The organism is Novosphingobium aquae, from assembly GCF_037572715.1.
Lineage (GTDB): Bacteria > Pseudomonadota > Alphaproteobacteria > Sphingomonadales > Sphingomonadaceae > Novosphingobium > Novosphingobium aquae.
Genome location: NZ_JBBHJY010000009.1, coordinates 113,641 through 171,311 on the forward strand (window position 1 = coordinate 113,641; position 57,671 = coordinate 171,311).

A 57,671-nucleotide genomic window follows, 5' to 3' on the forward strand; every position below is an offset into this window, starting at 1 on the left:
AGGCCGGTCAAGGACGGCGATCTCCATGACGATCTCCGCGCGATGTTCGTAGATCATTTGGCCTGCAAAATGATTGTGGCCTGTGCCGTATCGCTTGCGGTTAGCATCCAGCCTTGATTTGAGGCTGCTGCCTTCCGCCGCTGCCCTGCCGATAAACATCGTCTCACCGTCAAGGCGCGCGCGATATAGTCCACGGACGTGTGCAAATCCGACTAGATTGGCACGGTGCCAGCCGGGAATTTTGACCCAGCTGAGGGTGGTTAAGATGGTGGTCATTGTACAAGCTCCAAAAAATAAGGATTGGTCGGAAAGGCCCCTCCCAGCCCCGTTGAGGGACCGAGAGGGGTGAAGGTGTCAGAGGTACATTTTCGCTGCCCCAGCCTCGACGGCGGCGAGCAGCGTGTCATTGGCAAGATGTGAGTACCTCATCGTTGACTGGTGATCTGCGTGACCGAGCACTTTGCCGACCGCGAAGAGGTCGATTCCGGCGTTGATCATGAAGCTGGCCGCCGAATGGCGCAGGTCATGAATGTGCAGGCCACCGAGCCCAGCCGCCGCTCTGGCTGTCTCCCACGGGTGTTTGATGTCCGTGTAGGGCTTGCGTGTTGCCGGATTGGGCAACAGCCATGGGCACCCTTTGAAACGGGGAAGCTTCTCGATCACATCCAACGCGGCCTGGCTCAGAGGCACGTACCGAGATTTTCCCGTCTTCGACGTTGGAATGAACCACGCCCGTCGTTCGATATCGACGTCCTCCCAGCGCGCTTCGAGCAGCTCGCGCTTGCGTGCCCCGGTCAGGAGCAACAGTCTGACTATGCTCCCAAGCTGCGGGTTCAACGACGCGTCCGCCGCCTTCAGCAATCTTGCCGCCTCCGCCGACGACAGGAACCGATCGCGGGCATTTTCGATCTTGGGGCGCTGTATGCCGCGAACCGGGTTGAGTTTGACGCCCGGTGTTTGCCACCGCAGCGCCAGCTCGAACGATCGATTGAAGGTCACCCGGATCTTTTCCACCGTTGCCGGTGCCTTGCCCGAATGGCGCAATTCACCGAGCCATTTCGCAACTTCAGGCGTGGTGATTTCATCCAGCCGTTTTCCGCCCCACTTCGGGCGCAGGTGTACGCGCAGGATCGAGTCCGTGTTCGACGGGTTGCGCGAGTAGGTCTTGACGTAAGCGAGATGCTGATCGGCAAGCTCGTTATAGGTCAGGATTGCTTTCTTTTCGGCCTTCTGCGCGGCGGGGTCGCCGCCCATGATGACTTCGGCCCGCCACTTGCGCGCGATCTTTTGTGCTTCGGCGAAGCTGATGTCGCCGTAGGGAGCGATGCGGCGCTGCTTCAGCTTCCCGTAGGGATCTTGGTAGCGAAACGTGTAGGTCGTGGTTCCACTACTATGGCATTCGAGCACGAAACCGATCGTGCCGGTGTCATAGTAGTCGGTGCGCTTGCTGCCCGGTTTGCAACCGGCGGTGAGGCAAAAGGCGGCGTCGAGTTTAACTTTGGGCATTGCTGATTCCTTCGTGAAGGTGAGTTGATTTGCGAAGCGCGGTGCGTGCACGCGCGCGGGGTGGGGGTGAGCCAGCGAGGGGTCGGGCGCGGCGCTGTGCGCTTGCCGGAACTGACCCTGCGGGTGCCGGGGGAGCGAGGGGACGGCGAGCCGCGTGGACCAGCCGCCCCGTTGCGCACCTAATCAAACCGCCGGGTTGGCCGCGTCGGTTCGGCGGCATCGTCGGCGCTCGCGTCCGTTCGAAGCGGAACGCGCCACTTCATTCTGCCGTTGATGCGCTTGGGTTCGCCCAAGTGCTCGCGCAGGATCGCCGCGCATTCCTTGGCCTGGGGATTGCTGCAGTAACGCAGGTCTGTCTTGGCCAACAAATCGGTGGGGGTCAGTGCTTTGACCGCGGCGGGATCGGTCTGATCCCAATCGACCACGCTTGAGATGGCATCTTCGACCAAGCTGAAGCTGCGGTGACGGCTGTTCCACGCCTCCAGTTGCTGCTCTTCTTCGGGGGTGAGCCACCACTGGTCACCGACTTCCAGCCGCACGGCCAGCTGCGCGAACACCTGCTGCGTATTGATCCCGTGATCGTAATCGATCTTGACCACCGGCAGAGTCCACCAGCGCGAATTGCCGGTGTGATCGACCAAGAAGTCGGACTGATTGACCGTAGCCATGAACACCGTGCGGCGGCCATACTCAGCTTCAATGCGGGCGTAGGGTCGGCGTACCTTGTCCCGGTCGTTGGTCAGAAACCCCTTCAGGCGCGCGATGTCGCGGCGGAAGGAAGAATCCAGTTCACCTATCTCGCAAATCCAATGACTTACGGCACCCAGGATGCTATCTTTGTTCGCGCCGTCCAAATGGTGATCGAGCTTGATGGCGATCTCCCTTAGCGCAGGGTCCGGGATGAGGCTTCGGCACCAACTTGTCTTGCCGAGCCCCTGCGCACCTTGGAGGGTGAGCACGCCGCGCGCCCGAAACCCGCTCGGCATCAACGCAGCGGCGACGGCGCTGAGCAGCCACTTGGTGACAAGGACTTGCCTCAAGTCGGGTGGATAATCCTCGACCGTTTCCAAAGTCGCGCACATCGCTGGCAGCCGATCGTCCCCGTCCCAGGGTTCCGAGACAATCCAGTCGGCGACCGGGTTAAAGAGGTTGTGATCGGCCAGGGCATCAATGATGGCGGGGATTGCGCCCGTGGCCATACCGTGGCGCGCGGCGATGCTTATGATATGCGTCAGGGCATTGTTATCGTGGTTGTCGGTCGTACCGCCGAGGCCGGGAATAATGACCTCGACCTTCTTCTTGATCACATTGTAGCGGACGATGATCCCGTACCGCCCGATAAGCCAATCGACATTTTCGATTGTCGCCGCTGGCCCGTTCTGGCCCGACGGGGGATCGGGAAATTCGGATCTTTCGATCTTGATGCGGCTGAGCGGTGCATCTCGTTCGGTTGGCGCTTTGCAGGTTGCGGCGCGCAGGTTGATGCCTTTGGCACTCTGCTTGAGAAACTTGTCTGTCATTGTCTAACTCGCACAAATGCTGCCCGGAACGCGGAGCGGCGGCACAGCAATTTCAATTGAGGGGCGAGTGACCGCATCGGCGGCGGCCACGGAACAGCGCGAGAGAGCTGCGCTGCCTGAGATCCACTTGGGAACCTCAGTTAGACAAAGTCATAATCAGAACAAAAACATCGAATGATTATGATAATTATATAATTGTTTTTATTGTAAATTATCCACCATCTACGCAGCCCGAAATGGGGGTGGCAGGTGGTAGGAGAATACAAAAACCATCAATTCCTTTCTTGTGCGGGGAGCCGGGGCAGGCCCAGTCCCAAGTGGTGGTTTCTGCCTCCCCTTCCCTCCACTGGGGCTGACGGACGGGGCGGCCAATTACGGTGACTTCGTCTTGTCGACATCGCGTCACTGACGACCACTGGTGGCAATTTCCGGGGCCTGTCAAACCATAAAATGGTGCGGGATGAGCGCGTTGAGGCGGCTTCCAAAGCATTGGCACTTTGGCTCAGGACAATAAAATTTGAATGGGAAAGGCACATAAAACTCACTGACGGCGCGATTGCCTATTTTATGTGCCTTCCAGCTTAGTTCGTGTGCGGTTGGCCGGTTCGGCGGACGCCCGGATTTGAGGCCGGTGACGCCCGCCTTGCCGAATCACCCGATCCCGATTCGCGCCTCGAACCAGCCGCTCGGCATGATGACGAACCACGCGAACCCGGAATCACCGGCGGTGATTAAGAGCTCGGTCCAGTCCCTATGCTGCTCGCACCAAGACCAGTAGGGCTCAACTGCCGCCCCCTCCCCACCCAGCGGACCGAGGGAGGGAGGGTAGCCGAGAACTTCTTCAAACTCCCGGTCAGTATCGTCGTCGTCGATCAGAACGATGCAGGTCAGATCCCAAAGGTCTGACGCCTTAGCGTCGTGCGCAATGCGTTCAATCAGGGCGCGGCTGGTGTTGTCGCACGCGGCGGCAAGTGCGGCGGCGAGCGTCGCGTCATCGTGTATAGTGATCATGGTGAGTTCCTTTCAGGCACAAAAAATGCGCCCGAGGCGGGATGCCTGGACGCTTTGCGGTTGCCGGTAATGGTGGCGGGTCAGGTACGGGTCAGGACAATCCAGCCAAACCCGTCGTCGCTGATGATGAACACCCCTTCGGTCCAGCCGTGATGTTCCGTCCGGTATTCGTAGGCGTCGGGATCGAGCCCCAAGGCCTGAGGGGTTTCGTCCACCGCGATCGCGGCGATGTCTTCAAGCTCGAACTCGGCGAGCCGTTCGAGGTGCGGGGCAAGGATGCCTTCCACCTCTCGCCCGAGCGGGGTCGCCAGAAAGGCCGCGACCTCCACGGCAGTGCGAAGAATTGTCATGTGCTGTTCTCCAAATGCAAAAGGGCCCACGGATTGCTCCGCAGGCCCTGAGTGGGTTGTTGGTTGATTGTAGTTAGAAGGTCGCCGCCACCTTGACGTCCGGCTGGCCGACGATGCGCAGCGGGATTTCAAAGTAGGTCTGCACGTTGATGATCGCCTGCGTGCGTGCCGCCTGGACAAAGGTTGCACCTTGCGCCTGAGCCGTCATCGCCCGCCGCGCTGAAGCGTAGTTGGCCTTGAGCAGTTCATCGACCTGGGCTTGGCTGAATGTCAGCACTCCCCCGTTGATCGTGGTCGCCTGTTCCGGTTGAAACGCTATGTCCCCCATCACTACGGGGGGCAGCTTCACTCGGACCAGCTTGGCCTTTTCGTCGTAAGCGACATCCGCAAAGCTGAGCTTGCTCATGTCCAGGTAGTAGGTGATCACCCCCGGTACGATCAGTTCCTGCGAAGCGCCGAGCACCCAGAACTTTGTGCGTTCGACCTTCACCCTCGCGGTGCCCTTGTAGGCGTACACCAACATCTTGCTTTCTGACCGCAAGCTTTCGACCGTGGCGGAGAGAACCTTCTTTGTGTCCGTCTGAAGGAACCCGGTGCGCTCAACCACCGTGTCGAGCTGCTCCTTCGGGGCGATCCAGTAGCCGAGCCCGAAGGCCGCTAACGGAATGCCGATCAAGGCCGCGCGGCTGGTCATTTGGGCGTGCTTGTATCGACTGAGGCAAGCACTTGATTCTGCGCGCTCAGCACCAAAGCACACTGCGCTTCGGCGACAAGTATGGAAGTCCGATCAATATAACCGTTGGGCTTGCTGGCAGTCGGTTCCGGCCCTTTGAAGTTGTAGCTCAAGAAAAATGGAGCTTGTGGCCTGACTACAAGGGCAGTCCGAAGGGACTGCTTTGCGCTAGGAGCAGCGGCCAACGGCACTTCGAAGCCCATAACCGGAGAAGTTTCCCGCTTGGCGAACGGAAACAGCCTCGTGTTGGTCAGGTGCAGCGCCTGCGTAGTTCGATCAATCTCCGATACCCGGAACGCGGCACCAAACAGATTGTGCGCGGCGTAGGTTCGGATGATCCTTTCGCTTTGACCTACAAAGACAGGGGTTCCCTTGCTTGCGTTCGTGCCCACAGCAAGCAAAGCGCTAGCCTCAGCCCCCGTCTGTTCGCTGTATTCACCCGTATTCAAGGCTCCTGCCGACACAAGCATAATGCCGATATCCGCGTCATAGCGGACAAAGGTCCGGTCTATCGGCACAACCAGAACCGACAGGTTCGCCGGGTCGTGGTTCGGTGTCGAGGCGATCTTGGCTTGATATTGCGCTGTCGTTTCAAATTCACCTTTCACCGTGCGTTTGGGAAGGATCGTGGCGAGCGCATTGAAAGTGGTAGGCACAACCCGCTTGCCGACATAGCTTTTGCATAGTGCCGACTTTGTGTTCTCGGCATCGACCAAGTTGGTGATGCCTTCGGTTTGGTTTTTCAGGTCATCGAATTGTGCATCGGCCAACGCAGGCAGGGCCAAACAGGTGTAGGCGACGGGAGCGAAAATACGCAGCTTCCGCGTTGTGACATTTATCATGACAGTTCCTTTGTGCAGGGACACGAACCGAACCCGGCGGGCACGGCTGAACAGGCAGCTGATTGCTTGCGATGGATCAGTGCTCACGCCCCCACACTGTCAGGAGCGGCGATCGGCTAGACCTTGTGCGACCCCTATGTTCCTCTCGGGGCGCGGCCAAAGCCGGATGTTAGTAACCTACTCAGCGCAGGCGCATGCGCCTTTACCGGCGAACCGGCTGGACATACGCGCATGCCACCCGGCCTCCTAATGGGGACCGAGTCTGCTGAGAGGGGTTACTAAGCCCCACCTTCCGACTTTCACGGCAGGCAGAAGCGTTTTGGCGTGAGATCAGGGCTTTCGCAAGCAGACCTTGGCCTGTTCATATAAGATGGAAAAATTTGCGCGTCCGGTTCCTGTTGTTTCTCGGAGCAAATCACGGCTAAAGTCAGGTAGATGCTCGGGCGGCTTTCGTGCTCACCAAGGGGGAAGCTTTGGAAAAGGTCGAAAAGCAAAAGCTCAGCGAAAGCGATATATGCGATCTGTTCATCACGCCCGCTATCAAGGAGGCGGGCTGGAATCAGTTGAAGCAGGTTCGCCGCGAAGTGACGCTGACCCCAGGTCCGGTGATTGTCCGTGGCAACCTGTCTTCACGTAATAAGAAACTGAAGAAGTTCGCCGACTACGTCTTGTCGTGGAAACCGGGAATGCCCCTCGCAATCGTTGAGGCAAAGGACAACAAGCATTCGATAAGCAGCGGTCTGCAACAAGCACTCGGCTATGCCGAAATCCTCGATTTGCCGAGCGCGTTCAGCTCCAACGGTGACGGCTTCGCGTCACATAACCGCGACGCTGCTGAAGGCGAAGAGACAGAAACAGAACTCGAGCTCGGCGCTTTTCCAGACCCCGAAGCGCTTTGGACTCGTTACCGATCCTTCCATGGCATTGCCGATGAGGATGAAGGGTTAGTCGAGCAGCCTTATCATATGGATGCCTCTGGCAAGGAGCCCCGGTACTACCAAGTCGAAGCAATCAACCGGACAATCGAAGCGATTGCCAGGGGCCAAAAGCGAGTTCTGCTCGTCATGGCCACTGGCACCGGGAAGACCTACACCACCTTTCAAATCATCTGGCGGCTGTGGAAGGCAGGCCAAGCTAAGCGCATCCTGTTCCTCGCTGACCGAAACATTTTGGTCGATCAGACGCTGGTCAATGACTTCAAACCGTTTGGCGCGGCGATGACGAAGATCAAGAACCGCAAAATTGACCCTGCCTACGAAATCCACCTCGGGCTTTATCAGGCGATCACCGGGACGGAAGAAGCGGACAAGATCTTCAAGACCGTGTCGCGAGACTTTTTCGATCTGATCGTGATCGATGAATGCCACCGTGGCAGCGCGGCAGACGATTCTGCGTGGCGCGAAATCCTGGATTATTTTGACGGCGCTGTGCAGGTCGGCATGACCGCGACGCCGAAAGAGACCGAGTACGTTTCCAACATAACTTACTTCGGCGATCCCGTTTACACTTACACGCTCAAGCAAGGTATCGAGGACGGCTTCCTTGCTCCCTACAAGGTAATCCGGATCGACATAGACCGGGACGTTGAAGGCTGGACGCCTCCGCCAGGCATGGTCGATGATCTAGGCGGGCTGGTCGAAGATCGCGAGTACAACCAGAAAGACATGGACCGAACTTTGGTCCTCAATCAACGCACAAAGCTGGTTGCTGAGCGTGTGATGAAGTTCCTTCGGGCAACAGACCCGATGTCGAAGACTATTATCTTCTGCGAAGACATTGATCACGCTGAGCGCATGCGAAAGGCAATCGTGAACGCGGCTGGGAAGCTGGCTAAGGACAACAGTAAGTACGTCATGCGTATCACTGGCGACAGTGTCGAAGGCAAGGCGGAACTGGACAAGTTCATCGACCCGGAAGAGCCCTACCCGGTCATCGCCACAACCTCGCAGCTCCTCACGACCGGCGTTGATGCCAAGACGTGCAAGCTGATCGTCATCGACCGCACGATCAATTCGATGACCATGTTCAAGCAGATTATCGGGCGCGGGACCCGGATTGATGAAGACAACAACAAGTTCTTCTTCACCATTATGGATTTCAAGCGCGCGACCGAACTATTCCGAGATGACGCGTTCGATGGCGCGCCCGTCGTCATCTATGAGCCGGGTGACAGCGACGATCCGGTGCCGCCCGATCCACCAGACGTTGACAACGATGACATTGGCGATCCCGACGACGAGGAACCAACCGGCACAAAGAAGTTCGTCGTCAGCGGTGTTACCGCGCGCGTGATGAACGAGCGGATCGAATATGTCGGCACTGACGGCAAGCTCGTAACCGAATCTTACCGCGATTACGCCCGCAAGCAGATCGCCTCGGAATACCAGTCGCTCGACGAGTTCATCTGGCACTGGAACGCCAGCGAGCGGAAACAGGCCATCATTGAGGAGCTGGAACAGCGCGGCGTCATTCTGGAAAACCTGGCCGAGACCGTTGGGAAGGATTTCGGAGATTTCGATCTGTTGGTTCACGTTGCCTTTGGCGCGCCGCCGCTGACCCGCCGCGAACGCGCTGAGAAGGTGAAGAAGCGGAACTACTTCGCCAAGTATGGTGACAAGGCCCGCGCGGTGCTTGAGGCCTTACTCGACAAGTACGCTGATGACGGCGTTGAGACGATCGAAGACGCGAAAGTTCTGCGCCTTCAGCCGTTCACTCAGCTGGGTACACCGATGGAGATCATCAAGGGTGCCTTTGGCGGCAAGGATGCCTATGAGGCTGCGCTGAGAGAACTCGAAGACCAGATCTACGGTCAGGCAGCTAACGAATGAGTGTGTGCGAATGAGCAATGTTTCCGGCGTCATCAAATCCATCCAAGACATCATGCGCAAGGATGTCGGCGTTGATGGCGACGCTCAACGGATCAGTCAGCTCGTCTGGATGTTCTTCCTCAAAATCCTAGACGACCGCGAGGCAGAGCTTGAGCTGATCGACGATGAATTCCAATCCCCATTGCCCGAGCACATGCGCTGGCGCAGTTGGGCGGCGGACAGACAGGGCGACACGGGCGAAAAGCTGCTCGACTTCGTCAACCTCCAGCTCTTCCCGAAGCTGAAAGGCGATCTGCCTGCTCAAGGCGAAGTGGCAAAGCGCGCGCAGGTGATCCGCGACGTTTTCGAAGACACCTACAACTACATGAAATCGGGCACCCTCCTTCGGCAGGTGATCAACAAGATCAACGAGATCGATTTCAACAACAGCGAGGATCGCCACACATTCGGCGCGATCTATGAGCAAGTGCTGAAAGACCTGCAAAGCGCAGGCAATGCTGGCGAGTTCTACACCCCCCGCGCAGTCACCAAATTCATAATCGATCGCCTCAACCCGCAGCTGAACGAAGTGGTGTTCGATCCCGCCTGCGGCACCGGCGGCTTTCTTACCTGTGCCATCGAACATAAGCGTAAGCTGGTGCAGTCCACTGCCGATGAAGAGGTGCTGCGCGCCTCCATTCGCGGGGTGGAGAAGAAATCGCTTCCGCACATGCTGTGCATCACCAATATGATCCTGCACGGCATCGATACGCCGTCGGGCATCCGCCACGGCAATACGCTTGCTCGCGCTTATGCCGATCATACTGAGAAGGATCGCGTCCCCGTGATCGCCACCAACCCGCCCTTTGGCGGAATGGAGGAAGACGGGATCGAGAACAATTTCCCCAGCCACCTGCGCACGCGGGAGACGGCAGACCTGTTCATGGCGCTGATCATCCGCCTGCTGAAGAACAATGGCCGCGCGGCGGTGGTGCTGCCCGATGGCTTTCTGTTCGGCGATGGGACCAAAGCCACCCTGAAGCAGAACCTGATCGAGGAGTGCAACCTGCACACCATCGTCCGCCTGCCCAACGGCGTCTTCGCGCCTTATACCGGCATCAAGACCAACATCCTGTTCTTCACCAAGGGCACACCGACCAAGAACGTCTGGTTCTATGAGCATCCCTATCCCGATGGCGTCACCAGTTACAACAAGACCAAGCCGATGCGGTTTGAGGAATTTGCCGAGGAACAGGCGTGGTGGGGTGATGAGGCCGATGGCTTCCGCGCCCGGTTGGAGACCGAACAGGCGTGGAAAATCAGCGCGGCAGATGTTGCAGCACGGGGCTATAATCTGGATCTCAAGAACCCGCACAAACCTGAGGGCATTAGCCATGATCCCGACGAATTGCTCACCGCCTATGCCGCCCAACAGGCAGGCATCCAGTCCCTGCGCGATCAGTTGAAGGGCATTCTCGCCGACGCACTGGCGCGCAAAGCGTGAGCGACCTTGCCGCGCTGGTCGCCGATAACTTCTACATCTGGACCAGAGCGATCGAACGCAAGAGCGGCGCAGGGCGCGGCGGTGGCAAGCGGATCAGCCTTTATGGCATCGAGCGCTTGCGTGCGTTGGTTCTTGATTTGGCGGTGCGCGGCAAGTTGGTGCCCCAGGATAGAAGCGATGAACCGGCAGGAGAATTGCTGAAGCGGATTGCCAATTCTCCGGCATCTTTCAAGCAAAGGCGCAAATCAGCCGCTGGCCTGAGGCAGGCAGTTTCACCAATCAATTTGCCAATCGGTTGGGAATTGGTCCGATTCGATGATCTAGCAAATCCTCAAGCGGGATTTGCATTCAAGTCCAAGGGCTTCAACGAAATTGGCGTGGGACTTCCCCTCATTCGAATAAGGGATGTAGGCCAGCCTTTCACCGGGACATTCTACGATGGCGAGTTTCGGGACGAGTTTGTCGTAGATTCTGGCGATTACCTTGTAAGCATGGACGGCGAGTTTCGTGTAGCAACTTGGCAAAATGGGACTGCGCTTCTGAACCAGCGAGTCACGCGGCTCCAATTCTTCAGTGGGGAATTGGAACAGTCGTTCGTGGCCATTGCTTTGCAACTTGAATTGGCGAAGCTTCAGGGCGTTAAAGCATACACCACCGTTGACCACCTTTCCGGGAAGCAGATTGCCGAAGCACTTATTCCCCTCCCACCCCTCGCCGAACAACAGCGCATTGTGGCGAAGGTGGATGAGTTGATGGCGCTTTGCGATGCGCTGGAGCGGGAGTCTGCGGGCGCGATGGCGGCGCATCAGGTGCTGGTGGAAGAACTCCTCGCCACGCTGGTGAACAGCGAGAACGCGGCAGACCTCGCCGCCAACTGGGCGCGGCTGGAAAGCCATTTCGACACCCTCTTCACCACCGACGCCAGCATCGACGCCCTCAAACAAACCATCCTCGACCTCGCGGTGCGCGGCAAGCTCGTGGAGCAGGATGCAGGGGAGGAGCCTGCAATCAAGAAACTGAAGGGGCCGCAAGCGTCTCCGCCTTTTGGCATCCCGGCGAATTGGCAGTGCGTGCCTTTACAAGGCTTAGGGCGTCAAGTTGGTGGAGGAACCCCCTCGAAGTCTCGACCTGATTTCTGGGAAGGTACCATACCATGGGTTTCACCCAAAGACATGAAGAGGGACTATCTGTCGGACGCTGAGATGAGCGTCACCGAAACAGCATTAGAAGGGTCAGCGGTTAAACTGCTCGCTCCGGAGAGCCTGATGTTCGTAGTTCGGGGAATGATCCTGGCGCACAGCTTCCCTGTTGCAATCGCCAAGGCTCCAGTGACGATCAACCAGGATATGAAGGCCATCGAACTCGATCAGCCTTCTATGGCCGAATATCTCTTGCGTGCGCTAAAGGGTTTGAAACCGCTGATGCTCGCTCGGGTCGAACGGTCGAGCCACGGAACGTGCAGGCTTGATGCAACTGCCTATGGGAGCTTTCCTGTTCCCATACCTCCACTCACTGAACAACACCGCATCGTCGCCAAGGTCGATGAACTCATGGCCCTGTGCGACGCACTGAAGGTCGGCATTGCCGACGCCGCCACCACCCAGAAACACCTCGCCGACGCCATCACCGAACGGGCTGCGGCCTGATGGCGCTTCCAGCCGCACAACCTGATCCGACCAAGAGTTAGATGGGCCCAGCAAGGATCACGCCCAATTCACTGCTCAAAGGCACATAAGCTCCAAATTTCGGGATTCCCTTGTGAAAGCGATGGTGCCGCTTAGGTTTATGTGATTCGAATACCTGACACCATTATTACAGGCTGAGGGCTTTGAAGGGCTTCCAGAAGCTTTCCGGTTGAGTGCCTACTGTACGCGCTGGATGCGTCGGCTTCTCCTCGGCAAGGACATTTTCTGATGACCTCCCCAACCGCGATCCTGTTCATTTTTCATTCTCTACCCTAGCTTGCTCGCAAGGGGGGGAGCATGCCACGCGAATCATTCCTGAAGCCGGTCCGCTTGAAGCTTGCGCAGCGCGCAGCCTACCGCTGCGCGTTCCCAGGGTGCAACCGTCTCACCATTGGCCCCGGCGAGACAGCTGACGAAGTTGAGGACACCGGCAAAGCTGCGCATATTTACGCTGCGTCTGAATTAGGTCCGCGTGGTCAGGGAACGCTGACACCCGCTCAGCTCAGGGCAATTACCAACGGCATCTGGATGTGCGGCCATCACGCCGATTTGATCGATAAGAATACCGGCAAGCGCTACCCCGTGGCTGTGCTGAAAAGCTGGAAAGCGCTTCACGAATACCGCACCGCCTATGAGCATAGCGGGCGTGCGACCGCCTTTGGCTTTGTGCGCTCGATGACAATAGACGCCTCGCCGCTGTTCGCACCTGTGACGGTCGCGTTCGGCAAGACTACGTTCCTTATTGGGCTGAATAAGAGCGGGAAGACCGCGTTACTTGATTGGCTGTCCGTACTCGACAGCCCTCGCAGACTCTCGCGCTGGATGAAGCCGCGCCCGCTTCACTTCAGCCTCTTGTTCGACGCACCGGGCGAGCACAAGCTTGAATGCGACACTGGTAATGAGACGGTGCGGTTCGACCTTGATGGGCACCGGGTCGCGTTTAACCATCACCGCATTGCGATCACCACCCTGACTAAGCGCCGCGATCACCAATCGCAGGACGATCTCACTAATATTATGAATCTACTGCATCTCGACGAGATTAGTGTTCGCTCGCTCGCCGCGTTGATCCATAGCGACACGATGTACTTGCGGGCGGCGCGGTTCGAGAGCGAGGCCGATGATGACGGCGAGGTTCGTGAAGTTCTGCATTGCACACTTCAGTCGGGAGAAGAGATGCCGTTTGGCATTTTGTCCGGCGGTGAACAGGGCCGTGTCATCATGGAATTCGCGATCGCCCATATGGCTAGCATAGCCTCTGTCGCACCCGCGATGCTGGTCGTCGAACGTCAAAGTCTCGGGATCGATTCTGCTGGGTTCGCTCTTTATCTCAATTACTTCTCAAGTGGCGAATGCCAGTTCCAGACCGTGGTCACGCAGTTTACGATCACCGATGACATCAAAGGCTTGGGCTGGCAGGTCTATCAGCTGACCGCTCCCAATCCCACTACGCCGGGCACAATTGAAGCCGTGCTGCCGAGCTAAAGCTGTTCGTCGGCGATCGTCTTGGCGGCTTAACGAGCCCAAGCTCGACCCAATTAAGGCCCAGTCAGGTCACCGATCATGCTTTGGCCTTAGTCGCCAGTTGCGACCAGCCGAACGTCCTTTCGATCCGTTACTTTTCCAAGTCAACGCAATGCCTTATTCACCATCCAACTGGGCCCAGCGCGGGTCAGGGGTGATTCTAAGCTGAAAGTGCCTCCAGAAGCACTAATTTGCCTTCCTTTGCGGAAGTGCCTTTCAGCTTATCTTTTTGATTTTCTGAAGGAAAGTGGTGGTGCCGCTTAGGTGATTCGAACACCTGACCCCATCATTACGAATGATGTGCTCTACCGACTGAGCTAAAGCGGCATGTCATGCAGGCAGTTGAAACCGCTGCGGACAGGTGAGGCCCCTTAGCTGCGGTTTTCGGGTGTTGCAATCGGGATTGTGATGAGGCGCTGTTCGCGGGATGGCTGGACGGCGGCGGGCGTGGCATAGGGTGGCGATGGAATGCGGAGCTGACCCGACGCCTGACCCGATAATTGCCGGCGCGCTGGCGGTGGCGGCTTGCCGCAGCAGCTATGATGGCGCGCTGGCGGAGGAAACGCGGGCGATTCCGATCGAGATGCCGGTGGCGATCGAGCTTAACGGCGTGGCCTATGCGGTGATGATGGCCAGCCCCGGCGATCTTGAGGATTTCGTCACCGGCTTCCTGCTGGCCGAGGGCCTTGCCGAGGCGGGCGAGATCGGGGAGATCGTGCTGCACCCTGCCGATGGCGGCGCAGGCCTTGTCGCGCGGACCAACCTGCCCGCGCACCGCATCGCGCCGGTCATGGAGCGGGCGCGGCGGCGGCTGGGGGACAGTTCCTGCGGGATATGCGGACTGGAAAGCATCGACATGGCGCTGCGGCCTCTGACGTCGCTTGAGCCCGCTACCCTGCCCGAGCCTCAGGCGGTAGCGCATGCGCTGCGCGCCGTGCGAGATGCGCAAGTGCTGGGCCGCGCCACCGGGGCGACGCATGCGGCTGGGTTCTGCTTGCCTGATGGCGCTCTGCTGGTGCTGCGCGAGGATGTCGGCCGGCACAACGCGCTCGACAAAGTGATCGGTGCCCTGGCGCGCAACGGGCAGTCAGCTGCGGAGGGGTTTCTCGTGGTCACCTCTCGCGCGTCCTACGAGCTGGTTGAAAAGGCGGTGCGGGCGCGTTGCCCGCTGCTGGTGGCGATCTCCGCGCCGACCTCGCTCGCGGTCGAGCGGGCGCGTGCGGCAGGGTTGGCGCTTGCAGTGATCGCGCGTGACGATTCGATGCTGTGGGTCAGCGGGCCGGCGCTTGATACTTAACCCGGCAGAGCCTCGAAACGGAAGTCGCGGAAAACGGCCTCGCCCGGACCGGCCGAATAGAGCCCCGGACGCAGCATCAGGAAACCACCGCGTACGTTGTGGTGATAGCCCGAGACTTCCATGCCGCGATCGAACCGCTGCCAGGTTTGCCCGCCATCGCCGCTGGTGTGGTAGGAAACGATGTGCTGGCGGTTGGTGACGCGAAGCCGCATCCGCCGCCCGTGCGGATTGGCGGGGCGGCCGCGTTCGATGCCGTACTGGTGGGTGACAAAGCGCTTTTCGTCGAAACCCAGGCCGGCGTAGAGCTTGTCGTCGTAGAACAGCACCAGCCCAGCCGTACCGCCGGGTGCGATCTCGATATCGCATTCGAAGCGGTAAGAGGTGTCGCCGGCGATGAGCAGTAAGGGCGAGCCGCTGGAGGGCGCGGCGCCCTTGCCGGCGAAGTGCAGCGCGCCGCCATCGACGCGCAGACGCTTGGCCTCGTCTGGCGCAGGACGGAAGAACGACCATTTCGAGCCGAGCGCCAGCGGGGCGGAAAAATCGTCCGACAGGGCCATGCCGTGGCGCAGCGCGGTGCCGCCCCGGGGCTTGCGTATCGGACGTGACAAATCCCCGCCGGTCATGCGGAACCAGCCGTCTTTCGTCCATTCGACCGGATCGAGCAGGCACTGGCGGCCAAGCGTCCAGTAGCCGTTCTCGAACCCATGGTAGAGCGACCACCACGAGCCATCGGGCGCTTCGATCAGGCTGGCGTGGCCGCGCGACCACCAAGCCTCGCCCACGCTTTTGGTGCGCACCAGCGGGTTACCGGGGTGCTGCTCCCACGGCCCGTGGATCGAGCGCGAGCGCGCGGCGATGACCATGTGGCCGGTGGGCGGGCCGGCCGTGCCGCCGACGGCGGTGATCATGTAGAACCAGCCGCCATGGAAGTGGATCTTCGGACCTTCGGGGCTGAAACCCTCGACGTCCCAGGTGTCAGGATAGCGCCAAGGATCGTAGACGTGCTCCACCTTGCCGGCGAGGCTGAGGCCGTCATCGGAGAGGCGCACCCGGTCGCCGCCCGAGAGGAACAGCCAGCGCGAGCCGTCCTCGCCCACCGCGTGGCAAGGGTCGATGTGATTGTGCAGGCCGAGCGGCACCGGATCGCTCCAGGGGCCGTCGATGTGATCGGCCCAGATCACGTAGATGTCGTTGGGGCTAGCCTTGACCGGGATGTAGAGGAAATAGCGGCCCTTGTGCTTCTCAAGGCTGACCGCCCAGACCGAGCCGATGTTGCGGGTGAGCGCGGCTTTGCGCGGCTGCCAGTTCACCAGATCGCGGCTGTGCCAGATCGTCAGCCCCGGATAGGAATCGAAGCTGGAAAAGGTCAGGTAATAGTCTGTGCCGTCCTTGAGGACCGCCGGATCGGGCCGGTCGCCGGAGATTACCGGGTTGCGGAAGGTGCCGTTGCCGAGATCGGGGATGCGCTGGTTCTCGTAACCCCTGCCCCACTTGTCGCGCGGGGCGGCAGCAAGGGTGGCGGGGGCGTTCAGCGCCAGCGCGCTGAGCCCGGCGAGCTTTATCGCGTCGCGGCGGTCAAAGGTCATCCCAGCCCCGTGCTTCGTGCCCAGGCGCGCCACAGGTCGGGCCAGACTTCGACCGGCTTGCCGACGGCGCGGCGCAGGCCAAATCCGTGGCCGCCTTGCTCGAACAGGTGCGTTTCCACCGGCACCTTGCGCGCCTTCAGCGCGGCACGCATACGCAGCGTGTTCTCCACCGGCACGACAAGGTCATCCTCGGCATGTAGCAGGAAGTGCGGCGGGGCATCGGCGGGCACGATCTGGTCAGGCGACCACGCGGCCTCTCGCCCGGGCGAGGGATTTTCGCCCAGCAGCAGGCGGCGCGAACCGGCGTGGGCGATGGCCGGGTCCATCGAGACCACCGGATAGATTGGCGCGGCGCAAAACGGCCTTGCCGAGAGCTTGTCCGCTGCGTCGACCGGCGGGTACACCGGCACGGCAAAGCGTGTCGAAAGGCTGGCGCAGACGTGGCCACCGGCGGAAAAGCCCATGGCGGCGACGCGCTCGGGATCGATGGCATAGTCCGTCGCGCGGTCGCGGATCAGGCGCATGGCGCGCTGGGCGTCGATCAGCGGGGTGTCGGCGCCGCTGGTCCAGCCTTCACCGGGCAGGCGGTAGAACAGGACGAAGGCGGTGAATCCGCGCGCGGCCAGCCAGCGCGCCATTTCGTAGCCTTCCTTGTCCACCACGACGAGCCGGTAACCGCCGCCCGGGGTGATCAGCACGGCCGCTCCGTTCGGCTTTTCGGGCCGGAATACCACCATGCGCGGTCGGGCAATGCCGGTGACCGCGCGATCGCCATATGTCGGGTCGGTGGAGCGTTCCTCGACCTTTTCGACCGGCAGAGTTGCGGGCGCATCGGGCACACCCTTGGGCCAGAGGTCGATTGTCTGGACCGGATCCGGCAGCTTCGGAGGCGCGACCTTTGCGGCAGCGGGCGGAGGCGTCTGCGCCCCCGCCCGCTGCGCGATGATCCCGGCGGCCAGTGTCCCGACGATGAGTGACCTGCGGTCTGTGCCCATGTCGATAAACTGCCCTCAAACGCCGCCGTTATGCAAGTTCTGCCGATTACAGCTTGAGCCGCGCGCCAACCAGGAGCGTCCGGCCGAAGTGGTTGTTCTCGTAATTGCGGTCCGCATCGAAATCGGTGAAGCGGTAGCGATAGGTGTCGAGCAGGTTGTTGCCTTCCACCGAAACCTCCAGCCATTCGGTCAGCTTGTAGCGGATCGAGGCATCAAGGTTGGTGGTCGCGCCATAGCCTTCCAGCAGGTTGCCGGTGCCGCTGGCGCCTTCGTGGTAACGGCCGCGATAGCTGACCATGACACGCGCGCTGAACTTGCCGTCATCGTAGTACAGCGTGCCGTTGTAGGCCTGCTTGGATACGTTGCCGAGCGTGTTCACCACGGTGACGTTGGTCAGCCCGCCGCCGGGCACAGTGGCCGGACCTTGCAGGTTGAACGAGGCATCGGACTGGATGAAGGTGGCATTGGCGATCACGCCGAAGTTGCCGAGAATGCCATCAGCGAAGGCATTGAACGGCACCTGAGCGGCGAATTCCCAGCCCTTCAGCGTCGCGCCCGAACCGTTGACCGTGGTCACCAGAGTCCAGATCGGCTGGCTGAGCTGCGCCGGGTTAAGCGCCGCCGGCGAGGACGGGTTGAGCACCGATACCGGCAGGCCCGTCTGGGTAAAGGTGGCGCCGGTCACCGAAGCGGACTGGGTGAAGGTGTGGACCTTCTTGTGGAACCAGGCGGCCGAGAGCACTCCGCCCGGAGCGAAATACCATTCCAGAGCCAGGTCGAGGTTGGTGGCGCGGTAGGGTTCGAGGAACGGGTTGCCGCTGGTTACGCGGTAGTTGAACCCGTCAGCCGAACCGCCCGGGGTCAGCGATCCGAGCGACGGACGGGTCATCACGTCGGCAATCGCCGCGCGGATGATCACGTCGTCGTGCGGGAATACGGCAAGGTTTGCCGAGGGCAGCCAATCGTCATAGCTGCGCTCAACCTTCGCGGTCACGCCGCTGACGAGGCCATAGGACGCCTGTTCGGTCTTGGCATAGCGGACGCCGGCATTCAGCGCATAGCGCATACCCAGCAACTCGCCATTGGCATCAACCTGGAAGTAGGCACCCTTGGTCGTTTCCTGAACGCCGCGATTGTTGCCGGCATCGACTGCCAGCGGGCGGTTGTAGAGGCCAGTGAAGGCTGCTGCTGCCGGCAGGTTCGGGATCAGCCACGAATTGGTGTTCCCCGCAGGCTGGCCTGCATCGCCCATGGTGAACAGCTGCGACAGGGCCGCCGTGGCCGGGAAACCGTAAACCGCAGTCGGCCCGAACAGGCTGGAGGCCGAACAGGTGATCGTGCCCGAAGTGCTGGTGACAAGGCTGGTGCCGCCGTTGCCGCAGACTGCGGTATCGCGGGTGAACGACACGACATCGAAGTTGTAGCGCCGCCACACCGCGCCCAGCTTCAGCTTGAAGCCTTCAGTGACGTCGAATTCGGTGCGCAATTGTATCGTCTTGAACGTGTTTTCGACGCTCGAGGGACGATCGCGAATTTCGGCGAGCTGGAAGTTGGCCGGATCGGTCACGCTGGTGCCGAAGGTCAGCTTCGGATGGGCCATGTCGGTATAGTCGTACGAATAGCCCTGGGCATCGCGGTCATCGAAGATGATCGTCGTTTCAACCGGGATGTCAGCAGTCGACTTCGAAAAGCCGCCCAGCAGGGTGAAGCGGAAGCGGTCGCCGATTTCCTGATCCCAGGTGCCGCCCAGCTGGTAAAATTCTGTCGTGCTTTCGCGGCGATAGGCCTCGGTGCGGACCCAGGCGTCATTGAGCGTCGCCGAGATCATGTTGTTGTTGGCATCGTAGACGGGGTTCACCACATCGATCGAACGTTCGTTCGAACGCAGCAGAACTTCGCCCCACGATTCGCTGCGAACCGCATCGAACTTCGAATAGAGCCCGTCGAGCGAGATCTTGGTCGCTTCAGTCGGCGAGAACTGGATCGAGCCGGTCAGGCCCAGGCGTTCGCGGTCATGCGCAACTTCACCGTAGCGCGGGATGCGCGGGTGGAACGCGAGCGCGGCCTTGTCGCAGGCAGCCACGCGGCCGGCGGTATAGGTGCCGCCGGTGTTGGCCACGCCGGTCAGGTTCGTTGCGCTGGTGGTGAAGCACGGCGCACCGTTGACCGAGTCAAAGCGCGCCTGCGCCCAGCGCACGGAGTTGTTGCCAAGCTCGAGCGTCTTGGTCTTCGAATAGGCGGCCGAGACTGCCACGCCGAAAGTACCGGCATCATTGCGCCAGCTGAGCATTCCTGCGGCGCGCGGACCGATGGTGTCCGACAGGTCGTTGTACGAACCGACCAGCGAGAGCGCGCCGCTGAGGCCCGACTTGCCCTTCAGCGGGTTGCCGGTGTTGAGATCGACCACCGCACCAAGCGAGCCTTCATCGAGGCTGGCTTCGGCAGTCTTGTGGACGACCAGGCTGGAGAACAGTTCCGAGGCGAAGACGTTGAAGTCGAACGCGCGGTCGCGGTTGGCACTGGCACCGTCGACCGAGGTGGCGATCGTTTCCATGCCGTTGACGCGGACGCGGGTGAACTGGCTGGACAGGCCGCGCACGGTGATCGAGCGGCCTTCGCCGCCATCGCGCGAGATCGAGATGCCGGGGATGCGCTGCAGCGATTCGGCGAGGTTCTGATCGGGGAACTTGGCAATGTCTTCCGCCACGATGGCATCGACCGCGCCGACCGAAGTCTTCTTGACGTTGAGTGCGGCTTCAAGGCTCTGGCGGAAGCCGGTGACGACGATGACATCGCCTTCGGGCTCTTCAGCTTCCTGCGGCTGTTCAGCCTGGGCATAAGCCACCTGCGGCAAAGCCAGGGCAGTACCCACGGCAAGCGCCAGCTTGAACAGGGCGACGTTTGAAACTGACTTGCGCATGGCTCACTCCCTCTTGCCGCTTACCGGCGGCCTTATGAACGCTCCGCCGGATGGCGGTCATGTCGCCGCCGGACGACGGCAATGATACCGGTGTCAAAAGGGAGGAAGGCGAATGGCGGAAAGCTCCCGCGCGTTGCCCCGCAATCCTTCAGACACTCCAACTCCCCAATGCGAAAAGGCCTTGCTGCCCCTTCGCAAACCCGGCATGGTAACCGGTGTCATTCATGTGTTGCCGGAAATGACTGGCGCTGTCAAGAAGAGGCATGGGAGAAGAATCGATGAGCCGGACTATGTTGCGAATTTGCCTCGCCATGACTTTGGGACTCGCTGGCGCGCCGCTTACCGTGCCCGCCGCCTTCGCGCAGTCCGCGCCCATTGCCCACCCCGCCGATCCCACGCGCGGCGGCGCAGGCGGCCGCATCATCCGCGTCACCAGCCTCGCCAAGCAGGGTCCCGGCTCGCTGGCCGAGGCGGTCAATGCCAAGGGGCCGCGCATCGTCGTGTTCGAGGTATCTGGCGCCATCGACCTTGGCCGCGATACGTTATCGATCACTGAGCCATATCTCACAATCGCCGGCCAGACCGCGCCCAGCCCCGGCGTAACAATCATCCGCGGCGGGATCGACCTCAAGACGCACGACGTCATCATCAGCCACATGCGCGTGATGACGGGTGCGGACGGACAGGCGAAGCGTTCGGGCTGGGAAGCCGATGCCTTTTCTTCTGTAGCCGCGCACAACGTGGTGATCGAGCACAACTCCTTCCTGTGGGCGCTGGACGAGAACATGTCCGCATCCGGCCCGCGCTTCACCGGCAGGACCGTGGCGGAATGGCGCAAGGGCACCAGCCACAACATCGTCTTCCGCGAAAATCTCGCCGCTGAAGGCCTCGCCGATTCCAGCCACCCCAAGGGCGAACATTCCAAAGGCTCGCTGATCCACGACAATGCCACCGGCATCGTTTTCTACCGCAATGTCTGGGCGCACAATGTCGAGCGTGCGCCGCTGCTCAAGGGCGGCGTGCAGGCGCTGATGATCAACAACCTGATATACAACCCGCAGCACCGCGCGGTGCATTACAACCTGATGAATCTAGAATGGACCGGCCAGCCCTATGTCACCGGCGAATTGACTGCCGTGGGCAACGTGATGCGCGCCGGCAATGACACCGATGAAGGCCTGCCCTTCCTGATGCTCGGCGGCGATGGCGACCTGGCCTATTACGGACGCGACAACCGCGCGGTTGACCGCCACGGCAAGCCGCTGCCCCAGTTCGGTCGTTATGGTGAAACGAAGGCGCGGTTGCTGCCTGCCAAGGCCCCGCTGGCAGCGATTGGCGGTTATAGAGTGCTGCCTTCGGGCGATGTAGAGACGAGCGTGCTCGCCAGCGCCGGCGCCCGCCCGTGGGACCGCGCGCCGGACGATATCCGGGTGCTGTTCTTCATCGCCGAGGGACGCGGCGAGGTGATCGACGACGAACATGAGGTCGGCCCCGGCTATCCGGCGATCAAGGAAAACCGCGCGCCTTTCGTCGAGGCGGATTGGGACCTCGCCACGATGAAACCGAAGTCCGGCCGCTACCCCGGACAGAAGGCCGGCGCGCAGGAAACGCTGAGTCCGCGTGACGCCGCCTCACGCCAGGGAACGGGCAAGTGAGCCTTGCCCTCGCACTGGTCGTTCTCACGTCGGCACCGCCAATGGTGGTGATCGACGAGAAGACCACGCGCCGCGAGGAAGCGCCGCCCCACGGCGCGATCGGCATGAGCACGGCCTATCGTATTTCCGACGCCGTCCCCGCCCCGCGCGCCATGGAATTCCGCCGCCGCGTGCTGCACAAGGGCGCGGCAATCGGCGAACATCCGATTGACCATGACGAGGTCTATTACGTCCTCTCGGGCGAAGGCGAAGTCCTGTCGGACGGCGTGCGCCGCAAGCTGACTGCAGGCATGGCGGCCTATCTCTACAAGGGCGCGAAAGTGGGCATCTGGCAAAAGGGCCGCAAGCCGCTGTCGCTGATCATCAGCTATCCCAACAACCGGAAATAGCGGTCAGCTCCCCGGCTGGATGTAGGGCACGCGGGCAAACAGTTCACGCTCCCACCGCCTCGGATCACTGATGACCCGACTGGTTGAATCAAACACCATCGTCTCGCGGCGCGGCACCGAATAGGGTGCCCAGCCCGGATTGCCGGTGCGGGCGAAGCGGACGAAAGCATCCATGATCCTGTCGCTCATCGCCTGCCGAGCGGGCGTCGGATCTTCGAACGTGCCGAAGGACAGGCCAATGTCGTCGGTGTGCTTGGCCTGTTCGAAATCGAGCTGGTAAACCCAGGTCTGCCGTACCCCGGCGCGGGCGCGGGCATCCGCTTCCTCGACCTGTCCGCGCCATGACCGGGCAGTCGTGGCAATGCGGTGGAACAGTTCGACCGGATCGGCCCCCGGATAGCGCGCACGGAACTGGGCAACGACCCAGTGCGGTTCGATATCGATCTTCATGGCCGGGGCGACCCGCTCGGCAAGGTTGGACCAGTCGAGCCCCCTTATCTCGCGGCTCCCCGGTCCCATGAACGCGCGCGTTTCCATCACCGTATTACCGAGCAGCATCGGGATGGCATTGCCCTGCGGTGCCGGATCGGGCCAGAACGGGTGGCGATGGAGGTGCTTCATATCGAGCACCGGCCCCATATAGACCCCGCCGCCAAGGATCGGGTCGGTGGCGGACAGTGCGGCGATGATCTGCTCGACCGGGGCGGTCGCCGGATCGGTGCCCAGCTTGGCGAGGAAGGCCTCGGCGCGCTTCTTCGCGTTGAGCGGACCGGAGGCGGTTACCTGCTGGCCGCTCATGGTGATCGCCTTGTGAAACAGGCCCTTCGCCTCGGGCATGGCCATCAAGGTCGCGATCTTAGCCCCGCCGCCGGACTGACCGAACAGCGTGACGTTCCCCGGATCACCGCCGAAGCTGGCGATGTTGCGCTGGACCCATTGCAGCGCGCAGATCAGGTCAAGCTGGCCATTGTTGCCGCTGCTGGGGAAGCGATCGGGCAGATAGAGGTAGCCTAGCGCATTGAGCCGGTGGTTGACCGTGACCACCACGACATCACCCCCCGCCGCCAGTTTCGCGCCGTGGTTCAGCGGGTCGGTGACCGAGCCCGAGGAATAGGCGCCGCCGTGGATGTAGACCATGACCGGGCGGGGCCGCCTGGCCTGGGTCGTCGGCGCCCACAGGTTGAGGAACAGGCAGTCCTCGCTTTGCGGTTGGTAGCCTTTTCCCTGCTGGGGACATACCGGGCCAAACTGGCTCAGACCATCGAGATCAGCCGTGCCAAACGGCACCGGCTGGGGCGGCTTGAACCGTTCCGCACGGCCATAGCGGATGCCAAGCAACGCCTTGACCGGCATTTTATGCTGCGCAGCAAAAACTGGCGTTGCTGCAGCATAAAGCGCCGCGCCGCCCGCCAGAACGGCGCGGCGGCTGAAGGCGTCAGCGGCGGACATCGCCCGCGCCGGCAGAAAAGCCATCAAGGTCCGCTGCGCCCACCAGGCACATGTCCCCCGGGATCGAATGTTTGAGCGCGGTGAGCGCCAGTCCGCCCTTGGCCATTGCCTGAACGTCTGCGCCATGCAGCCAGCGGTGCAGTACGCCGGCCGCAAAAGCATCGCCGGTGCCGATCCTGTCGACAATGCCGGTGACGTCAATCTCGCCGGTCTGGTGCGCGCTGTCTCGCGCGTCGACCCGCGCGGAAATCCGGTGGTGGTCGCTGGTGACGAGGTGCCGCGCAGTCGAGGCGATTAGTTGCAGCTTGGGGAAAGCAGCAAAGGCCGCCTCAGAGGCCTCGCGCCGCCGGTCCTCGCCATCGCCTGAAAAGGCCTTGCCGAGCAGCAGCGAAATGTCGCGGTGGTTGCCGATGAGGATAGTCGCATCGCTGACCAGATCGCGAAGCACGTCGCCGGGGTTCGAATCCCATGCCGACCACAGCTGACCCCGGTAATTTCCGTCAAAGCAGATCGGCACGTCTGCTGCCATGGCCGCCGCATTGGCAGCCTTGGCCAGCGCGACGCCTTTCGGCCCCAGTGCAGGGGTGATGCCCCCTGTGTGCAGCAGGCTTGCACCGGCGAGCGCTCCAGCAAAATCGATAGCCGCCGGGTCCGCCTCGGCAAAGGCGCTCCCGGCGCGGTCATAGGTGATCGCCGAGGGGCGCGGGCCAGCGCCGGCTTCCATGAAATAGAGCCCCATGCGTCCCCAAGCGCGGGCAAGGAAGCGCGTATCCACCCCCGCCCCGCGTAGCGCGCTGACGGCCTTGGTGCCCAGCGCATTGTCCGTCACCAGCCCGGAAAACCGCACATCATGCCCGAGCGAAGCCAGCGCGGCCGCGACATTCGCTTCCGCCCCGCCGACGATAAGGTCGAGGCTGGTCGCCTGAACCATGAGCTGAGCCCCCGGCGGAGTGAGCCGGATCAAAAGTTCGCCGAAGCAGGTGACGGTTTTGGTCATGCCAATCAGTTAGCGTGCCAACCAGCCGCCGTCGACTGCCATGATATGGCCGGTGACATAGTCCGAAGCGGGTGAGGCAAGGAACACCGCCGCCCCGGCAATATCCTCTGCGCGGCCCCAGCGACCGGCGGGGATGCGCTCCAGAATCTGGCGGTTGCGGGTTTCATCCTCGCGCAGGGCCGTGGTGTTGTTGGTGGAGATATAGCCCGGCGCGATGGCGTTGACCTGCACGCCCTTGGGCGCAAGTTCGTTGGCCATGGCCTTGGTCACGCCGCCGACGCCCGACTTGGCCGCCGCATAGCTCGGCACGCGGACGCCGCCCTGAAAGGTGAGCAGGCTGGCGATGTTGATGATCTTGCCCGACCCGCGCTCCGCCATGTGGCGCGCTGCCGCCTGGCTGAGGAAGAACAGCGTCTTGAGGTTGGTGTCGATCACCGCGTCCCAGTCCGCTTCGGAGAACTGGAGCAGGTCATCGCGGCGGATAATCCCGGCGTTGTTGACCAGCACGTCGAGCCGCCCGAGCCCAGCCAGAGCTTCATCGATAACGCGCTGGACGGGCTCGATCGAAGACAGATCAGCCTTGATGTTCACCGCCTTGCGCCCGGTCGCCGCGATCGCGCGGAGCGTCTCGGTCGGTTCGCTACGACCGGCGATGGCAACGTCCGCCCCTGCCTCTGCCAGGGCCACGGCAATGGCCTGCCCGATGCCGGTATTGGCCCCGGTCACCAGCGCCGCCTTGCCTTCGAGGCTGAACGAGATCGCCACGATCAGAGCGCCTTGAGGTAGTCGGCGATGGCCTGATCGGTAGCATTGGGGTAGAACAGGTCAGCGAACTTTTCGCCAGCGATCGTCGCCTTGAGCAGGTCCTGATCGACCGTCTTGAGCACCGTCAGCATATCGCGGCACGAGGCCGACTTGAGGTCCTTCAGGATGCCGCGGTTCTTGGCCATGATCGCGGCGCGTTCCTTGGGGTATCCGACCCCGCCCTCGTTCTCGAAGATCTTGCGGTAGCAGTCCTGCAGGTTGAGTTCCGCTGCCCAGCCGAAGCCCTTGGCATAGGGCATCGAAATCGCGTTGCCGTCATTGATCTGGCTGAACAGGAAGGCATCGGTCGGATCGATCACCAGACCGCAGAACACGCCCGGCATCGCGTTCGCCGCGAGCATCGATCCCATGCCCGTGCCGCAGCCGGTGACGACGAAATCGGCCGCGCCCGAATTGAGCAGGATGCCGGTGAGCAGCCCGTTCATCACATAGGTCAGCGAGACGGAATCCTCGGCCGTGTACATGCCATAGTTGAACACCTGGTGGCCCAGCGGCTCGGCCACGCTGGTCAGCGCATCGTGGATGATGGCGTTCTTGGCGGCCTGGCTGTTTTCAATGATCAGGGCGATCTTCATGGAGTCATTCTTTCGTGCTGGAACTACGTTTGGCCCGCTCTAGGTAACCGGTGTCATAGCCAAAGGCAAGCTCAGACCTACCGGGGGGCTACAGATGCGCGGGCGATGAAGTCGGTCGGAAACAGCGACTGTTCGCCCGATGCCGCCTCCGGGTCGATCAGCTTGAGCGCGGCGGAGCGGGCCATTGTGCGGATCGGCCAGCGCACCGTGGTCAGCGGCGGCCAGATGGCAGTGGCGATGGCCGTATCATCGAAGCCGACGATCGACAGGTCCTGCGGCACGTCGAGCCCCCGGCCGCGCGCGGCGTGAAGCACCCCGGCGGCCATCACGTCATTGCTGGCGAAGATCGCGCTGGGCGGCTCGGCAGCGTCGATCAGCTTGCCGCCAGCTTCACGCCCGGTTTCGAAGGTATAGTTGCCGCGTGCCATCAGGTCGGGCCCGTGCGGCAGGCCCGCGGCCTCCATGGCATCGTGCCAGCCCAGCTCGCGTTCGGCGGCTGAGCGGAAGCCGTCCGGCCCCTGCACCAGCCCGATGCGGGTATGCCCCTGCGCGACGAGGTAGGCCACCGCATCGCGCACCGCTTGCCGGTCGTTCGACTGCACCAGATGCGCGGCATCGTCGAGCGGGGCGGAACCCATGCGCACGTAATTGCAGCCAAGCTCGCGGAACAGGGCAGCCAGCGCATCATTCTCCGAAAGCGGCGGCAGGATCATCACGCCGTACAGTCGCTGCTGTTCGATGAATTTACGGATATCGTCGAACAGGCTGGGGCTGTGGCGATCGACCGGGCGGACAACCAGCGCGAATTCGGTGCCCTGGATGGCATCGAGAACGCCCTCCTGAAAGTTCAGCACCATCTGCGCGTTGGGGTTGTCGTGGATCAGCCCGAGCAGGAAATTGCGCCGCAGCGCCAGCGCGCGGGCTTGCGGGTTGGGCACATAGGCCAGCTCGGCAATCACCGCCTCGACCTTTTCGCGCGTCGCCTGATTGAGCAGCGGCGAACGGTTGATCACGCGGCTGACGGTCTTCTTCGACACGCCGGCAATGCGGGCAACATCGTTGATCGTCGGTTGTCCCGTACTCTTCACCCAGTGCCCCTGTCGGTCCTCTCGCGGTGCGCCCGATTGCCCCGCATGGCGCGGTCTTATCGACTTTCCTTGCCTTGCGGAAGGGCAAGAGGCACATATTGACACCGGTTTCCCAAATTGCAGCAGGCTGATGACGATTCTTACATTCCCGCCCGGCAGCGCCTTGCGTGTCCACCCCGACGATTCGGTCGCCGTCGCGCTGCGTCCGCTGGCGGCGGGCGAGCATGCCGGTGTTCTGCTTCGCGAGGCGATCGACCAAGGTCACAAGCTCGCTCTGCGCGCCCATGCGGCGGGGGATGTCGTCACCAAGTACGGCTTGCCCATTGGCGTGGCGACGCAGGACATTGCTCCGGGCGAGCATGTCCATAGCCACAATCTGGCGACGGCTTTGGCTGGCGAACTTGAGTATAGCGAGGGGCTGAATCTGGCGCTCAAACCCGCACCAGCCGCGCAGCAGCTTCAATGGCAAGGCTATCTGCGCGCCGATGGCCTCGCCGCAACGCGCAACGAAGTGTGGATCCTGCCCACCGTCGGCTGCGTCGGCCTCACCGCCGAACAGGTCGCGCGCGACGCCATGCAGCGCCACACCGGGCGGATCGGCGGCATCTACGCCTATGCCCACCCACACGGATGCTCGCAACTGGGCGATGATCTGGCCGGCACCCGCGCCGCACTCGCAGGGCTGGCAGCCAACCCCAACGCGGCGGGCGTGTTGCTCCTCGGCCTGGGCTGCGAGAGCAACCAGTTGGACCGCCTGCTCGAAGACGTGCCCGATGCGGCACGTGGCAAGGTGCGTATGTTATCCAGCCAGAGCGCGGGCGATGAACTGGCCGAGGCCGCGCGGCTGGTCGATGAGCTGGTCGAACAGGCGGCCACTGCGCGGCGGCAGGCCTTGCCGCTGTCAGCGCTGCGCGTGGGCCTGAAATGCGGCGGATCGGACGGGCTGTCCGGCCTTACCGCCAATCCGTTGCTCGGACGGCTGACCGACCGGCTCTGCGCAGCGGGCGGGACGGCGATCCTCACCGAAATTCCCGAGATTTTCGGGGCCGAACAGGCCTTGCTCGCCCGGTCGCGCGATGCCGCGACATTTGCCGCCGGGGCCGCCTTGGTGAACCGCTTCAAGCGCTATTACCTCGATCAAGGCCTACCGGTTTCGGAAAACCCCTCGCCCGGCAACCTTGCCGGCGGGATCACCACGCTGGAGGAGAAGTCGCTCGGCGCGGTGCAGAAGGCGGGGACGGCTACGCTGTGCAACGTGGCGAACTATGGAGCGCAGGCCCCGGACGGTGGTCTGACGCTGCTCGAAGCACCGGGGAACGACGCTGTATCTTCAACCGCGCTCGCAGCGGCGGGGGCAACCATGGTGCTGTTCACTACGGGGCGCGGCACACCGCTCGGCTTCCCCGTGCCAACGATCAAGGTCGCGTCGAATCGCACGCTGGCAGGTGCCAAGCCGCACTGGATCGACTTTGACGCATCGCGCGGGCTGGACGAAGGGACAGAGGCTGCGGACGCCGCCTTTCTCGATTGCCTGCTTGACCACGCGAGCGGCCAGCCAACCGCCGCGGAACGCGCCGGACAGCGCGCGATTGCCATCTGGAAACGCGGTGTCACGCTGTGATTTTCGCGCGGTGTCTTGCGTATGACACCGGTTTCCTATAGGCACCGCCGCCAAGGTCGCAACCGTGGCCAGATGACCATTGCAAGCCAAGCGGATCGTGGGGGATATGGGTGACTTCCGGGCAATAGCCGAAGCTTTCGTGGACGCGCGCCGTCATGCCCGCGCCTTGCCGGATTACCCCGGTACAGCGCCGCAGGACCTTGCCGGTGCCTATCAGATCCAGGATGCCGCGATCGCGATCGACGGGCGGATGATCGTCGGCTGGAAGGTCGGCCGGATCAATCCTCCGCTCGACGCAGAGCTGGGCGCCAACCGCCTTGCCGGGCCGATCTTCGCCGATACCGTCGTGGTCGCCGCAGACAGCGTGCCGGAAATGCCGGTTTTCGCCGAAGGTTTTGCCGCGGCTGAGGCGGAACTGCTGCTTCACATCGCACCCGGCAATGCCGAAGCCCGCCCCCAGACGGACGCCGAAACCCGCCTCGTCATTGACGAAGTGCGACTGGGGATCGAAATTGCCAGCTCCCCCTATCCCGGCATCAACAGCGATGGCCCGGCGGTGACGGCAAGCGATTACGGCAACAACCACGGCCTTGTGGTCGGCGCGGCAGTGGAAGGCTGGCAGGACGTCGACCTTTGCGCGATTCCTGTGCGGACGCTGATTGACGGCGAAGTGATCGGTACGGCGACGGCGGCAACGATGCTGGACGGCCCTTATGGCGCGGTGCGGTTCCTGCTCGCCAATCTCGCCAGCCGGGGCATCGACATTTCCAAGGGTGTCTGGGTTTCGAGCGGCGCCATCACCGGTGTTCACCCTGTAGCGCCCGGCCAGCGCGTCGAAGCTGTCTTTGGCATGCACGGTTCGGTTTGCTGCACTATCGGGACTGCAAAAGTGGTTTGACCAATTCCGCCTGGGGACCTAGGCAGGACAAAATACGACCGGGAGAGATCGATGCAGGCCGCAGCACCAAGCCGTTACCGCTGGACGATTGTCGCCCTGCTGTTTTTCGCCACCACGGTGAACTACATTGATCGCACCATGCTCGGCCTGCTGGCCCCGACGCTCGGCAAGGAGCTGGGCTGGAGCGAGAACGACTACGGCAACATCGTCACCGCCTTCCAGGCCGCCTATGCGCTTGGATTCCTGCTGATGGGCTGGATCATTGACCGCTTTGGCCCGAAACTTGGCTATACCATCGCGATCTGCATCTGGACGCTGGGCCATGTCGCGCATGGCTTCGCCTCCAGCGTCGCCTCGTTCATGGCGGCGCGAATGGTGCTGGGCGTTGGCGAGGCGGGGCATTTCCCCTCCGTCGTGCGCGCCAGCAGCGAATGGTTCCCGCAAAAGGAACGCGCCTATGCCATCGGCTGGGTCAACAGCGCGACGACCATCGGCGTTATCCTCACCGCGCCGACCATCGCTTTCTTCATGATCTCGCTCGGCCTCGATTGGCGGCAGACCTTCATCTACACCGGGCTGTTCGGCGTGGTCCTCTTGGTTCTGTGGCGCTGGCACTATTCTTCGCCTCGCGACTCCGGCAAGGTGAGCGAAGGCGAGCTCGCCTGGATCGAGCAGGATCCAGCAGAATCGGTCGAGAAAATCGCCTGGACCAGCCTGATGCGGACGCGTTCGGCATGGGCCTTTGCCGTCGCCAAGTTCCTTACCGATCCGGTGTGGTTCCTCATGCTGTTCTGGCTACCCAAGTACTTCGCCTCGACTTACAACGTCGATCTGAAGGTCGTGCTGCTGCCGATGATCATCATGTACCTGCTGTCAGACATCGGCTCGATCGCCGGCGGCTGGCTGTCATCGAAGCTGATCCAGAAGGGCCACTCGGCGAATTTCGCGCGCAAGGTAACGCTGCTCATTTCGGGCTGCTGCGTGGTGCCGCTGCTGTTCGTCACCGGCCTGCAGAACATGTGGCTTGCCGTGGGCCTGATCGGCCTTGCGCTGGCCGGGCACCAGTCATTCTCGTCGAACCTGCTTTCGCTGCCGCCAGACATGTTCCCCAAACGCGCCGTGGCCTCGGTCATCGGGCTGGGCGGATTTGCCGGCGGCATCGGCGGCATGATCATGGCCAAGTCGGTCGGGCTGGTGCTCGATGCGACGAACGGCAACTACACGCTGATCTTTGCGGCCTGCACGGTGGTCTACTTCCTCGCGGTCGGCTGCATCCATATGCTCAGCCCGAAGCTGACGCGGGCGGACGTCTGAAGCGCCGGCGCGATTACTTCGCTCTGGCGGTAAGGCCGCAATCGCCTATCCTTGACCCACGCCTTCGACAGACCTTATGAGACACACAAGATCATAGGTCGAAGGCGGGGAAGGATTGTAATCACATGCAGATGTCCGGCGAGCAGCGGATTGCCGCCCCGCGCGACAAGGTCTGGGCCGCGCTCAACGATCCCGAGGTGCTGCGCCAAGCGATCCCCGGCTGCCAGAGCCTGACCAAAGAAGGCGCAGACAGCTTCGCCGCCGTCGCAGAAATCAAGATCGGCCCCATTGGTGCGCGCTTCAAGGGCAAGGTCCAGTTGTCCGATATCGATGCGCCCAATGGCTACACCATCAGCGGATCGGGCAATGGCGGGATTGCCGGCAGCGCCAAGGGCGGCGCGAAGGTCCGCCTGTCCGACGCGCCGGGCGGCGGCACGCTGGTGTCCTATGATGTCGATGCGCAAGTCGGCGGCCGCATGGCGCAGCTGGGCGGCCCGATCATCGATGCGACAGCGAAGAACCTTGCCGGCAAGTTCTTTGCCAAATTCGGCGAGGTGGTCGGCGGTGGTGATTCTCCGGTGGTTGAGGCTGCGGCCGCAGCTCCTGCAACGACCGCCGCACCCGTCGCGGCCCGCACGCATAGCGCCGCGCATTCGGGATCAATCTGGGGTTGGGTGGCAGCGCTGCTCATGGCGATCCTCGTCGGCTACTACCTTGGCGCAAGCGGCACTTCGGGCGGCATGGTTTCGCTGGTGCTGGCGTTGCTCGTGATCGTCGCAGCCGCGGCCTTTGAAGCGGGCAAGCGCGGGGGCGGGCGATGAAGCCCGCGCCCTTCGACTACGTCGCGCCGAAAACTGTGGCCGAGGCCTGCGCGATCCTCTCCGAAGCGGGCGGCGGCGCGACGGTGATCGCTGGCGGGCAGACGCTGATGCCGCTGCTCAACCTGCGGATGAGCCAGCCGTTCATCCTCGTCGACGTCAATCATATCGAGGGCTTCTCCGGCGTCACCCGCGTGGCCGGCGGCACCCGCGTGGCCCCCGCCACCCGGCAAGCGGCCGCGCTGAACGACGAGACGCTTGCCCGATACGTCCCCGCGCTCGTCCGCGCGCTCGGCCATGTCGGCCATCACCAGACACGCAATCGCGGCACGGTGGGCGGATCGGTCGCGCTGGGCGAACCGGCGGCGGAGATGCCCGCCTGCGCCGTTGCGCTGGGTGCAACGATCGAGATCGCCTCGGTGCGCGGCACCCGGACACTCGCCGCGCGGGACTTCTACATCGGCCCCTACATGACCGCACTTGAGCCCGACGAATTGGTCACCGGCATTGTCTATCCCGACTGGGGCGAGGGACACTTGGTGCTGTTCAATGAACTGGCCCAGCGCCCCGGTGACTTCGCCCTGACCGGCATGGTCGGCGCGCTGGCGCTGGGTGGCGGCAAGATCGCCCGCGCCGGTCTGGCATGGATGGCCATGGGGCCGATCCCCGTTGCCATGACCGAGGCCGAGGCGGCGCTGGTCGGCCAGTCACTCGACGCCATTGACGTTGCCGCCCTGTCCGAACTCGCCCTTCGGACCACCGCCCCGTTCGACGATCACCACGCCAGCGCCGAATACCGCCGCACCGTGGGCAAGCGCCTGTTCGAAAAGACCCTGCGCGCAGCGGCCCAAGTGAAAGAAGCAGCATGAGCGAGCACAAGGTCGAAATGACGGTCAACGGCGCGCGGCTTTGCGCGACGACCGAAGCGCGCACCAGTCTGGGCGATTTCCTGCGGAGTGACGGCGGCTGGACCGGCGTCCACATGGGCTGCGAACACGGCGTCTGCGGTGCCTGCACGGTGATCGTCGATGGCGCGGCGGTGCGATCCTGCCTGATGCTCGCGGTTCAGGCGGACGGCGCGACAGTGACCACCGCCGAAGGCCTCGCCGCGCCCGATGGCACGCTCCACCCCGTCCAGCAGGCGATGCGCGAAAATCACGCCTTGCAATGCGGCTTCTGCACGCCCGGCGTGGTCTGCACTTTCGCCGCACTGTTGGATCGCAATGAACAGACGAACGAGGCCGAACTGGTCAAGGCCATGTCGGGGCACATCTGCCGCTGCACCGGCTATCAGGGCATTCGCAAGGCCGCAAAGGCGCTCGCAGAAGGCACCGTCGGCCAGGGAGCCACGGCATGAGCGCCGGCGTTGGCTCTGCCCGCCTGATCGGCAAGCGCTTAGAGCGCAAGGAAGACGCGCGGCTGCTTACCGGGCATGGCCAGTTCACGGACGATGTCGTGGTGCCCGGAATGCTCCACGTCGCCTTCGCCCGCAGCCAGGTGGCGCGCGGGCGGATCGTGCGGATCGATACCGAAGCGGCGCGCGATGTGCCCGGCGTCTATGGCGTTCTCACCGCCGAAGAATTGGCCAAGCGGCCGATCACGATGATGAGCTTCTTCTTCGCGCCAACGGAAGTGCCGGTCACCCCGCTCGCAGGGGAACTGGTGCAATATGTGGGCGATCCCTTCGCGCTTGTGATCGCGGAAAGCCGCGCGCTGGCTGAAGATGCTGCCGCGCTGATCGAGGTGGAAATCGAGGAACTCGATCCGGTGGTAACGCTGGCCGACGCCAAGGCCATGGCGCCGATCCACCCCGGCACCGATGGCAATGTCGCAGCCGAAATCGGTGACGAAGAACCTGAGGAGGAGATGGCCGCCGTGCTGACAAGCGCTGCCTTCCGCATCAAGCAGAAGGTCATCCATCAGCGCATTTCACAGGCACCGATGGAAAACCGCGCCATCCTTGCCACGCGCGAGGGGCCGGAAGAACTCAAGCTGTTCATCACCTGCCAGAGCCCGCACAACATCGCCCGCTGGGTCAGCCTCGCGCTTGGCCTGCCGAGCACCTCGATCCGCGTGATCTCCAAGGATGTCGGCGGCTCGTTCGGGCTGAAGAACACCCCGTGGAAGGAAGAATGCGCGGTGATCTGCGCGGCATGGCTCACTGGCCGTCCGCTCAAGTGGACCGAAGACCGCTGGGAAGCGCTGACCGCATCGTGCCAGGCACGCGAGGCCGAAATGACACTTGACGTCGGCTTTGATGAGCAGGGCAGGATGCTCGCCAGCCACGGCGTTTATGACTGCAACAATGGCGCCTACCCGCAAGGCGCGGACAGCAACATCGCTGTCCACATGTTCCTTTGGGCGGCTTACAAGCTCCCGGCCTATTCGTTCCTCAGCCGCGGCTGGTATTCCAATACCAACGGCCTCGCCGCCTATCGTGGTCCATGGGCGATGGAATCGCTGATCCGTGAGACTCTGCTCGACAAGGCTGCGCGCAAGATCGGCATCGACCCGGTCGAAATCCGCCGCCGCAATCTTGTTTACCTCAAGGATCAGCCTGCGGTTTCATCGATGGGCATTCCGGTCGATGACATCACGCCGGGCGAATGCCTCGACAAACTGGTCCAGTATTTCGACGTCGCCGCGTTCCGCAAGGAACAGGCTGAGGCGCGGAAGGAAGGCCGTTATCTGGGGCTCGGCATGGCCGCTTATATCGAACCGACCGGTTCCGCCGGTTCGATGGCTCCGATGACCGGCGAACTGGCGCAAGTGCGGATCGAGCCGACCGGCAAGGTCACCGCCGCCATGTCCACGCATAGCCAGGGCCACGGCACCGCGACGACCATGGCACAGTGCATCGCCGACCGTTTGGGCGTGCCTTACGAGGATGTCACCGTGTTCGAAGGCGATAGCGCACATGGCGGCTTTGGCCCCGGTGCAGCGGGAAGCCGGCAGGGCGTGATCGGCGGCGGCGCAGCAATCCGCGCGGCGGAAATGCTGTCGGACAAGGTCAAGGCACTCGCCGCGCACCTCTATAACGCCTCGCCTGAGAGCGTGACCATCGCTGACGGCGTGGTCCATGTGTCGGGCGCGCCGGAAATGTCGCGCTCGATCGGTGAGCTTGCCGCGATTGCCTATGGCGAGCCGGACCGGCTGCCACCCGGTCTCGAAACCGGCCTCGAAGCGCAGTTCCGCTATCAGCCGCCGCCCATGACGCTGACCAGCGCCGCGCACGCCTGCGTGGTCGAGGTCGATGCCGACACCGGCTTCGTAAAGATCCTGCGCTGGATCAGCAGCGAGGACTGCGGCACGGTGATCAATCCCGGCGTGGTCGAAGGACAGATTTCGGGCGGCCTGGCCCAGGCGATCGGCATGGTCCTGCTTGAAGACATGCCCTACGACGCGCGCGGCAACCCGCAGGCGGCGACGTTCAAGGACTATCTGCTGCCCGCGATCAGCGACGTGCCGATGATCGAATTCGTCCACGCCAACACCCCGTCGAAGACCATCGGCGGCATGCGCGGCGTGGGCGAAGGCGGGGCGATCATTGGCCCGCCGACACTGGTCAACGCCATTGCCGACGCGCTTTCCCCCTTTGGCGAGATCGAGGACCTGCGCCTGCCGCTGACCCCGGCGCGGGTTCTCGACGTGATCGAGCAGCGCAATGTTTCGGGACCCTCGCAGGCGCCCGCAGGCGCACCTCCGCCTCCTGCCGCAGCGCCTGCTGTAGCGGCCGCACCAGAGCCAGTCGCAGCCCCTTGCGGCCCCGTCTCGATCGACGGCGACTGGAACATGGTGCTCAAGACACCGATGGGCCCGCAGGCCATGGTCGTGACTTTCCGCACCTCCGGCAGCGCCGTGGAGGGGACCTTCAACAGCCCGGAAGGCAGTCAGGAATTCGCTGGCGGCGTGCTGGAAGACGGACGGCTGCGCTTCGATCTCAAGGTCGAAAAGCCGATGAAGATCACGCTGAAGTACGACCTTCAGTTTGACGGAGATGCCGTGGCGGGCAAGTGCAAGATGGGCATGTTCGGATCGGCAAAGGTCAGTGGCACAAGGGCCTGAGCACGCGGCATCCCACTCCCACCTCCGCTCACGCTGAGCCTGTCGAAGGGTGTCGGGAGGCGGCCCAGGGTCGCGCGGTATCCTTCGACAGGCTCAGGATGAGCGGGTCTTGTGAATGATCATGCGGCCGCCGCTTCTTCCAGGATCCGCAGCACTACGCGGCGGTTGGTGCGGTTCGCCTCGAAATGGGCAAGGTCCGCATCCCGCGCGAGAACGGCGCGGATGATCGCGGTGCGGCTCGCTTGCCATTGCTCAAGTCCGAAGCCCCAGCGGAAGGTCGTATCGGCCTGCCGCGACTCCGAAACGCCCATGGCGACACGGGTCAGCATTTCGAACAGCGGGCGGCGGACCATGCGGAACAGCTGCTCCTGCAAGCGCCCTTCGAGCGGGCCGATCTGAGCTTCCGCCAAGCTCGCCGCAATCTCCGCGCCAATCGCTTCAAGCACCGGAAACTGCCCTTCATCCCGGCAGCGCGCGGCGGCGGCGCAGAGTTCGTTGAACAGCAGCGAGGTGATGTCGAGTGCTTCTTCCCACGATGTCGGCTCGCTACGCAGGTAGGCACCAAACGAGCGTTCGAGGCTGGTAATGTCAGGCCGCCGCCCGAAATAGCCCCCGCCCGGCCCGCGCCGCACATCGAGCAGACCTTCGTGTTCGAGCACACGCGCGACCTGCTGCACGGTGACGATGCCGACGCCCATTTCGCGGGCGAGATCGTTGAGCGAGCCCAGAGACGCGCCGGGTTCCTGGGCAAAGATCCGCTCCCGCAAGCGGTCAGCCATCAACTCGACCAGCTTGGGTTTGCTTCCGGAAATGACTTCGCGCGGTTCCATCGCCCTATAATATGCCTATAATTGGCCAACGCAACAGCGATCTTGCGGGAATAACGGGATTGTACCGCAATTGATCTGCCTATAATGTGCAGACAACAGATTCGCCGGCGCGAGTCATGGGAGTGGTGCAAAATGGCTTTCAGGAACCCGGACGCGAGCGTCCTGCCGCAATACCCGCTGATCATCGGTGACTTACGCGAGATGCAGGGCAGCGGCGAGACCGTAGCCCACGTCTATCCCGGCACCGGCGTGGTCACGCGTGAGATCCGCATGGCCAGCCCCGCCGATGTCGACCGCGCCGTCGCCGCCGCCAAGGCCGCGCTGCCCGCGTGGAAGGCCATGCCCGGCGACAAGCGCCGCAACCTGTTTTTCAAACTGGCCGAGATGTTCGAGGCGCGTTCGGCCGAATTCGCGCCGTCGCTGGTGTCGGAAAACGGCTCGGTGGCGATGACCGCGCCTTACATGGGCTATGACGCGGCGCAGAAGTTCCGCTATTTCGGCGGCTGGTGTGACAAGATCCACGGCCGCACCGTGCCGATGTGGGGCGCCCCCGCACACGATTACGTGTCCTATGAACCCTACGGCGTGGTCGGCGTTATCGTGCCTTGGAACGGACCGCTGTTCGCCGCCACCATGGTCATTGCCCCTGCGCTCGCCGCGGGCAATTGCGTGGTGCTGAAATCGCCTGACCTTGCGCCCTATTCGGCGATGAAGCTGGTCGAGATGATGCTTGAGGCGGGCTTCCCGGCCGGCGTCGTCAACCTCGTCACCGGCGGCGCGGACGTGGGCGAAGCGATGGTATCACACCCTGGCATCGCCAAGATCGAATTCATCGGTTCAGGCGCGACCGCCAGCAAGGTTCTGGCCAATGCGGCGCAAAGCCTCAAGCCGGTCGGGCTGGAACTGGGAGGCAAGTCGGCGGTGATCGTGTTCGACGATGCCGACCTAATGCTGGCGGCGAAGAAGGGCATCACCGGCGCGGTCTCGTCCAACGGACAGGGCTGCGTCAACGGCACGCGCCTGCTGGTGCAGCGCGGCGTCTATGAGCAGTACCTGCAGATCCTCGGCGGCATCGCCGGTGCCATCGCTGTGGGCGATCCTTTCGATCCGGCGACCACGCTTGGCCCGGTGATTTCCGAGGCTGCACTGGCCCGCATCAGTGCCTTGATCGACGGCGGCACGGCCGACGGCGCGCGGCTGGTCTGCGGCGGCGCGCGGCTCGGCGGTGACCATGCGGCAGGTTCGTTCCTGCCGGTCACAATCCTCGCCGATGTCGCGCCGGACAGCCACATCGCCCAGACCGAGGTCTTCGGCCCGGTGCTGGTCGTCACCCCCTTCGACACCGAGGAAGAGGCGATCGCGCTGGCCAACAGCACCGAATTCGGGCTGGGCGCCTATGTCCACACCCAGAACCTGCGCCGCGCGCATCATGTCGCCGGACAGCTCGACGCGGGCATGATCCACGTCAACGGTTCGGGCGAGGCGATGCAGCCCAATTGCCCCTTCGGCGGCTTCCGCAAGAGCGGCCACGGCCGGCTTGGTGGTATCGAGGGCCTCAACGAATTCCTTCAGCCCAAGAACGTGTGGATGAGCCTCGCTCCTCCCGCCTGACCCTTACCCTTCTGCGGAGAATATCCCATGGCCTTCACCACTGACCAGTTCCGCCTTGACGGCAAGGTCGCCATCGTCACCGGCGCCGGCGGGCGCGGAAATTCGATCGGCCGCGCCTATGCGCTAGGCTTCGCGCTTGCTGGTGCTTCAGTCGTCGCCGCGGACCTCAACCTCGAAGGCGCGCAGGCCGTGGCGGACGAGATTGTTGACGCCGGTGGCACGGCGGTGGCGGTGCAGGTCGACGTGGCAGATCAGGACTCCACTCTCGCCATGGCGCAGGCGGCAGTCGATGCCTTTGGCGGCATCGACATCCTGATCAACAACGCGGCGATGATGGCCGAACTCGGCCAGCTGACCATCGCCGACGTGCCGCTCGACCAATGGAACAAGATTCTCTCGGTCAACCTCACCGGCGCGATGCTCTGCGCTCAGGCCGTAGTCCCGGCGATGCGCGAGCGAGGTGGCGGGCGCATCCTCAACCAGACTTCGGGCGGGGCTTTCCCGGCCACATCGATTTACGGCATCGGCAAGCTGGCGCTGGTCGGGCTGACGACGACAATCGCCAAGCAGCTCGGCAAGGAGGGCATCACCTGCAACGCCATCGCGCCGGGCAATGTGAAGTCTGACGCCGGCAAGCTGCTGGTGCCCGACGATTCGCCGTTCATCCAGTACCTCGCAATGAACTGCGCCACCCGCCCGCGCGGCGAGCCGGACGAACTGGTCGGCACGGCGCTGCTGCTGTGTTCGGAGGCTGGCGCATGGATCACCGGGCAGACGATCCACATCGACGGCGGCTGGGTGATGCGCCCCTAAGAGGCTTGTCAGGGAGCGCGCGCGCCGCCATTCAGCCGCGATGCGCGTCGCCCTCTACGAACCCGAGATTGCCGGCAATGTCGGTGCCGTCCTGCGGCTGGGCGCCTGCCTTGGCGCGGGCGTGGACCTGATCGAGCCGATGGGCTTCGATTGGGATGACAGGCGCGTGCGCCGCACGGCGATGGACTACATCGACCATGTCTCGATAACGCGCCACGCCGGCTTCGACGCCTTCCGCCAAACGCTGGGCGGCAGCCGCCTGCTGCTGTTCACCACCAAGGGCGCAGGATCGGCCTACGATTTCGCCTTCCAGCCGGACGATGTGTTGCTGTTCGGCAAGGAAAGCGCCGGCGTTCCCGCCCCTATCGCTGCGGCGTGCGATGCGCGGCTCCTCCTGCCCATCCGCGCCGAAGTGCGATCGATGAATCTCGCCACCGCCGCCGCGCTCGCGCTGGGCGAGGCCATGCGGCAGACCGCGCTTCTGCCCGAAGTTCCGGCGCCCTGAAGCGACGTCTCGGCGAGGGAATTTCGGCCCGCCGCGCAACAATCCCATCCCTCGCTCGTTCTCCTGATGACCGTCTGCGCGCCGCGATCCTCGTCGATCCGGGCGTGCGCCTGCACAGGAACCAGCAGCCATGAAAAAACCCTCAGCTTCCCCCGCCAATCAGAACGCCCTTCATGAACGTGCCCCCGGATCGGGCGCCATGGTCCCCACCGAAGCGACCGGCAATGCCGGCGAAACGCACCAGCAGATCGCCCACGATGGCGACCATTCCAGCGGCACCGATCACCTGACCGACAATTTCGGTCACCGCATTGCCGATAACCAGAACTCGCTAAAGGCCGGGGAGCGCGGACCGACGCTGATCGAAGACTTGATCCTGCGCGAGAAGATCTTTCACTTCGACCATGAACGCATTCCCGAACGCATCGTCCACGCCCGCGGCTCTGCAGCGCACGGCGTGTTCGAAGTGACCAAGGCGATCCCCGGACTGACCAAGGCCGCACTGTTCCAGAAGAAGGGCAACACCTGCCCCGTCTTCACCCGCTTCTCCACAGTCGCAGGCGGCGCAGGATCGGTTGACACCCCGCGCGATGTGCGCGGGTTTGCGGTCAAGTTCTATACCGAGGCGGGCAACTGGGATCTGGTCGGCAACAATATCCCGGTGTTCTTCATTCAGGACGCGATCAAGTTTCCCGACCTTGTCCATGCCGTGAAAATGGAAGCCGACCGCGGATTTCCGCAGGCGGCCAGCGCACATGACACGTTCTGGGACTTCATCGGGCTGATGCCGGAATCGATGCACATGATCATGTGGGCCATGTCCGATCGCACAATCCCGCGCACCCTGCGCAACATCGAAGGCTTCGGTGTCCACACCTTCCGGCTGGTCAATGCCAAGGGCGAAGGCAAGTTCGTCAAGTTCCACTGGAAGCCGGTGCTGGGTCTGGAATCGACGACCTGGGACGAAGCGGTCAAGATTGCCGGTGCCGATCCCGATTTCCACCGCCGCGACCTGTTCGAGGCGATCGATAGCGGCAACTTCCCCGCCTGGGACCTTGGCATTCAGGTGTTCGACGAGGAATTCGCCGCCGCGCAGCCCTATGACGTGCTCGATGCCACCAAGCTGATCCCGGAAGAACTGGTGCCGGTCGAGATCATCGGCCGGATGACGCTCAACCGCAATGTCGACAACTTCTTTGCCGAGACCGAGCAGGTCGCCTTCATGCCGACCAATATCGTTCCCGGCATCGATTTTTCCAACGACCCGCTGTTGCAGGGGCGGTTGTTCTCTTACCTCGACACGCAGAAGTCGCGGCTGGGGACGACCAACTTCCACCAGATCCCGATCAACGCGCCCAAATGCCCGTTCCACAACTTCCAGCGCGACGGCATGATGCAGACGCTGGTTCCCACCGGCCGCGCCAACTACGAGCCAAACTCGCTTGCCGATGCCGGCGAGACCGGCGGCCCGCGCGAATGTCCGGAGACCGGCTTCTCGAGCTTCACCGAAAATGCCGAGCGCAATGATCCCACCGAGAAGGTCCGGGTACGTGCCGAGCTGTTCGGCGATCATTACAGCCAGGCACGGATGTTCTTCCTGTCGCTGACCGAAAACGAGCAGGCGCATCTGGCCTCGGCATTGGTGTTCGAACTGTCCAAGGTGGTGATCGAGCCAGTCCGCACCCGCGTCCTCAGCCGTCTGCGCAATATCGACGAAAACCTGGCCCAGCGCGTTGCGGATGGTCTGGCCATGGACGTGCCGGCCAAGGCCAAGGCCAAGCGCGAGCCGGTTGACCTTGGCACGTCGGATGCCCTGTCGATCCAGAAGCAAGCGCTCAAGACGCTGCAGGGCCGCACCGTCGGCATCCTTTATGATGAGGGCTCCGACAAGGCAGCGATCGACCAGCTCATGGCCGCGATTGAGGCCGATGGCGGACGCGTGAAGCTCGTTGCGCCGAAGGTCGGGCCGATCAAGGTCAAGGGCGGCACGCTCAAGGCCGATGGCCAGCTGGCGGGCACGCCTTCGGTCATGTTCGATGCCGTCGCTGCGCTGCTCATGCCTGACCGTGCCGCGATGCTGGCGAAGGACGCCGGCGCCGTGCAGTGGTTCGCCGATGCCTATGCGCACTGCAAGACGATTGCTGCTTGCGGCGGCACTCGCGAACACCTGCTGCCCAAGGCCAATGTCGAGATCGACGCCGGCGTTCCGAAGTTCGAGGACTTCATGAAAGTCGGCGCCGTGCGCCACTGGGACCGCGAGCCCAAGGTGCGCGATCTCGCCTGATGCCAAACGTGCCGGGCGCGCTCCGTGTCAGGACAGCGCCCGGTACGCGAAATTGCGAAATTTCACGCTGCCTTCACCCGCTGCAAACAGCGCAGGGCGCAGGCTGAGCAGGTTGTCGATCGTGTTGGCATTGTAGCCCGACACTTCGCTTCGCACGCCGTGCCGCGTCCAGGTCTTGCCGTCGAGACTGTAATGGTACGTGACGATCTGGTCTTGATTGGTGATGCGCATGTGCAGATGGCGCGTCGGCGGTGCCGGTTCGGGCCAGTAGGAGGCCTTTCCGCCGCGATAAGTCGTCATCCGGGTGCCATCGATGCCCATGCCCAGGAACAGACGGTCATCGAAGAACAGCAGTAGGCCGCCCGTGGCAGCGCCCACCAGTTCCATCTCGACAGTAATTTCGTAAGCGCGGTCGCCGACCTGCTGGGTCAGCACCGCGCCGCCGGCTGGCCCCTTGCCTTTGGCCTTGAGTTCCAGCAAGCCGCCGCCAATGCCGATCCGGCTGGTCTCGCCGGGGACGCCGCCATAAAGGTTCCACAGCGAGCCGAGCCGGTTTGCCGTGAACGCGTCGGAATGCGGCATACCGTGGACGAGCGCAGTCCCGCCCGGTTTGCGCAGCGGCTTTGACAGGTCCCCGCCTTTGGCCCGGAACCAGCCGTCGGCGGTCCATTCGATGGGCTCCAGCAGGGTCTGCCGCCCCAGCGTGTGATAGCCGTGCTCATAGCCGTGATAGACCATGAACCACTCTCCGCCCGGAGCCTCGAGGCAGGTGGCATGGCCGCGCGACCACCACATTTCCGCCGACGACAGCGTGCGCTGGATCGGATTGTGCGGACAGTTCTCCCATGGCCCATGGATCGAGCGCGAGCGCGCGGCGACGATCATGTGCCCGGTCGCCGGGCCGCTGGTGCCGCCGACGGCATTGACGAGGTAGAAGTAGTCTCCGCGCCGGAACAGCTTGGGGCCTTCGGGCGAATAGGCCTCGGTGATCCAGTCGTCGGGGTAGCGCCAGGCTTCATAGGCGGTCTCGACCGGGCCGGCGGTGGCGAGGCCGTCCGCCGTCAGCCGCACACGCTTGCCGTTGTTGAAGAACAGGTAGCGGTGCCCGTCCTCGCCCACGACATGGCCGGGATCGATCAGGCCGCCGATCTTCATGTCGATGGGATCGCTCCATGGCCCAGCCATCGATGGCGCATAGATGACATAGGTGTTGGCGAAGCTGGCCAGATCCGTGGACCACGGTGCCTTCATGAAGGGGATGTAGATGAAGTAGCGGCCGTCGTGCTTGGCGATATCGACAGCAAAGACAGTCCCCAGCGGCTTGGCCAGCGCGGTTGCCAGCGGCCGCCAGTTCACCAGATCGCGCGAGTGCCAGATAAGCAATCCGGGCGCGGAATCGAACGACGAATGCGTCATGTAATAATCGTCGCCGTCTTTCAGCACGGTCGGGTCGGGATAGTCGCCCGCCAGCACGGGATTGAGGTAGCGGCCATCGCCCAGGTCGGCGATGCGCTGCCCTTCGATACCGCGTGCCCAGACCGTAGCAACGAGGGAAGAGTGGTCTGAAGCGGCACGGGCGCAAGGCCGTGGGCGGGATTCCCTGGCGGCTACAGGGCTCGCCGCGACGGCTCCAGCCAGCGTCAGCTTCATGGCTGTCCTGCGCGATTCCATGCACCCTCTCCTCTTTTAGAATATATATTCTATATAGGAGATTGCACGGCGGCAAGACCCTTCACGGCATCAGGATCTCTGCGCTGCCACCCGCCCGCGAAAGCGCAGTCTGCGCTCCGGCACAGCAAAACGTTCTCCCGGCACAGGCACCAGTGCTGCAAGGCCAAGGCGATCTGGTAAGCTGGTCAAATGGCTGACATCCACACCCCGCCCAGCGGACCGACCGTGCGAACCGCATATGGCAACCTTGCCGGCGAAGTTGCCGGCGGCATCGTGCGGTACCTTGGCATTCCCTATGCCGCGCCGCCCGTGCGTTTTGCCATGCCCACCGCGCCGGCGAGCTGGCCGGAACTGCGCCGGGCGAACGAACCGGGTGACTGCGCGCCGCAAGTGATCAAGGACTTTCCCGGGCTCGACGTGGTGCCGCTGGTCGGCAAGGGCGGGATCGGCGGCCGCGATTACCTGAAGCTCAACGTCTGGGCGCCGGTCGCCGCCGGACCGCATCCGGTCATGGTTTTCATCCATGGCGGCGGGTTCGTGATCGGCAGCAAGGACGCGCCGATTCAGGACGGCAGCGCTTTTACCGCTTCGGGCGTGGTCTGCGTCTCGATGAATTACCGGCTCGGCATCGACGGCTTCCTGCCGGTGCCCGGCGCGCCGACGAATCTGGGCCTGCACGACATCCTGTTCGCGCTGCACTGGGTGCAGGACAATATCGCGGCTTTCGGCGGCGATCCGGCGAACGTGACGCTGTTCGGCGAAAGCGCCGGGGCCATGGCGACAGCCGACCTTGTCACCTCCCCGCTGGCCCGGGGGCTGTTCAGGCGCGCCATCATCCAGAGCGGCCACGGCGCGATGGTTCGCGATATCGGCGTGGCGCAGCGACTGGTTCGCAAGCTGGCCAAAATTCTGCGCGTCGCACCCGACGCGGCAGGCTTTGCCGGCATGACCGACGAGGCGGCGATGCAGGCCATCGAGGCGGTGAGCAAGCCCACCGCGCGGATCGACCTGCGCGATGCCGAGGGACGCGAGCCGGTTTTCGGGATCAGCCGCTTTATTCCGGTCCACGGCGATGAGGTGCTGCCGCTGCCACCGCTGGAGGCCTTGAAGCGCGGCGCCGGCAAGGACATCGACGTGCTGATCGGCAGCAACGCCGACGAAATGAACCTCTACTTCGTGCCCACCGGGGTCCGGGCAAAGCTCAAGGGCTTCATCGGCAAGCTGATGGCGCGCTGGATCATCGGGAAGTCGCACCCCGATGCCGGCGCGGTGCTTGCCGCCTACGGTCTGGGCCGCAAGGGCGTGAGCGTTGGCGATGCCTTTACGCGCGCCTTGACTGATCTCGTGTTCCGCTGGCCCGCCAGGCAATATGCGGCAGCGCATCAGGGCAAGTGCTGGATGTACGAACTCGACTGGCGCTCCCCGGCCTGCGGCGGAGAGCTGGGCGCGTGCCACGGGATGGAGCTGCCCTTCGTGTTCAAGACCCTGCCGCTGGCCACCGGCGCAGCGGGTCTGGCCGGCGAAAACCCGCCCGCCGAGCTGGCCGAGCGGGTCCACGCGCTGTGGGTGGGCTTCGCGCGCGATGGCTCGCTGCCGTGGCGGCCCTACGACGTGACCACCCGCCAGGTCTTTCAGCTTGACCGGGGCGAGGCGATTTCCGAGCCGGTCATGCCCGCCGCCGCGCACTTGCCGGAATAGCCTCGATGTACCTGCAAAAGCTGCGGCTCGATGGCCGGACGGCCTTTGTCACCGGCGGCGCACAGGGCATCGGCTGGTGCTGCGCCGATGCCCTTGCCGAAGCCGGCGCGCGCGTAACCATCGGCGACCGCGACACTGACCTGCTCGCCGCCGGTGCCGAAAGCCTGCGCGCCAAGGGGCATCTCATCGCCACCCAGCTGCTCGACGTGACCGATTCAGCGGCGGTCGATCTCGCCGCCGACACCATGGCCGCACATGAAGGCCGCATCGACATCCTCGTCAACAACGCCGGCATCGCGCGCAGCGAAACGCCGGCGCAGGACGTTTCCGACGAACACTGGCTGAACGTGATCGACGTCAACCTCAACGGATCATTCTGGTGCGCACGCGCGTTCGGGCGGCACATGCTGGCGGCCAGGTCTGGCGCGATCGTCAATGTCGGGTCGATGAGCGGGTTCATCGTCAACCGCCCGCAGCCGCAAGCCTATTACAACGCCTCCAAAGCGGCCGTGCATCAGCTGACCAGAAGCCTTGCCGCCGAATGGGCCGATCGCGGCGTGCGAGTGAACGCCGTTGCACCGACCTATATCGCAACCCCCCTCAATGCCTTTGCCGACCGGTCGGGGGAAATGTACCAGCGATGGATCGACGGCACCCCGCAAGGCCGGCTTGGCGAGCCTGAAGAAGTGGCCTCGGTCGTGCAGTTTCTCTGCTCCGATGCTGCCAGCCTGATGACCGGCAGCGTCGTGCTGGCCGATGGCGGCTATACCTGCTGGTGAGCCGATCGGCACAGGCTGGCTGACGATCGGCAAACTCGCCAGACCTTTCAGATAGGTTTGAAACCTCTATGACAGGTCAATCGCTGGACCGCCGAGTCCGGACAGTCAGGAGAGGATTTCCCATGCGTCTCAGCCGCCTGCTTGCCATGTCGACCGCACTCGCGGCAGTTTCGCCCACCTTCGCCTATGCGCAGGATGCCGCGCCCGCCGATGAAGCTGCCACCGCGGACGACGGCGCCATCGTCGTCACCGCGCGCAAGCGTGAGGAAACGCTGGGTGACGTGCCTATCGCGGCAACGGCGATCACGGGTGACACGCTGGCCAGCCGGGGGATCAACTCGGTCAGGGAAGCCGCCGCACTCGCCCCGGGCCTCAGCATCAACAGCGACGGTGCCGGCCGCGCCTTTATCGCCATTCGCGGCGTTGGCGTGACGCTGGTCTCGACCGTGCAGCCGGGCGTCGGCCTGTTCATCGATGGTGTCTATCAGCCCAACACCAGCTATCTCAACAACCCGCTGCTCGACGTGTCGCGCATCGAGGTTCTGCGCGGCCCGCAAGGAACGCTTTACGGCAAGAACACGCTGGGCGGCGCGATCAACGTCATCACGCGTGAGCCGACCAACGAACTGTCGGGCCGCGTGCAGGCCAGCTATGCAGGGCCCGACGATGCCTGGCTGGTCTCGGGCTCGCTTTCGGGCGCGCTGATCGAAGACACGCTGTCCTTCCGCGTCGCCGCATCGCACCGCCAGCAGGACGGGTTCATCCGCAACACCCTGCTGAACACCAACGGCAATACGCTCAACACAGACTCGGTCAACGCCACCCTGCGCTTTACGCCGAGCAGCGATTTCAAGCTGACGGTGAAGGGCTATTACGATTCGGTGATCGGCGCGCAGAACACCTATTCGCGCATCACCGGCACTTCGGCTTACACACGCGATATGGCCTTCAATGCGCCTAACCTGCTTTATTTCAAGTACATGGGCATCAACGCCAAGGCCGAGATCGGCCTTGGCGCTTCGACCATGACGCTGATCAGCGCCTATGATCAGCGCAAGACCCGTGCGCCTGATTCCGATGTCGATTTCGGCCCCACCAACTTCGCCCGGTCGACCGGCAATGACGTGCTCAAGACCAACACGTTCGAAGCGCGTCTCGACAGCCCGATTTCGGACCAGCTCTCCAGCCTTGTCGGCCTGTTCTACAGCCGCGAGACCAGCCGCGCCCATGACGAGACGACGCTGCTGCCGGCCATCACCGGACTGCCGTTCAACGTCGTTCGCCTGACGGACAACCAGACCAAGGCCGATACCTACGCCGCCTTCGGCACGCTGTTCTGGAAGCCGTCCGACGCGTGGGAAGTGGCGCTGGGGCTGCGCTTCGACCACGAGGCGCGGCAGGCCATCGGCTCGGTCGTCACCGTGCTGGGACCACTGGGTTCGAGCGGCGGCCCGTTGCCGCAGGCGCGCATTTCGTCGGACCAGGTCGAACCGCGCCTGTCGATTACCCGTAACTGGTCAAGCGAACTGATGACCTATGCCTCGGTAGCGCGCGGCTATCGCGGCGGTGGTTTCAATGCCCCCACGGCCCCGTCGCGCACCTACAAGGGTGACAGCGCCTGGACCTATGAACTGGGCAGCAAATTCACCTCGGCGGATCGCAAGATCTACCTCGCCGGCGCGCTGTTCTACAACGATTACAAGGACTACATCGGTCTCAATTCGATTGCCGCGGCGGCTGGCGGCGGGCTGGTGACAGTCGACCTCAACAGCGGCGATGTCGAAAGCTACGGCCTCGAACTCGAAGCCGTCCTGCGGCCGATCCCTGCCTGGTCGATCTCGGGCGGGCTGACAGTGATGCATGCGCGCATCACCGATGCCAGCGCCTATACTGCCACCACCGGCCGCCTGCTTTCGTCCGACCGGCTGACCTTCCAGCCCGATGTCATGGGCAACATCGCCACCGACTATACCATCGGGCTTGGCGGTGACAGCGAACTGGCCTTCGGGGCATCGGCAACATACAAGGGCAAGCGTCTCGCCGCGACGCTCAACCAGACCACGCCGACTTTCCTTGACGGCTACTGGCTGGGCAATGCCTCGGTCACTTTCCGCCAGGGCAATTTCGAACTGCAGGGGTTTGTCACCAACCTTGGCGACACGAAGTACTGGGAATCGTACATCGAGAAGACCACCCTTCAGCTTGCCGGCCTGCCTGCATCCGATCTGGGCATCGTTGGCGAAGGTCGGCGCTATGGCGTCCGGGCCAGCTTCAAGTTCTGACAGGATGAGCCTGCCGCTTTCCCTGCCCGAACGCTGCGCATTGCCAGAGGGGTTCCTCGGGCAACTGCGCGAGCGTTTCGGGGCGGCGCTGCAAACCGCAGATGCCGTCCGCACTGCCCACGGCTCCAGCGAAACCCACTTTGCCACGATCCTGCCCGATGCCGTGGTCTTTGCCGGATCGACGCAGGACGTGGTCGATACGGTCAACCTGTGCCGTGCGGCGCGGGTGCCCATCGTGGCCTTCGGGGCCGGCACCTCGATCGAAGGCAATGCCTCGCCGGTCTGCGGCGGGGTCAGCCTAGACCTGACCCGGATGGACCGGATCCTCGCCATCAATGCCGAGGACTTCGACTGCGTGATCGAACCCGGCGTGCGGCGCGAGGAACTGAACGTCCGGCTGCGCGATACCGGCCTGTTCTTCCCCATCGATCCGGGCGCCAATGCCACGCTGGGCGGCATGGCATCAACCCGGGCCTCGGGCACCAACGCCGTGCGCTATGGCACGATGAAGGACGCCGTGCTGGGCCTTGAAGTCGTCACCCCTGACGGCAAGGTGATCCGCACCAGCCGACGCGCGCGCAAGAGCGCCGCCGGCTATGACCTCACCCGGCTCTATGTCGGGTCGGAAGGCACGCTCGGCATCATCACACAGATCACGCTGAAACTGCATCCGATCCCCGATACGATCTCATCCGCCGTCTGCGGGTTCGCCAGCCTGAAGGGCGCGGTCGACACCGTTGTCCAGTCGATCCAGTGCGGCGTACCGCTGGCCCGCGTCGAAATTCTCGACGCCATGCAGATCCGCGCGGTCAACCGCTGGTCGAAGCTCGACTATGCCGAACTGCCGACGCTGTTCTTCGAATTCCACGGCAGCGCTGCCGGAGTCGCCGAGCAGGTGGAACTCGTCCGGTCCGTCGCCGAAGCAAACGGCGGCGGCGACTTCCTGTGGTCGAACCTGCCCGAGGAACGCTCCAAGCTGTGGCGCGCCCGGCACGAGGCCTATTACGCCGCCGTCAACCTGCGCCCCGGCGCGGTCGGCTGGGCGACCGATGTCTGCGTGCCGATCAGCCGGTTGGCCGAATGCATTACCGCCACGCATGACGATCTTGCCGGTTCGGCGATCCCGGCCACGATCCTCGGCCATGTCGGCGATGGCAATTTTCACGTCGTCTTCTCGCTCGACCCGAACTCGCCGGACGAACTCGCCGAAGTTGAAGCGCTCAATGGCAGGCTGATTGAACGCGCGCTCGACATGGACGGCACCTGCACCGGCGAACACGGCATCGGCCTTGGCAAGCAAGCCTGGCTCGAGGCCGAACTGGGTGAGGCAGTGGACGTGATGCGGGCGATCAAGCGGGCGCTCGATCCGGACAACCTGTTCAACCCAGGCAAGATATTCTCGCTGTGACCGGCACGCCAGCGCCGCTGACCTACCGCCGCGCCTTGCCCACCCTCGTGCTGCTGGCCGTGGTGCTGGCGGCGGGCAACACCATGATGGGCGCGTTCAGCACAGTGCAGGAAGCGGCCCGCGCGGAGCTGGGCCTCAGCGACAACCAGCTGGGCCTGCTGCAGGGGCTGGCGGTTTCGATCCCGCTGGCGCTGCTCTCGATCCCCGTGGGCCTTGCGGTCGACCGGCTGAACCGGGTGCGGATCCTGTTCATCACTTCGGCGGTGTGGACTCTGGGCACTGCGCTGACTGCCGTGGCGTCGTCGCTGCCGCTGCTGTTCGTGGCAAGGATGCTAGCCGGACTGGGGGCCAATATCTCGACTGCCATCGCCATCTCGATCGCGGCGGACCTGTGCCTGCCCGATCAGCGCGGGCGCACGCTTCTGCTGCTGACAGTTGGCAAATATGCCGGCACCGCGCTGGCCTTTGCGCTCACCGGATGGCTCCTGGGACTGATCCCGGCAGGGCCGCAGGCGTGGCGCAGCGTCCACCTTGCGCTGGCAGGGATCAGCGCCCTGGTTACCGCCGCGATACTGCTGATGCGCGAGCCGCCCCGGCTGGAGCAGGAAGTTGCCGCAGGTGCGCCGCTGCGCGCTGTCGCGGGTGAACTGTGGTCCTACCGGCGGTTCCTCATTCCGCTGTTCCTTGGCCAGACCGCCGTGCTGATGGCCGATGCCTCGGCGGCGATCTGGGCCGCGCCGATCCTCAGCCGCAATTTCAACCTCTCGCCGCAGCAGTTCTCCGGCTGGATGGGGGCGGTGATTTTTGGCTCGGGCGTGCTCGGCGCGCTGATCGGCGGGGCAAGTGCTGACTGGGGACACCGGCTGCACCGGCGCGGCGGCGTGCTGACCGGCGCGGTGATTGCCTCGCTGCTGGCGCTGCCGGCGGCGCTGTTTCCCCTGGCTGGCACCACCACGACCTTCGCCATTGCGCTGTTCGTCCTGCTGCTGGGCGGCACCATCACCGGCCTGATCACCGCAACCGCCATCGCCGTATTGCTGCCCAACGAACTGCGCGGGCTATGTGTCGGCAGCTTCATCGCCATCGGTGGACTGATCGCATTCGGCGCGGGTCCCAGTCTGGTCGCAGGTGTCAGCTCCATGCTCGGCGGCGGCACACATCTGGCCGAGGCGCTAGCCATTGTCGGCACAACTGTCAGCGTGATTGGAGCCATCGGCTTTGCCCTTGCCATGCGGCTGGCGCCCGGACCTGTCAGATAGGTCTTGCATCTACCTTTCAGATAGGTATCATGCGTCCATTGCAGCGCAGGATGCCCCGCCGTGACCAACAAGCACCGCATAGACGTATCGCCGGAAATGCTGGCCTTCTGCGGCCCGGGCGCATTGGACCCGGCGGCATGGCCAGAAGAGTGGCTGCTCCTCGCCTACACCTGCGGCAGCGAGGATTCGCTGCCCTTCCTGTCCTATCGCAGCTCTGCCGAGAGTGCCGATGCGCTGGCTGACGGCGACATCGTGCTGGCCGTAGATCCGGCGGCCTGTGTCCGCCTGTTCGGGCAATTGCCTGCCGCCGATGCAGACTGGCACCTGCCCCGCTCGCTGCGCGGGCTCGCCGTTATGATCCGTGACGGCAATGAGGCCGAGGCCGTGCGCGATACGTTGCGGCTTGCCCGGTGCATCGAACTGCTGTGCCAGACCTTCACCCTACTGGCCCGAGGCGAGGCAGTCCCGCTCGATGCGGCCAGCCTGCTGAACGAAGTCGACGCCGCCCGCATCGCCCGCGCCCGGCAGTTGATCGACGAACGCTGGAGCGAGAAGCTGACGCTCGACAGCATCGCGCGCGCCTGCGGGCTCAACCGTGACAAGCTGGCGCGCGGGTTCCGGGCGCTCTACCGCTGCTCGGTGGCTGATCGCCTGTCCGACAACCGCTTGCTGGCTGCGCGCGAATTGCTGCTGGTTTCGGAACTGCCGGTCTCGACGATTGCCTATCGCTGCGGCTATCTCAACAATGCCAGCTTCACGCGGGCATTCAATCGCCGGTTCGGCGCAGCGCCGAGCCAGCTTCGCCAGGGAGCGATCGCAGCATGAACCCTGCCGGCACTTCGCCTCTGGCCGACACTTCTCCGCTTGCCGGATCGCTGGTCGATCAGACCATCGCCCGCATCCGCAGCTACATCCGCGCCAATGACCTGACGGTCGGCTCACCGCTGCCCAGCGAAGGCACCTTCGCGGCCGAGTTCGGCGTCAGCCGCGCGGTGATGCGCGAGGCGTTCGGAGCGCTCGCCGCGCTGCGCCAGATCGACGTTGCCAATGGCCGCCGCGCGCGGGTGGCGGCGCTCGACGGGCTGGTCATGGCCAGCTCGTTCGATCACGGCGTGGCGACCTCGCAGATCAAGGTGTCCGACGTATGGGACGTGCGGCGCGCGCTTGAACTGCGCACGGTCGAACTCGCCGCGCTCAACCGAACCGATGAACAGGCCGCCGGGATTCTGGCCGCGGTCGATGAAATGTCCGCCTCGCACAATGATCCGGTACGGCTGGCAGCGGCGGACATCCGCCTGCACCAGTCGATCGCCATGGCCAGTGGTAATCCGCTCTACCTCCAGATCGTGCGCTCGTTCGGGCTGTTGATGGACGTCGCCGTGCCGAAGGCCTGGCAGACCCGCCAGACCGAGCAGGAGCGCATCGACATGCTGAACCTCCACCGAGAAATCGCCCGCACCATTGCCGAAGGCGATGCAGACGCGGCCGTCAAGGCGATGGACCGGCACTTCGATGCCAGCATCGGCGACATGATAAAGGCCCAGCAGGATCCCGCCTGACGCAAAGCTCTGGAAAACAATGCCCGGACGCTTGGCGCGAATCTCCGCAAGCCTCTAGTCACCCCCCGGTGAGCGCAGCCATCCAAATCGGCGTCGACCAGAACGACCAGCCGATCACCCTTGACGTCGAAGAACTGCTCGCCACCCGCTTGCTGGTGCAGGGCAACAGCGGCTCGGGCAAATCGCACCTGCTGCGCCGCTTGCTTGAGGAAAGCGCCGCGATCATCCAGCAGATCGTCATCGATCCCGAGGGCGACTTTGTCACGCTGGCCGACGTCTTCGGCCACATCGTCATCGATGGCGCGGCCTATTCCCCGCCCGAGCTGATCCGGCTGGCCTCGCGCATCCGCCAGCACCGCGCCTCGGTCGTGCTGGCGCTCGACGGGCTGGAGATCGAAGGCCAGATGCGCTGCGCCGCGCTGTTCCTGTCGGCCCTGTTCGATGCCCCGCATGAGCAGTGGTTCCCAGCGCTGGTCGTGGTCGACGAGGCGCAGCTGTTCGCCCCCGCCGCCGCCGGCGAGGTCAGCGACGAGGCGCGGCGGCTCAGTCTGGCGGCCATGACCAACTTGATGTGCCGGGGCCGCAAGCGCGGGCTGGCCGGGATTGTCGCCACGCAGCGGCTGGCCAAGCTGGCGAAGAACGTCGCGGCCGAGGCATCGAATTTCCTGATGGGCCGCACCTTCCTCGATATCGACATGGCGCGCGCCGCCGACCTGCTCGGCATGGAGCGCCGGCAGGCCGAGCAGATCCGCGATCTGGCGCGCGGGCAGTTCCTTGGCCTTGGCCCGGCGATCAGCCGGCGGCCGGTGGCGGTGCGGATCGGCGCGGTGCGCACCGGCGCCAAGGTCGTCATGCAAAAGATGGTGCCGCCGCCCAATGCCATGCCGGACGAATTGCACGCCCTGCTGCACGCAGACCTGCATCTCGATCCAGCTGCCCCGCCTGAACCTCTCCGCCCAGCCCCCCAGCCCGCTGCCGAAGCGCTGATCGAACAAATCACCGGCCATGCGCCCGGGCCTGAGGATCTGCCAGAGCCGGCCCCGGCCTTCGTGCGATCAGCCGAGGAGATCGAGGCGGCAGTTTCATCGATCCTGCTCGAAATGGCGGCCGAGGATGGCAACACCTTTCAGCCCCAGGCCAAGCTGTTTCAGGATTTCACCGTACGCTGCCGGATGCAGCGGCTGACCGCCGGCCATGTCGACATGCACCAGTTCCGCCGCCGCTTTGCCATGGCTGTGGCCGGCGTGCAGGACCAGACCAGCGAGGCGTGGCGCGATATTCTGCGCGTGTCCTCCGTGCTGTCCGATGACCTGCTCGCCCCGTTCCTCGTCATCGCCCGCGCCGCGCAGGATGGCTTGCCGTGCCCCGGCGACGATGAACTGGCGCGGGTTTACGGCACCAATTCGCAAGGACGCATCCGCCGCCTGCTCGACCATTACGAACGACTTGGCCTGATCGTGGTGCGCAACGATTTCAGCGGCCGGCGATCCGTCTCGATCCCCGAACTCGGCTTCGCCACCGAACCGCTCGAGGCGTGAAGGTGCCGGTGCGATTGTCGCCGGGGCTCGGTTCAGCTAGGTAAGGCAGACACATGGCCCGCAAACACAACAAACGCGATCCCTACGGCGACCTTGACCGTGAGGAAGAAACGCCCGTCGAGGTCGTGAACTGCTGGCTGTGCGGCCGTCCAACCGGCAAGACCATCGTCTGGCACCATCCGGTTCCCAAAAGCCGGGGCGGGCGCGATGTCGTGCCGATGCACCCGATCTGCCAGCAGACGCTGATCACCAACTTCACCAATTCGGAATTGCAGCGCTACGGGCTTGATGTCGATGGCCTGCTGGCCAACCCGCCCATCCGCAAATTCGTCGACTGGGTGGCAAACAAGGACCCTGACTTCACCGCCCCGCTGGCGAAGAAGCAGCGCTGATACTGGATCGAAAACAATGACCGGGCTATCATCACAGTCGTCGCAAGACCTCTTCGCGCACTGCGTGCAGGTCTTTGGCGGCATTCCGGCCACCTCGCGGCGACTTGGCATCGATGAACGCGCAATTCGTCGCTTCATCAATGGCGAAAAGCCGATCAGTGACAGCCTGCTGGACGATACGGCCAAGGCGCTGAGCCTGCTGGCCGCCGAAGCGAAGGCAGCGCAAAGCCAGATCGGCGCTGGCAAGGGCGGCTAGCCTTGAAGGGCTATTCGCCAGTCGCCGGACTGCCAGACTCGCCAGCCGCAACCGCAGATCCCTCGCTGGCGGCCACGGACAATTCCTGATCGATAGCCTTGGCCTTCGCCTCAAGCGTCTTTTGAGCGGCATCAAAGCGTTCGTCGAACGATGGCTCCTGCTTGCAACCCGCAAGGGCGAGCAGCACGGCGAAGGCACAAGCGAGCCGCATCTCAATACCGCTTGCGATAGCGCAGGTTCACGTTCGTTCCTCCCGAACCGCCGGCCTGACTGAGCAGCGACAAGGCCTTGCTCAGACTGACCTCGATCTGCGTCGCGGTAAAGCCGCGCGCGTCGGTGATGAGCTCGAGATAGACATTGTTCGTAATGTAGCGCCCGGCGGCAATGGCCGTGCCGCGCCCGGTCTTTTCATCGGCGGACAGGATGCGCAGGCGCGAAATGCCGGTCGCCGCGCGCAGCTTGCCCAGCGGGTTGAGCCCACCCCCGCCGCCGCGCAGACTGTTTAGCGACGCCGCGAGTTGCAAGCCCTGCAGCGGCGAAAGCTGCCCCAGCGAACTGCCGAACAGGATGCGCGACAGCACCTCGTCTCCAGGCAGGGCAGGGCTGGAGCTGAAAGTTATCTGCGGATTGAGCGCGCGGCCGCCCACGTTGACGGTAACCGCGACATCATCGATGTCCTCACTGGCAGACAGCACGATCTGCGGATCGCCAAGCGGCCCGCCGGTGTAGAGCAGCCGCCCTTCCTGCAGGTCGAACTGGCGCCCGGCAAAGCCCAGATTGCCGCGCACAAGGGTGATGTCGCCAGTGACCAGCGGCGCCGCATTCGTGCCCCGCACCCGCAGGTCCGCGCCCCATTCGCTGTCCAGACCCATGCCGGTGACAAACAGCTGGTTAGGGGTGGACAGCGCTATGTCGAGCCGCAGGGCAGCAAAGGGACTGCCAACGGGGGGAGCCGGTTCATTGCCGGTGACCCGCAGCCGGCCACGCGGCGGTTTGAAGCGCACGCCGCTCAGCTCGGGCACGTCAGCCGATCCCTGCCGCACCAGTTCATAGCGGGTTTCCGACAGCGCCAGCCGGCCCGATACCAGCGCCGTTTCCCCGGCGCTTTTGCTCAGCCGCAGCTTGCCCGTGGCGGATGACGAGAGCGCAGAGCCGCGGGCGATCTGCGCGTTGTCGAGATCGAAGGCCATATCCATCGGATAGCCCGCGGCCGCAGCAAGGCTGAGATAGCCCTTGCCCGAAAGCTTGCCCGCCCCGGCAGCGGCTTCAAGCCGGTCCACCTCGAGGCGGTCGCCGGCAAAGCGCCCATTGAGCGTCATCCCTGTCAGGCGCGTGCCGTAGATTCCGTTCTCATAAGTCAGCCCATCGCCGTGCACGATGCCGCGCAGTTGCGGCTCGCGCAGTCGCCCGGAAAAGTCCGCGCCCACGGCTATGGGTCCTGACAGGCTCTGCCCGGATTGCCCGACAAAGGACCACAGCGTTTCCGCCGGACCATTATAGCGGATGCCGCCGCCCAGAGGGGCCGCCGTCACCCGCGAAACCCAGTCGCCCGCGCCGGGACCCAGCGGGCGCAGCGAGGCATTGAGACGGCCGATCACGGTCCCCCGGCGGCGGATCACCGCGCGTCCCTCGCCGCCATCGGCAAGCAGGGTGCCAACGAAGTTCACGTCGACCGGCTGGCTGACCATGGTCGATGTCGTGCGCGTGAAACCGTCAATTGACAGCCGCGCATCAGCGCGCGGGAAGGCACCGGGATTGGCCTGGGCAAAATCGAGGCTGCCGGTGGCCTTTCCGCCGATGTTGTAGCCGGGATAGAAAGCATTGAGCAGGGCCATGTCGAAGCGGTCCATGCGGCTCTCGATCGTCAGGCCGGTGCCGTATTTGCCCGCCAGCCGCACCGATCCGCTGCCGAAATCAAAGCGGCTGGGCAGCAGTTCGTAGCCCGCCTTCGATGGCACGATCCGCGCCGGGCTGGCGGTGCGCACCGAGGTGCCACGCACCCGTCCATCCAGCGCAACGCGCCACAGGCTGGGCTGGAGTTCGGCATTGCCGGCAAGGCGGAACGGCACGCCGCTGGTGCCTTCGATCAGGAATTTCGCCTGTCCCCGCCCGTCCTGATAATTCACCTGCGCGCGCGCGGCGGCGAGGTTCAGGCTGCGGATGCGGGTCTGCGCCAGTTGCACGTCGGCGACCACCAGCGGGCGATCATACAGCACCACGCGGGCATCAACGATGGCCGCTCCGACCGCGAGATTGGCGGGACCCGGCAGGACAGTGTCTTTCGCCCGCAGGTTGACCAGCGCTTCCTGATAGCGGCCTGCCGGGGCAAGGCGGACGATGCCGGTCAGGCCACGGCCCTCGGCATTGAAGGTGCCGGTGAACGGCCCCGCCGCGCTGCGTTCCGCCCGGCCAGTGAAGCCGATGCCCGCCAGATCGCCGCGGTTGACCTGCAGCGCCAGCCGCTTGCCCTGCAGCAGGGTGACGTCGGCGGTCAGCGGTCCGTAATCGGTGCTGCCGGTGGCGTTGAAACGATAGCCGCCCTGATTGCCGATAATCTCGGCGCGTACGCCGGCAAGGCCGATGCCGAAGCCGGGACTACCGGCGAGCAGAATGGCGCGCGGCTTGTCGAGCGATCCAGTCAGTTCGATCGCCAGCGGGCCATAGCGGACCGAGCGGCCCGAGGCGGTGAGATTGATCGCGCCGCCGGGCGCATAGGTGCCCCGGCCATCGAAAACCTGCAATTCCGGCGCCGAAACCCGCAGGCGCGAGAAGCGGACAATGCCATCAGGTCCATAGAGCAGCTGGCTCGATC

At 63.7% G+C, this 57,671-nt stretch carries 47 protein-coding genes and 1 tRNA gene (2 of these 48 only partly in view); 28 read left to right on the forward strand and 20 right to left on the reverse strand.

The window, feature by feature from the left end; all coding sequences use genetic code 11:
* From WG900_RS16515 to WG900_RS16545, 7 genes are all read right to left on the reverse strand, one after another.
* Positions 1–276 carry the 5' portion of a hypothetical protein gene (locus WG900_RS16515; RefSeq protein WP_339968851.1) on the reverse strand. It extends 87 nt beyond the left edge of the window, so only the first 276 of its 363 coding nucleotides appear in the window; the start codon lies at positions 274–276; the stop codon falls past the left edge of the window.
* 78 nt (positions 277–354) lie between these two features.
* Positions 355–1,506 carry a tyrosine-type recombinase/integrase gene (locus tag WG900_RS16520; RefSeq protein WP_339968853.1) on the reverse strand — a complete coding sequence of 384 codons (1,152 nt, stop codon included), beginning with the start codon at positions 1,504–1,506 and terminating at the stop codon, positions 355–357.
* Between the two features lie 179 nt (positions 1,507–1,685).
* Positions 1,686–3,026, reverse strand: coding sequence for a VapE domain-containing protein (locus tag WG900_RS16525; RefSeq protein ID WP_339968855.1), 1,341 nt, complete (start codon positions 3,024–3,026; stop codon positions 1,686–1,688).
* 651 nt (positions 3,027–3,677) lie between these two features.
* Complete coding sequence (locus WG900_RS16530) at positions 3,678–4,037, reverse strand: hypothetical protein (RefSeq protein ID WP_339968856.1); 360 nt, start codon at positions 4,035–4,037, stop codon at positions 3,678–3,680.
* Positions 4,038–4,117: 80 nt separating this feature from the next.
* Positions 4,118–4,387 carry a hypothetical protein gene (locus WG900_RS16535; protein ID WP_339968858.1) on the reverse strand — a complete coding sequence of 90 codons (270 nt, stop codon included), beginning with the start codon at positions 4,385–4,387 and terminating at the stop codon, positions 4,118–4,120.
* Positions 4,388–4,460: 73 nt separating this feature from the next.
* Complete coding sequence (locus WG900_RS16540; RefSeq protein WP_339968860.1) at positions 4,461–5,081, reverse strand: DUF4230 domain-containing protein; 621 nt, start codon at positions 5,079–5,081, stop codon at positions 4,461–4,463.
* Positions 5,078–5,962, reverse strand: a complete 885-nt coding sequence (locus WG900_RS16545; RefSeq protein ID WP_339968862.1) for a hypothetical protein — start codon at positions 5,960–5,962, stop codon at positions 5,078–5,080. The genes WG900_RS16540 and WG900_RS16545 overlap by 4 nt, the downstream gene beginning before the upstream one ends.
* Positions 5,963–6,435: 473 nt before the next feature.
* Here WG900_RS16545 and hsdR point away from each other — a divergent pair, with 473 nt between their 5' ends.
* The 4 genes from hsdR (at position 6,436) to WG900_RS16565 (ending at position 13,443) form a co-directional block, all read left to right on the forward strand.
* Positions 6,436–8,790, forward strand: a complete 2,355-nt coding sequence (hsdR, locus tag WG900_RS16550; RefSeq protein WP_417598318.1) for an EcoAI/FtnUII family type I restriction enzme subunit R — start codon at positions 6,436–6,438, stop codon at positions 8,788–8,790.
* 10 nt (positions 8,791–8,800) lie between these two features.
* Positions 8,801–10,273 (forward strand): type I restriction-modification system subunit M, encoded by a 1,473-nt coding sequence (locus tag WG900_RS16555; protein ID WP_339968866.1) that lies wholly within the window; start codon positions 8,801–8,803, stop codon positions 10,271–10,273.
* Positions 10,270–11,919 carry a restriction endonuclease subunit S gene (locus tag WG900_RS16560; RefSeq protein WP_339968868.1) on the forward strand — a complete coding sequence of 550 codons (1,650 nt, stop codon included), beginning with the start codon at positions 10,270–10,272 and terminating at the stop codon, positions 11,917–11,919. Before WG900_RS16555 ends, WG900_RS16560 begins: the two co-directional genes overlap by 4 nt.
* A 336-nt stretch (positions 11,920–12,255) precedes the next feature.
* Positions 12,256–13,443, forward strand: a complete 1,188-nt coding sequence (locus WG900_RS16565; RefSeq protein ID WP_339968870.1) for a hypothetical protein — start codon at positions 12,256–12,258, stop codon at positions 13,441–13,443.
* Between the two features lie 290 nt (positions 13,444–13,733).
* Here the strand turns inward: WG900_RS16565 and WG900_RS16570 are convergent.
* Positions 13,734–13,809: transfer RNA gene (locus tag WG900_RS16570), tRNA-Thr, on the reverse strand.
* A gap of 136 nt (positions 13,810–13,945) precedes the next feature.
* On the opposite strand from WG900_RS16570, the gene fdhD reads away from it, so the two are divergent.
* Positions 13,946–14,779 carry a formate dehydrogenase accessory sulfurtransferase FdhD gene (gene fdhD / locus WG900_RS16575; RefSeq protein WP_339968872.1) on the forward strand — a complete coding sequence of 278 codons (834 nt, stop codon included), beginning with the start codon at positions 13,946–13,948 and terminating at the stop codon, positions 14,777–14,779.
* On the opposite strand, the gene WG900_RS16580 is transcribed toward fdhD, so the two are convergent.
* The 3 genes from WG900_RS16580 to WG900_RS16590 are packed head-to-tail and all read right to left on the reverse strand — an operon-like array spanning position 14,776 to position 20,280.
* Positions 14,776–16,365 carry a family 43 glycosylhydrolase gene (locus WG900_RS16580; protein WP_339968874.1) on the reverse strand — a complete coding sequence of 530 codons (1,590 nt, stop codon included), beginning with the start codon at positions 16,363–16,365 and terminating at the stop codon, positions 14,776–14,778. The two genes, fdhD and WG900_RS16580, sit on opposite strands and share 4 nt — an antisense overlap.
* Entirely contained in the window at positions 16,362–17,360 is a 999-nt protein-coding gene (locus tag WG900_RS16585; protein WP_339968876.1) for an alpha/beta hydrolase, read from the reverse strand. The genes WG900_RS16580 and WG900_RS16585 overlap by 4 nt, the downstream gene beginning before the upstream one ends.
* Positions 17,361–17,406: 46 nt before the next feature.
* Positions 17,407–20,280: a TonB-dependent receptor gene (locus WG900_RS16590; protein WP_339968878.1), complete on the reverse strand. Its 2,874-nt coding sequence runs from the start codon at positions 20,278–20,280 to the stop codon at positions 17,407–17,409.
* Between the two features lie 311 nt (positions 20,281–20,591).
* Here WG900_RS16590 and WG900_RS16595 point away from each other — a divergent pair, with 311 nt between their 5' ends.
* Together WG900_RS16595 and WG900_RS16600 are read left to right on the forward strand one after the other, a co-directional pair.
* Positions 20,592–21,935 carry a pectate lyase family protein gene (locus tag WG900_RS16595; RefSeq protein WP_339968880.1) on the forward strand — a complete coding sequence of 448 codons (1,344 nt, stop codon included), beginning with the start codon at positions 20,592–20,594 and terminating at the stop codon, positions 21,933–21,935.
* A complete protein-coding gene (locus tag WG900_RS16600; protein ID WP_339968882.1) occupies positions 21,932–22,324 on the forward strand; it encodes a cupin domain-containing protein in 393 nt (130 codons plus the stop codon). The genes WG900_RS16595 and WG900_RS16600 overlap by 4 nt, the downstream gene beginning before the upstream one ends.
* 3 nt (positions 22,325–22,327) lie before the next feature.
* Here WG900_RS16600 and WG900_RS16605 read toward each other — a convergent pair whose 3' ends face one another.
* From WG900_RS16605 to WG900_RS16625, 5 genes are all read right to left on the reverse strand, one after another.
* Positions 22,328–23,773, reverse strand: coding sequence for a carboxylesterase/lipase family protein (locus WG900_RS16605; RefSeq protein ID WP_339968887.1), 1,446 nt, complete (start codon positions 23,771–23,773; stop codon positions 22,328–22,330).
* Positions 23,760–24,770, reverse strand: a complete 1,011-nt coding sequence (locus WG900_RS16610; RefSeq protein ID WP_339968889.1) for a sugar kinase — start codon at positions 24,768–24,770, stop codon at positions 23,760–23,762. Before WG900_RS16610 ends, WG900_RS16605 begins: the two co-directional genes overlap by 14 nt.
* A gap of 9 nt (positions 24,771–24,779) precedes the next feature.
* Positions 24,780–25,535, reverse strand: coding sequence for a 2-dehydro-3-deoxy-D-gluconate 5-dehydrogenase KduD (kduD, locus tag WG900_RS16615; protein WP_339968891.1), 756 nt, complete (start codon positions 25,533–25,535; stop codon positions 24,780–24,782).
* Between the two features lie 2 nt (positions 25,536–25,537).
* Positions 25,538–26,170: an RpiB/LacA/LacB family sugar-phosphate isomerase gene (locus WG900_RS16620; RefSeq protein WP_339968893.1), complete on the reverse strand. Its 633-nt coding sequence runs from the start codon at positions 26,168–26,170 to the stop codon at positions 25,538–25,540.
* Positions 26,171–26,247: 77 nt separating this feature from the next.
* Positions 26,248–27,258, reverse strand: a complete 1,011-nt coding sequence (locus tag WG900_RS16625) for a LacI family DNA-binding transcriptional regulator (RefSeq protein WP_339968895.1) — start codon at positions 27,256–27,258, stop codon at positions 26,248–26,250.
* Between the two features lie 130 nt (positions 27,259–27,388).
* Here WG900_RS16625 and WG900_RS16630 point away from each other — a divergent pair, with 130 nt between their 5' ends.
* From WG900_RS16630 to WG900_RS16660, 7 genes are all read left to right on the forward strand, one after another.
* Positions 27,389–28,879, forward strand: coding sequence for a UxaA family hydrolase (locus WG900_RS16630; RefSeq protein WP_339968897.1), 1,491 nt, complete (start codon positions 27,389–27,391; stop codon positions 28,877–28,879).
* Between the two features lie 106 nt (positions 28,880–28,985).
* The gene (locus WG900_RS16635; RefSeq protein ID WP_339968899.1) at positions 28,986–29,777 is read left to right on the forward strand and encodes a 2-keto-4-pentenoate hydratase; all 792 of its coding nucleotides are present in this window, start codon (positions 28,986–28,988) and stop codon (positions 29,775–29,777) included.
* A 51-nt stretch (positions 29,778–29,828) separates the two neighbouring features.
* Positions 29,829–31,091, forward strand: a complete 1,263-nt coding sequence (locus WG900_RS16640) for an MFS transporter (RefSeq protein WP_339968901.1) — start codon at positions 29,829–29,831, stop codon at positions 31,089–31,091.
* Positions 31,092–31,216: 125 nt separating this feature from the next.
* Positions 31,217–31,912: a CoxG family protein gene (locus WG900_RS16645; RefSeq protein WP_339968903.1), complete on the forward strand. Its 696-nt coding sequence runs from the start codon at positions 31,217–31,219 to the stop codon at positions 31,910–31,912.
* Positions 31,909–32,778, forward strand: coding sequence for an FAD binding domain-containing protein (locus WG900_RS16650; protein WP_339968905.1), 870 nt, complete (start codon positions 31,909–31,911; stop codon positions 32,776–32,778). Before WG900_RS16645 ends, WG900_RS16650 begins: the two co-directional genes overlap by 4 nt.
* A complete protein-coding gene (locus WG900_RS16655) occupies positions 32,775–33,266 on the forward strand; it encodes a (2Fe-2S)-binding protein (RefSeq protein ID WP_339968907.1) in 492 nt (163 codons plus the stop codon). The genes WG900_RS16650 and WG900_RS16655 overlap by 4 nt, the downstream gene beginning before the upstream one ends.
* Positions 33,263–35,974, forward strand: coding sequence for a xanthine dehydrogenase family protein molybdopterin-binding subunit (locus WG900_RS16660; protein ID WP_339968909.1), 2,712 nt, complete (start codon positions 33,263–33,265; stop codon positions 35,972–35,974). The genes WG900_RS16655 and WG900_RS16660 overlap by 4 nt, the downstream gene beginning before the upstream one ends.
* Before the next feature lie 119 nt (positions 35,975–36,093).
* Here the strand turns inward: WG900_RS16660 and WG900_RS16665 are convergent, their stop codons facing one another.
* Entirely contained in the window at positions 36,094–36,804 is a 711-nt protein-coding gene (locus WG900_RS16665) for a FadR/GntR family transcriptional regulator (RefSeq protein ID WP_339968911.1), read from the reverse strand.
* 132 nt (positions 36,805–36,936) lie between these two features.
* Here WG900_RS16665 and WG900_RS16670 point away from each other — a divergent pair, with 132 nt between their 5' ends.
* The 4 genes from WG900_RS16670 (at position 36,937) to WG900_RS16685 (ending at position 42,017) form a co-directional block, all read left to right on the forward strand.
* Complete coding sequence (locus WG900_RS16670; RefSeq protein ID WP_339968913.1) at positions 36,937–38,415, forward strand: aldehyde dehydrogenase family protein; 1,479 nt, start codon at positions 36,937–36,939, stop codon at positions 38,413–38,415.
* A 27-nt stretch (positions 38,416–38,442) separates the two neighbouring features.
* Positions 38,443–39,228 (forward strand): SDR family oxidoreductase, encoded by a 786-nt coding sequence (locus tag WG900_RS16675; RefSeq protein ID WP_339968914.1) that lies wholly within the window; start codon positions 38,443–38,445, stop codon positions 39,226–39,228.
* Positions 39,229–39,268: 40 nt separating this feature from the next.
* Positions 39,269–39,733, forward strand: coding sequence for a tRNA (cytidine(34)-2'-O)-methyltransferase (locus WG900_RS16680; RefSeq protein WP_339968916.1), 465 nt, complete (start codon positions 39,269–39,271; stop codon positions 39,731–39,733).
* A gap of 130 nt (positions 39,734–39,863) precedes the next feature.
* Complete coding sequence (locus tag WG900_RS16685) at positions 39,864–42,017, forward strand: catalase (protein ID WP_339968918.1); 2,154 nt, start codon at positions 39,864–39,866, stop codon at positions 42,015–42,017.
* A 27-nt stretch (positions 42,018–42,044) separates the two neighbouring features.
* On the opposite strand, the gene WG900_RS16690 is transcribed toward WG900_RS16685, so the two are convergent.
* Positions 42,045–43,688 carry a family 43 glycosylhydrolase gene (locus WG900_RS16690; protein WP_339968920.1) on the reverse strand — a complete coding sequence of 548 codons (1,644 nt, stop codon included), beginning with the start codon at positions 43,686–43,688 and terminating at the stop codon, positions 42,045–42,047.
* 189 nt (positions 43,689–43,877) lie between these two features.
* Here WG900_RS16690 and WG900_RS16695 point away from each other — a divergent pair, with 189 nt between their 5' ends.
* From WG900_RS16695 to WG900_RS16740, 10 genes are all read left to right on the forward strand, one after another.
* Complete coding sequence (locus tag WG900_RS16695; protein WP_339968922.1) at positions 43,878–45,386, forward strand: carboxylesterase/lipase family protein; 1,509 nt, start codon at positions 43,878–43,880, stop codon at positions 45,384–45,386.
* 5 nt (positions 45,387–45,391) lie between these two features.
* Positions 45,392–46,165 (forward strand): SDR family NAD(P)-dependent oxidoreductase, encoded by a 774-nt coding sequence (locus tag WG900_RS16700; protein ID WP_339968924.1) that lies wholly within the window; start codon positions 45,392–45,394, stop codon positions 46,163–46,165.
* Between the two features lie 122 nt (positions 46,166–46,287).
* A complete protein-coding gene (locus tag WG900_RS16705) occupies positions 46,288–48,447 on the forward strand; it encodes a TonB-dependent receptor (protein ID WP_339968925.1) in 2,160 nt (719 codons plus the stop codon).
* 4 nt (positions 48,448–48,451) lie between these two features.
* Positions 48,452–49,855 carry an FAD-binding oxidoreductase gene (locus WG900_RS16710; RefSeq protein WP_339968927.1) on the forward strand — a complete coding sequence of 468 codons (1,404 nt, stop codon included), beginning with the start codon at positions 48,452–48,454 and terminating at the stop codon, positions 49,853–49,855.
* Complete coding sequence (locus WG900_RS16715; RefSeq protein ID WP_339968928.1) at positions 49,852–51,114, forward strand: MFS transporter; 1,263 nt, start codon at positions 49,852–49,854, stop codon at positions 51,112–51,114. Before WG900_RS16710 ends, WG900_RS16715 begins: the two co-directional genes overlap by 4 nt.
* Before the next feature lie 60 nt (positions 51,115–51,174).
* Positions 51,175–51,939, forward strand: a complete 765-nt coding sequence (locus tag WG900_RS16720; RefSeq protein WP_339968930.1) for a helix-turn-helix transcriptional regulator — start codon at positions 51,175–51,177, stop codon at positions 51,937–51,939.
* Positions 51,936–52,673, forward strand: a complete 738-nt coding sequence (locus WG900_RS16725) for a FadR/GntR family transcriptional regulator (RefSeq protein WP_339968932.1) — start codon at positions 51,936–51,938, stop codon at positions 52,671–52,673. The genes WG900_RS16720 and WG900_RS16725 overlap by 4 nt, the downstream gene beginning before the upstream one ends.
* Positions 52,674–52,741: 68 nt before the next feature.
* The gene (locus WG900_RS16730; RefSeq protein ID WP_339968934.1) at positions 52,742–54,211 is read left to right on the forward strand and encodes an ATP-binding protein; all 1,470 of its coding nucleotides are present in this window, start codon (positions 52,742–52,744) and stop codon (positions 54,209–54,211) included.
* Positions 54,212–54,264: 53 nt separating this feature from the next.
* Positions 54,265–54,603: a hypothetical protein gene (locus WG900_RS16735; protein ID WP_339968936.1), complete on the forward strand. Its 339-nt coding sequence runs from the start codon at positions 54,265–54,267 to the stop codon at positions 54,601–54,603.
* 16 nt (positions 54,604–54,619) lie between these two features.
* Positions 54,620–54,859 carry a hypothetical protein gene (locus WG900_RS16740; protein WP_339968937.1) on the forward strand — a complete coding sequence of 80 codons (240 nt, stop codon included), beginning with the start codon at positions 54,620–54,622 and terminating at the stop codon, positions 54,857–54,859.
* A 10-nt stretch (positions 54,860–54,869) separates the two neighbouring features.
* Here the strand turns inward: WG900_RS16740 and WG900_RS16745 are convergent, their stop codons facing one another.
* The gene (locus WG900_RS16745) at positions 54,870–55,046 is read right to left on the reverse strand and encodes a hypothetical protein (RefSeq protein ID WP_339968938.1); all 177 of its coding nucleotides are present in this window, start codon (positions 55,044–55,046) and stop codon (positions 54,870–54,872) included.
* Between the two features lie 25 nt (positions 55,047–55,071).
* Positions 55,072–57,671, reverse strand: the 3' portion of a protein-coding gene (locus tag WG900_RS16750) for a translocation/assembly module TamB domain-containing protein (RefSeq protein WP_339968940.1). It continues 1,636 nt past the right edge of the window; 2,600 of the gene's 4,236 nt are visible here — the last part of the coding sequence; its start codon lies off the right edge, out of view; it ends in the stop codon at positions 55,072–55,074.

Bases quoted from the DNA above. Each gene is read 5' to 3' on its own strand.
- WG900_RS16520 (WP_339968853.1), bottom strand. From the start codon at position 1,506: ATGCCCAAAGTTAAACTCGACGCCGCCTTTTGCCTCACCGCCGGTTGC.
- WG900_RS16525 (WP_339968855.1), bottom strand. From the start codon at position 3,026: ATGACAGACAAGTTTCTCAAGCAGAGTGCCAAAGGCATCAACCTGCGC.
- WG900_RS16530 (WP_339968856.1), bottom strand. From the start codon at position 4,037: ATGATCACTATACACGATGACGCGACGCTCGCCGCCGCACTTGCCGCC.
- WG900_RS16535 (WP_339968858.1), bottom strand. From the start codon at position 4,387: ATGACAATTCTTCGCACTGCCGTGGAGGTCGCGGCCTTTCTGGCGACC.
- WG900_RS16540 (WP_339968860.1), bottom strand. From the start codon at position 5,081: ATGACCAGCCGCGCGGCCTTGATCGGCATTCCGTTAGCGGCCTTCGGG.
- WG900_RS16545 (WP_339968862.1), bottom strand. From the start codon at position 5,962: ATGATAAATGTCACAACGCGGAAGCTGCGTATTTTCGCTCCCGTCGCC.
- WG900_RS16555 (WP_339968866.1), top strand. From the start codon at position 8,801: ATGAGCAATGTTTCCGGCGTCATCAAATCCATCCAAGACATCATGCGC.
- WG900_RS16565 (WP_339968870.1), top strand. From the start codon at position 12,256: ATGCCACGCGAATCATTCCTGAAGCCGGTCCGCTTGAAGCTTGCGCAG.
- fdhD (WP_339968872.1), top strand. From the start codon at position 13,946: ATGGAATGCGGAGCTGACCCGACGCCTGACCCGATAATTGCCGGCGCG.
- WG900_RS16580 (WP_339968874.1), bottom strand. From the start codon at position 16,365: ATGACCTTTGACCGCCGCGACGCGATAAAGCTCGCCGGGCTCAGCGCG.
- WG900_RS16585 (WP_339968876.1), bottom strand. From the start codon at position 17,360: ATGGGCACAGACCGCAGGTCACTCATCGTCGGGACACTGGCCGCCGGG.
- WG900_RS16590 (WP_339968878.1), bottom strand. From the start codon at position 20,280: ATGCGCAAGTCAGTTTCAAACGTCGCCCTGTTCAAGCTGGCGCTTGCC.
- WG900_RS16595 (WP_339968880.1), top strand. From the start codon at position 20,592: ATGACTTTGGGACTCGCTGGCGCGCCGCTTACCGTGCCCGCCGCCTTC.
- WG900_RS16605 (WP_339968887.1), bottom strand. From the start codon at position 23,773: ATGTCCGCCGCTGACGCCTTCAGCCGCCGCGCCGTTCTGGCGGGCGGC.
- WG900_RS16610 (WP_339968889.1), bottom strand. From the start codon at position 24,770: ATGACCAAAACCGTCACCTGCTTCGGCGAACTTTTGATCCGGCTCACT.
- WG900_RS16620 (WP_339968893.1), bottom strand. From the start codon at position 26,170: ATGAAGATCGCCCTGATCATTGAAAACAGCCAGGCCGCCAAGAACGCC.
- WG900_RS16630 (WP_339968897.1), top strand. From the start codon at position 27,389: ATGACGATTCTTACATTCCCGCCCGGCAGCGCCTTGCGTGTCCACCCC.
- WG900_RS16635 (WP_339968899.1), top strand. From the start codon at position 28,986: ATGGGTGACTTCCGGGCAATAGCCGAAGCTTTCGTGGACGCGCGCCGT.
- WG900_RS16640 (WP_339968901.1), top strand. From the start codon at position 29,829: ATGCAGGCCGCAGCACCAAGCCGTTACCGCTGGACGATTGTCGCCCTG.
- WG900_RS16645 (WP_339968903.1), top strand. From the start codon at position 31,217: ATGCAGATGTCCGGCGAGCAGCGGATTGCCGCCCCGCGCGACAAGGTC.
- WG900_RS16650 (WP_339968905.1), top strand. From the start codon at position 31,909: ATGAAGCCCGCGCCCTTCGACTACGTCGCGCCGAAAACTGTGGCCGAG.
- WG900_RS16655 (WP_339968907.1), top strand. From the start codon at position 32,775: ATGAGCGAGCACAAGGTCGAAATGACGGTCAACGGCGCGCGGCTTTGC.
- WG900_RS16660 (WP_339968909.1), top strand. From the start codon at position 33,263: ATGAGCGCCGGCGTTGGCTCTGCCCGCCTGATCGGCAAGCGCTTAGAG.
- WG900_RS16665 (WP_339968911.1), bottom strand. From the start codon at position 36,804: ATGGAACCGCGCGAAGTCATTTCCGGAAGCAAACCCAAGCTGGTCGAG.
- WG900_RS16670 (WP_339968913.1), top strand. From the start codon at position 36,937: ATGGCTTTCAGGAACCCGGACGCGAGCGTCCTGCCGCAATACCCGCTG.
- WG900_RS16675 (WP_339968914.1), top strand. From the start codon at position 38,443: ATGGCCTTCACCACTGACCAGTTCCGCCTTGACGGCAAGGTCGCCATC.
- WG900_RS16680 (WP_339968916.1), top strand. From the start codon at position 39,269: ATGCGCGTCGCCCTCTACGAACCCGAGATTGCCGGCAATGTCGGTGCC.
- WG900_RS16685 (WP_339968918.1), top strand. From the start codon at position 39,864: ATGAAAAAACCCTCAGCTTCCCCCGCCAATCAGAACGCCCTTCATGAA.
- WG900_RS16690 (WP_339968920.1), bottom strand. From the start codon at position 43,688: ATGGAATCGCGCAGGACAGCCATGAAGCTGACGCTGGCTGGAGCCGTC.
- WG900_RS16695 (WP_339968922.1), top strand. From the start codon at position 43,878: ATGGCTGACATCCACACCCCGCCCAGCGGACCGACCGTGCGAACCGCA.
- WG900_RS16700 (WP_339968924.1), top strand. From the start codon at position 45,392: ATGTACCTGCAAAAGCTGCGGCTCGATGGCCGGACGGCCTTTGTCACC.
- WG900_RS16705 (WP_339968925.1), top strand. From the start codon at position 46,288: ATGCGTCTCAGCCGCCTGCTTGCCATGTCGACCGCACTCGCGGCAGTT.
- WG900_RS16710 (WP_339968927.1), top strand. From the start codon at position 48,452: ATGAGCCTGCCGCTTTCCCTGCCCGAACGCTGCGCATTGCCAGAGGGG.
- WG900_RS16725 (WP_339968932.1), top strand. From the start codon at position 51,936: ATGAACCCTGCCGGCACTTCGCCTCTGGCCGACACTTCTCCGCTTGCC.
- WG900_RS16735 (WP_339968936.1), top strand. From the start codon at position 54,265: ATGGCCCGCAAACACAACAAACGCGATCCCTACGGCGACCTTGACCGT.
- WG900_RS16740 (WP_339968937.1), top strand. From the start codon at position 54,620: ATGACCGGGCTATCATCACAGTCGTCGCAAGACCTCTTCGCGCACTGC.